This window comes from Cytobacillus horneckiae, from assembly GCF_002835735.1.
Taxonomy (GTDB): Bacteria; Bacillota; Bacilli; order Bacillales; family Cytobacillaceae; genus Cytobacillus; species Cytobacillus horneckiae.
This window is the reverse complement of sequence record NZ_PISD01000046.1, coordinates 1-57,671: the sequence shown is the minus strand read 5'-3', so window position 1 is coordinate 57,671 and position 57,671 is coordinate 1. Positions and strand designations below refer to the sequence as shown.

At 38.5% G+C, this 57,671-nt stretch carries 57 protein-coding genes, 1 other RNA gene and 1 riboswitch (1 of these 59 running past the window's edge); of the genes, 50 read left to right on the top strand and 8 right to left on the bottom strand.

Annotated elements, in window-relative coordinates; all coding sequences use genetic code 11:
* From CWS20_RS19335 to CWS20_RS19275, 13 genes are all read left to right on the top strand, one after another.
* Positions 1 to 510 carry the end of a prephenate dehydrogenase gene (locus CWS20_RS19335; RefSeq protein WP_066201850.1) on the top strand. It extends 597 nt beyond the left edge of the window, so the window shows 510 of its 1,107 coding nt (coding positions 598-1,107); the start codon falls outside the window, past its left edge; its stop codon occupies positions 508 to 510.
* A 188-nt stretch (positions 511 to 698) separates the two neighbouring features.
* Positions 699 to 1,994, top strand: coding sequence for a 3-phosphoshikimate 1-carboxyvinyltransferase (gene aroA, locus CWS20_RS19330; protein ID WP_066200573.1), 1,296 nt, complete (start codon positions 699 to 701; stop codon positions 1,992 to 1,994).
* A 137-nt stretch (positions 1,995 to 2,131) separates the two neighbouring features.
* Positions 2,132 to 3,037: a hypothetical protein gene (locus tag CWS20_RS19325; RefSeq protein WP_066200570.1), complete on the top strand. Its 906-nt coding sequence runs from the start codon at positions 2,132 to 2,134 to the stop codon at positions 3,035 to 3,037.
* Positions 3,038 to 3,057: 20 nt separating this feature from the next.
* Positions 3,058 to 4,320 carry a tetratricopeptide repeat protein gene (locus CWS20_RS19320; protein WP_066200567.1) on the top strand — a complete coding sequence of 421 codons (1,263 nt, stop codon included), beginning with the start codon at positions 3,058 to 3,060 and terminating at the stop codon, positions 4,318 to 4,320.
* 87 nt (positions 4,321 to 4,407) lie between these two features.
* Positions 4,408 to 4,950 carry a ReoY family proteolytic degradation factor gene (locus CWS20_RS19315; RefSeq protein ID WP_066200565.1) on the top strand — a complete coding sequence of 181 codons (543 nt, stop codon included), beginning with the start codon at positions 4,408 to 4,410 and terminating at the stop codon, positions 4,948 to 4,950.
* A gap of 242 nt (positions 4,951 to 5,192) precedes the next feature.
* On the top strand, positions 5,193 to 5,657 hold the full coding sequence (locus tag CWS20_RS19310; RefSeq protein WP_066200562.1) for a YpiF family protein: 465 nt from the start codon (positions 5,193 to 5,195) through the stop codon (positions 5,655 to 5,657).
* A 149-nt stretch (positions 5,658 to 5,806) separates the two neighbouring features.
* Positions 5,807 to 6,304 carry a Rieske (2Fe-2S) protein gene (locus tag CWS20_RS19305; protein WP_066200559.1) on the top strand — a complete coding sequence of 166 codons (498 nt, stop codon included), beginning with the start codon at positions 5,807 to 5,809 and terminating at the stop codon, positions 6,302 to 6,304.
* A gap of 14 nt (positions 6,305 to 6,318) precedes the next feature.
* The gene (gene qcrB, locus CWS20_RS19300) at positions 6,319 to 6,993 is read left to right on the top strand and encodes a menaquinol-cytochrome c reductase cytochrome b subunit (protein ID WP_066200557.1); all 675 of its coding nucleotides are present in this window, start codon (positions 6,319 to 6,321) and stop codon (positions 6,991 to 6,993) included.
* Positions 6,994 to 7,030: 37 nt separating this feature from the next.
* On the top strand, positions 7,031 to 7,798 hold the full coding sequence (locus tag CWS20_RS19295; RefSeq protein WP_066200554.1) for a menaquinol-cytochrome c reductase cytochrome b/c subunit: 768 nt from the start codon (positions 7,031 to 7,033) through the stop codon (positions 7,796 to 7,798).
* 64 nt (positions 7,799 to 7,862) lie between these two features.
* Complete coding sequence (lhaT, locus tag CWS20_RS19290; RefSeq protein ID WP_066200550.1) at positions 7,863 to 8,462, top strand: lipoprotein heptaprenylglyceryl N-acetyltransferase LhaT; 600 nt, start codon at positions 7,863 to 7,865, stop codon at positions 8,460 to 8,462.
* A gap of 56 nt (positions 8,463 to 8,518) precedes the next feature.
* Positions 8,519 to 9,283: a sporulation protein YunB gene (gene yunB / locus CWS20_RS19285; protein ID WP_066200548.1), complete on the top strand. Its 765-nt coding sequence runs from the start codon at positions 8,519 to 8,521 to the stop codon at positions 9,281 to 9,283.
* Positions 9,284 to 9,398: 115 nt separating this feature from the next.
* Positions 9,399 to 10,199 carry a sporulation protein YpjB gene (ypjB, locus tag CWS20_RS19280; RefSeq protein WP_066200545.1) on the top strand — a complete coding sequence of 267 codons (801 nt, stop codon included), beginning with the start codon at positions 9,399 to 9,401 and terminating at the stop codon, positions 10,197 to 10,199.
* Between the two features lie 548 nt (positions 10,200 to 10,747).
* Positions 10,748 to 11,425 (top strand): zinc metallopeptidase, encoded by a 678-nt coding sequence (locus CWS20_RS19275; RefSeq protein WP_066200543.1) that lies wholly within the window; start codon positions 10,748 to 10,750, stop codon positions 11,423 to 11,425.
* A 38-nt stretch (positions 11,426 to 11,463) separates the two neighbouring features.
* Here the strand turns inward: CWS20_RS19275 and CWS20_RS19270 are convergent, their stop codons facing one another.
* On the bottom strand, positions 11,464 to 12,336 hold the full coding sequence (locus tag CWS20_RS19270; RefSeq protein ID WP_066200541.1) for a YitT family protein: 873 nt from the start codon (positions 12,334 to 12,336) through the stop codon (positions 11,464 to 11,466).
* Positions 12,337 to 12,546: 210 nt separating this feature from the next.
* Here CWS20_RS19270 and CWS20_RS19265 point away from each other — a divergent pair, with 210 nt between their 5' ends.
* From CWS20_RS19265 to CWS20_RS19175, 19 genes are all read left to right on the top strand, one after another.
* A complete protein-coding gene (locus CWS20_RS19265) occupies positions 12,547 to 12,876 on the top strand; it encodes a nucleotide pyrophosphohydrolase (protein ID WP_066201848.1) in 330 nt (109 codons plus the stop codon).
* Positions 12,873 to 13,673, top strand: a complete 801-nt coding sequence (gene dapB / locus CWS20_RS19260) for a 4-hydroxy-tetrahydrodipicolinate reductase (RefSeq protein ID WP_066200538.1) — start codon at positions 12,873 to 12,875, stop codon at positions 13,671 to 13,673. The genes CWS20_RS19265 and dapB overlap by 4 nt, the downstream gene beginning before the upstream one ends.
* 14 nt (positions 13,674 to 13,687) lie before the next feature.
* Positions 13,688 to 14,089, top strand: coding sequence for a methylglyoxal synthase (gene mgsA / locus CWS20_RS19255; protein WP_066200535.1), 402 nt, complete (start codon positions 13,688 to 13,690; stop codon positions 14,087 to 14,089).
* A gap of 6 nt (positions 14,090 to 14,095) precedes the next feature.
* Complete coding sequence (gene bshB1, locus CWS20_RS19250) at positions 14,096 to 14,806, top strand: bacillithiol biosynthesis deacetylase BshB1 (RefSeq protein WP_066200532.1); 711 nt, start codon at positions 14,096 to 14,098, stop codon at positions 14,804 to 14,806.
* A gap of 1 nt (position 14,807) precedes the next feature.
* Positions 14,808 to 15,953, top strand: coding sequence for an N-acetyl-alpha-D-glucosaminyl L-malate synthase BshA (gene bshA / locus CWS20_RS19245; protein WP_066200529.1), 1,146 nt, complete (start codon positions 14,808 to 14,810; stop codon positions 15,951 to 15,953).
* Complete coding sequence (locus tag CWS20_RS19240; RefSeq protein WP_066200527.1) at positions 15,950 to 17,146, top strand: CCA tRNA nucleotidyltransferase; 1,197 nt, start codon at positions 15,950 to 15,952, stop codon at positions 17,144 to 17,146. Before bshA ends, CWS20_RS19240 begins: the two co-directional genes overlap by 4 nt.
* Positions 17,131 to 18,111 carry a biotin--[acetyl-CoA-carboxylase] ligase gene (locus tag CWS20_RS19235; protein ID WP_066200523.1) on the top strand — a complete coding sequence of 327 codons (981 nt, stop codon included), beginning with the start codon at positions 17,131 to 17,133 and terminating at the stop codon, positions 18,109 to 18,111. Before CWS20_RS19240 ends, CWS20_RS19235 begins: the two co-directional genes overlap by 16 nt.
* Positions 18,112 to 19,073: 962 nt before the next feature.
* Positions 19,074 to 19,907 carry a 3-methyl-2-oxobutanoate hydroxymethyltransferase gene (gene panB / locus CWS20_RS19230; protein ID WP_066200519.1) on the top strand — a complete coding sequence of 278 codons (834 nt, stop codon included), beginning with the start codon at positions 19,074 to 19,076 and terminating at the stop codon, positions 19,905 to 19,907.
* Positions 19,907 to 20,755 carry a pantoate--beta-alanine ligase gene (gene panC, locus CWS20_RS19225; RefSeq protein ID WP_066200515.1) on the top strand — a complete coding sequence of 283 codons (849 nt, stop codon included), beginning with the start codon at positions 19,907 to 19,909 and terminating at the stop codon, positions 20,753 to 20,755. Before panB ends, panC begins: the two co-directional genes overlap by 1 nt.
* 15 nt (positions 20,756 to 20,770) lie before the next feature.
* Positions 20,771 to 21,154: an aspartate 1-decarboxylase gene (panD, locus tag CWS20_RS19220; RefSeq protein ID WP_066200513.1), complete on the top strand. Its 384-nt coding sequence runs from the start codon at positions 20,771 to 20,773 to the stop codon at positions 21,152 to 21,154.
* 204 nt (positions 21,155 to 21,358) lie between these two features.
* Positions 21,359 to 24,163, top strand: a complete 2,805-nt coding sequence (gene dinG, locus CWS20_RS19215) for an ATP-dependent DNA helicase DinG (protein WP_066200512.1) — start codon at positions 21,359 to 21,361, stop codon at positions 24,161 to 24,163.
* Between the two features lie 110 nt (positions 24,164 to 24,273).
* Complete coding sequence (locus CWS20_RS19210; RefSeq protein WP_066200510.1) at positions 24,274 to 24,444, top strand: YpmA family protein; 171 nt, start codon at positions 24,274 to 24,276, stop codon at positions 24,442 to 24,444.
* Between the two features lie 13 nt (positions 24,445 to 24,457).
* Positions 24,458 to 24,934 (top strand): cell wall elongation regulator TseB-like domain-containing protein, encoded by a 477-nt coding sequence (locus CWS20_RS19205; protein ID WP_066200506.1) that lies wholly within the window; start codon positions 24,458 to 24,460, stop codon positions 24,932 to 24,934.
* Between the two features lie 115 nt (positions 24,935 to 25,049).
* Positions 25,050 to 26,234 (top strand): pyridoxal phosphate-dependent aminotransferase, encoded by a 1,185-nt coding sequence (locus tag CWS20_RS19200; RefSeq protein WP_066201846.1) that lies wholly within the window; start codon positions 25,050 to 25,052, stop codon positions 26,232 to 26,234.
* Positions 26,235 to 26,420: 186 nt separating this feature from the next.
* Complete coding sequence (gene asnS, locus CWS20_RS19195) at positions 26,421 to 27,713, top strand: asparagine--tRNA ligase (RefSeq protein ID WP_083957518.1); 1,293 nt, start codon at positions 26,421 to 26,423, stop codon at positions 27,711 to 27,713.
* Positions 27,714 to 27,843: 130 nt separating this feature from the next.
* Entirely contained in the window at positions 27,844 to 28,551 is a 708-nt protein-coding gene (locus CWS20_RS19190; RefSeq protein ID WP_066200500.1) for a DnaD domain-containing protein, read from the top strand.
* Positions 28,552 to 28,573: 22 nt separating this feature from the next.
* The gene (nth, locus tag CWS20_RS19185; RefSeq protein WP_066200497.1) at positions 28,574 to 29,227 is read left to right on the top strand and encodes an endonuclease III; all 654 of its coding nucleotides are present in this window, start codon (positions 28,574 to 28,576) and stop codon (positions 29,225 to 29,227) included.
* Positions 29,224 to 29,733, top strand: coding sequence for a YpoC family protein (locus CWS20_RS19180; protein ID WP_066200494.1), 510 nt, complete (start codon positions 29,224 to 29,226; stop codon positions 29,731 to 29,733). The genes nth and CWS20_RS19180 overlap by 4 nt, the downstream gene beginning before the upstream one ends.
* Positions 29,734 to 29,939: 206 nt before the next feature.
* Entirely contained in the window at positions 29,940 to 30,227 is a 288-nt protein-coding gene (locus CWS20_RS19175; protein WP_066200491.1) for an AbrB/MazE/SpoVT family DNA-binding domain-containing protein, read from the top strand.
* A 119-nt stretch (positions 30,228 to 30,346) separates the two neighbouring features.
* On the opposite strand, the gene CWS20_RS19170 is transcribed toward CWS20_RS19175, so the two are convergent.
* Both CWS20_RS19170 and recU read right to left on the bottom strand, forming a co-directional pair.
* Positions 30,347 to 32,998, bottom strand: a complete 2,652-nt coding sequence (locus CWS20_RS19170; RefSeq protein WP_066200488.1) for a penicillin-binding protein 1A — start codon at positions 32,996 to 32,998, stop codon at positions 30,347 to 30,349.
* 38 nt (positions 32,999 to 33,036) lie between these two features.
* Complete coding sequence (gene recU / locus CWS20_RS19165) at positions 33,037 to 33,648, bottom strand: Holliday junction resolvase RecU (protein ID WP_066200485.1); 612 nt, start codon at positions 33,646 to 33,648, stop codon at positions 33,037 to 33,039.
* Positions 33,649 to 33,994: 346 nt separating this feature from the next.
* Between recU and CWS20_RS19160 the strand changes: the two genes are divergently transcribed.
* Both CWS20_RS19160 and CWS20_RS19155 read left to right on the top strand, forming a co-directional pair.
* Positions 33,995 to 34,249 carry a hypothetical protein gene (locus tag CWS20_RS19160; protein WP_066200479.1) on the top strand — a complete coding sequence of 85 codons (255 nt, stop codon included), beginning with the start codon at positions 33,995 to 33,997 and terminating at the stop codon, positions 34,247 to 34,249.
* A 102-nt stretch (positions 34,250 to 34,351) separates the two neighbouring features.
* Entirely contained in the window at positions 34,352 to 34,714 is a 363-nt protein-coding gene (locus CWS20_RS19155) for a YppE family protein (protein ID WP_241198829.1), read from the top strand.
* 57 nt (positions 34,715 to 34,771) lie between these two features.
* Here CWS20_RS19155 and CWS20_RS19150 read toward each other — a convergent pair whose 3' ends face one another.
* A complete protein-coding gene (locus CWS20_RS19150; RefSeq protein WP_066200476.1) occupies positions 34,772 to 34,981 on the bottom strand; it encodes a YppF family protein in 210 nt (69 codons plus the stop codon).
* A gap of 279 nt (positions 34,982 to 35,260) precedes the next feature.
* Here CWS20_RS19150 and CWS20_RS19145 point away from each other — a divergent pair, with 279 nt between their 5' ends.
* From CWS20_RS19145 to CWS20_RS19135, 3 genes are all read left to right on the top strand, one after another.
* The gene (locus tag CWS20_RS19145; RefSeq protein ID WP_241504221.1) at positions 35,261 to 35,845 is read left to right on the top strand and encodes a YppG family protein; all 585 of its coding nucleotides are present in this window, start codon (positions 35,261 to 35,263) and stop codon (positions 35,843 to 35,845) included.
* A 241-nt stretch (positions 35,846 to 36,086) separates the two neighbouring features.
* Positions 36,087 to 36,950: an ABC transporter permease subunit gene (locus CWS20_RS19140; protein ID WP_066200473.1), complete on the top strand. Its 864-nt coding sequence runs from the start codon at positions 36,087 to 36,089 to the stop codon at positions 36,948 to 36,950.
* Entirely contained in the window at positions 36,943 to 39,270 is a 2,328-nt protein-coding gene (locus tag CWS20_RS19135) for an ABC transporter permease subunit (RefSeq protein ID WP_066200471.1), read from the top strand. Before CWS20_RS19140 ends, CWS20_RS19135 begins: the two co-directional genes overlap by 8 nt.
* A gap of 180 nt (positions 39,271 to 39,450) precedes the next feature.
* Here the strand turns inward: CWS20_RS19135 and CWS20_RS19130 are convergent, their stop codons facing one another.
* Positions 39,451 to 39,906 carry an Hsp20/alpha crystallin family protein gene (locus CWS20_RS19130; protein ID WP_066200469.1) on the bottom strand — a complete coding sequence of 152 codons (456 nt, stop codon included), beginning with the start codon at positions 39,904 to 39,906 and terminating at the stop codon, positions 39,451 to 39,453.
* 169 nt (positions 39,907 to 40,075) lie between these two features.
* On the opposite strand from CWS20_RS19130, the gene CWS20_RS19125 reads away from it, so the two are divergent.
* The 11 genes from CWS20_RS19125 (at position 40,076) to CWS20_RS19080 (ending at position 52,270) form a co-directional block, all read left to right on the top strand.
* On the top strand, positions 40,076 to 42,361 hold the full coding sequence (locus CWS20_RS19125; RefSeq protein ID WP_066200466.1) for a DEAD/DEAH box helicase: 2,286 nt from the start codon (positions 40,076 to 40,078) through the stop codon (positions 42,359 to 42,361).
* On the top strand, positions 42,351 to 43,628 hold the full coding sequence (locus CWS20_RS19120) for a ribonuclease H-like domain-containing protein (protein WP_066200464.1): 1,278 nt from the start codon (positions 42,351 to 42,353) through the stop codon (positions 43,626 to 43,628). Before CWS20_RS19125 ends, CWS20_RS19120 begins: the two co-directional genes overlap by 11 nt.
* A gap of 331 nt (positions 43,629 to 43,959) precedes the next feature.
* A complete protein-coding gene (locus tag CWS20_RS19115; RefSeq protein WP_066200461.1) occupies positions 43,960 to 44,424 on the top strand; it encodes a spore coat protein in 465 nt (154 codons plus the stop codon).
* Positions 44,425 to 44,592: 168 nt separating this feature from the next.
* Positions 44,593 to 45,156 carry an SLOG family protein gene (locus CWS20_RS19110; RefSeq protein WP_066200458.1) on the top strand — a complete coding sequence of 188 codons (564 nt, stop codon included), beginning with the start codon at positions 44,593 to 44,595 and terminating at the stop codon, positions 45,154 to 45,156.
* Positions 45,157 to 45,243: 87 nt separating this feature from the next.
* A complete protein-coding gene (gene gpsB / locus CWS20_RS19105) occupies positions 45,244 to 45,552 on the top strand; it encodes a cell division regulator GpsB (RefSeq protein ID WP_066200456.1) in 309 nt (102 codons plus the stop codon).
* Between the two features lie 72 nt (positions 45,553 to 45,624).
* Positions 45,625 to 46,011: RNase P RNA component class B (rnpB, locus tag CWS20_RS19100), an RNA gene on the top strand.
* A gap of 92 nt (positions 46,012 to 46,103) precedes the next feature.
* A complete protein-coding gene (locus CWS20_RS19095; protein WP_066200453.1) occupies positions 46,104 to 47,243 on the top strand; it encodes a THUMP domain-containing class I SAM-dependent RNA methyltransferase in 1,140 nt (379 codons plus the stop codon).
* 106 nt (positions 47,244 to 47,349) lie between these two features.
* Entirely contained in the window at positions 47,350 to 47,517 is a 168-nt protein-coding gene (locus CWS20_RS28415) for a hypothetical protein (protein ID WP_162840986.1), read from the top strand.
* A gap of 205 nt (positions 47,518 to 47,722) precedes the next feature.
* Positions 47,723 to 49,645, top strand: coding sequence for an ATP-dependent DNA helicase (locus tag CWS20_RS19090; RefSeq protein ID WP_066200451.1), 1,923 nt, complete (start codon positions 47,723 to 47,725; stop codon positions 49,643 to 49,645).
* A 159-nt stretch (positions 49,646 to 49,804) separates the two neighbouring features.
* Entirely contained in the window at positions 49,805 to 51,322 is a 1,518-nt protein-coding gene (locus CWS20_RS19085) for a carboxypeptidase M32 (RefSeq protein ID WP_434061725.1), read from the top strand.
* A gap of 42 nt (positions 51,323 to 51,364) precedes the next feature.
* Positions 51,365 to 52,270 carry a DMT family transporter gene (locus CWS20_RS19080; protein WP_066200448.1) on the top strand — a complete coding sequence of 302 codons (906 nt, stop codon included), beginning with the start codon at positions 51,365 to 51,367 and terminating at the stop codon, positions 52,268 to 52,270.
* 178 nt (positions 52,271 to 52,448) lie between these two features.
* Here CWS20_RS19080 and CWS20_RS19075 read toward each other — a convergent pair whose 3' ends face one another.
* Genes CWS20_RS19075 through CWS20_RS19065 form a run of 3 tightly spaced genes read right to left on the bottom strand, consistent with a single transcriptional unit; the run spans position 52,449 to position 54,742 of the window.
* The gene (locus tag CWS20_RS19075) at positions 52,449 to 54,101 is read right to left on the bottom strand and encodes a b(o/a)3-type cytochrome-c oxidase subunit 1 (protein WP_066200445.1); all 1,653 of its coding nucleotides are present in this window, start codon (positions 54,099 to 54,101) and stop codon (positions 52,449 to 52,451) included.
* A complete protein-coding gene (locus CWS20_RS19070) occupies positions 54,098 to 54,577 on the bottom strand; it encodes a cytochrome c oxidase subunit II (RefSeq protein WP_066200443.1) in 480 nt (159 codons plus the stop codon). The genes CWS20_RS19075 and CWS20_RS19070 overlap by 4 nt, the downstream gene beginning before the upstream one ends.
* 18 nt (positions 54,578 to 54,595) lie before the next feature.
* Positions 54,596 to 54,742 (bottom strand): cytochrome c oxidase subunit 2A, encoded by a 147-nt coding sequence (locus CWS20_RS19065; protein WP_101226366.1) that lies wholly within the window; start codon positions 54,740 to 54,742, stop codon positions 54,596 to 54,598.
* Positions 54,743 to 55,151: 409 nt separating this feature from the next.
* Positions 55,152 to 55,253, top strand: a riboswitch (purine riboswitch).
* A gap of 131 nt (positions 55,254 to 55,384) precedes the next feature.
* On the opposite strand from CWS20_RS19065, the gene CWS20_RS19060 reads away from it, so the two are divergent.
* The gene (locus tag CWS20_RS19060) at positions 55,385 to 55,981 is read left to right on the top strand and encodes a xanthine phosphoribosyltransferase (protein ID WP_066200440.1); all 597 of its coding nucleotides are present in this window, start codon (positions 55,385 to 55,387) and stop codon (positions 55,979 to 55,981) included.
* Positions 55,978 to 57,282 carry a nucleobase:cation symporter-2 family protein gene (locus CWS20_RS19055; RefSeq protein WP_066200437.1) on the top strand — a complete coding sequence of 435 codons (1,305 nt, stop codon included), beginning with the start codon at positions 55,978 to 55,980 and terminating at the stop codon, positions 57,280 to 57,282. Before CWS20_RS19060 ends, CWS20_RS19055 begins: the two co-directional genes overlap by 4 nt.
* Positions 57,283 to 57,671 lie beyond the last annotated feature (389 nt).

Below are 57,671 nucleotides of genomic sequence, written 5' to 3'. Positions count from 1 at the left end.
CAGGCTGAAAAAAGCAGTCAATCACAGCAGCTAATTCCTAGATTAGCTGCTGGAGGCTTTAGGGATATTACGAGAATTGCTTCTAGCAGTCCTCAAATGTGGCGTGATATTTTAATGCATAATAAAGATGTTCTCTTAACGTTATTGGAAGATTGGCGAATAGAAATGGAAAGGGTGAAATCTTTGCTGCAAGCGGCGAATGAAAAGGATATCTTTTCATACTTCCATGATGCGAAACAATTTCGTGATGAATTGCCGCAGAAACAAAAGGGAGCTATACATGCGTTCTATGACTTATTTGTCGATGTACCTGATTACCCAGGGGTCATTTCCGAGATTACTGGCTATTTAGCGGACGAGCAAATAAGCATCACGAATATTAGCATACGAGAGACGAGAGAAGAAATAAATGGTGTCCTTGTGATTAGCTTCCAAACGGAGGAAGATCGCGATCGTGCGATGGATTGCATAAAAAGGCAGACAAATTTTGACCAAACAATTGGAATGTAAGAAGATAAGGTGAAACTTCCATCAGTGGGGTTTTTCTCGATCCACGACTGATGGTTAGTTGGGGCCGCAGAATGCGGGTTACTCAGACGTTGCCACTGCCGTATATGTAGTCTAAGTTGTGATAATCGGGCTCATTTTCGCAGGGAATCACGAAGTGAAAAAATTATCTATGAAGAGAAGGTGAGAGAATGAAGCAAAAAAAATTAATGACTCAAATACCAGCCCTGAACGGTGAAGTGATCATCCCAGGTGATAAGTCAATTTCCCATCGGTCGATCATGTTTGGCGCGATCGCAGAAGGGCGTACGGTTGTATCGAATTTTTTAATGGGGGAAGACTGTCTTAGTACTATTTCCTGCTTTAAGAAATTAGGAGTTGAGATAGAGCAGACAAAACATGAAGTGATTATTAATGGAAAAGGGTTAAATGGTTTGAAGGAACCTTCAGAAATTTTAAATGTAGGAAATTCGGGAACGACGATTCGTCTAATTCTTGGCATTCTATCTGGACGCCCGTTCCATTCTGTTTTAATCGGTGATGAATCTATTGGAAAAAGGCCAATGACACGGGTGACGAACCCTTTAAGACAGCTAGGTGCAACAATACACGGAAGAAGGAATGCGGAATTTACGCCTTTATCAGTGACAGGCGGCAATTTGACTGGTACGACATATAAATTACCGGTAGCGAGTGCCCAAGTGAAATCCGCGCTATTATTTGCCGGGTTGCAGGCTGAGGGAAAAACGACTATTTTGGAGCCTGAAAAAACAAGAGACCATACGGAAAGAATGATTCGAACATTTGGCGGTAAAGTCACTGAAGAGAATGATGCTGTAATCATTGAAGGTGGCCAATCACTGCGAGGGACGAATATCCATGTTCCTGGGGATATATCATCGGCAGCATTTTTCATGGTTGCTGGAGCGATCGTGCCGAATAGTGAAATTAAATTAAAGAATGTCGGATTGAATCATACAAGAACAGGAATCATCGATGTAATGAAGCAAATGGGAGCGGATATGGAAATCATCCCTGCCTTTACAAAAGAAGATGAGGAGCCTATCGGTGACATTATTATTCGTACATCATCTTTAAAGGGGACAACCATTTCGGGGGCACTTATTCCAAGGCTGATTGACGAAATCCCTATTATTGCACTTTTAGCCACTCAAGCAGAGGGGCGGACCGTCATAAAAGATGCTGAAGAATTAAAGGTGAAAGAAACGAACCGAATTGATACTGTCGTAAATGAGCTTTCACAGCTAGGTGCGGATATTGAAGCCACTCCAGACGGCATGATTGTTACAGGCAAAAAAGAACTTAAAGGCGGCAGCGCGGTATCTAGCCACGGAGACCACCGGATCGGGATGATGCTGGCTATTGCTGCAGCAATTTGCGATGAGGAAGTCTTGCTCGAAAATGAGGAAGCAATTTCTGTATCATACCCTAATTTCTTTACGCATTTAGAAAATTTAATCGACTAAAACCAAGGAAACGACTTCTTTTTTGAGGCGTTTCCTTGTTTTGTGATAAAATCATCATGTGTTCATAAATAATAAAAGAATCATAAAATCATTTTTTTCTCATAGCTTGTCTTAAGAAATGAGAAAAGGGTGATAGGATGACTTATATTATAGAAAATGCAAATGTTGTAAAAAAAGGAGAGCTAGTACGTAACTCCTATTTAGTTGAAGATGATTTAATTCGCTCTGTGAAGACTGCCTTTCCAAAATACAGGCATATGAAAATGGATGCCTCTCCCTATATAATGACTCCCTCTTATGTATTATATATGAAGGAATTGCCCGTATATAAATCCATTAAAGAAACAAAACAGTTCTATTTAAATGATTTCATTTTAAAAGGCTGTCTTGTCTTCTTAACAACCGTATCTGTCCGATTCAAACATCATTTACGACCTGAACTTAATAGGCTGAGAACAAAGTTGCTAAACTGTCCAGTTGATTATATTATTGGAGTACGAATTTCCGTTCGTTTATTGCAGCCTGATTTTATCCGGCAACTTAAACGAGAAAAAGTCCCTGCTATTTTTATCGAAGTGAAACATGAGAAGGAACTTGATGAAGTGCCGTGGGGATGGGTCAAGGAAGCGTCTTTTCCATATCACTGTCCGTTTATCCCGATTTTTTCAACTGAAGATAGTAAAGAAAGAAAAAGGTTGAAAAGCAAGTGGAATGAAGTGATGGAAAATTATAAATTGCCCAGTGTCGATGATGAATTAAAACATGCTCAACCAATTCCATATCCTACACAGGCGAAAATAGGAATTTACCCTTTAAAGTCAAATTTGCAGCCGGGGTTTGAGTTAACTTACAATTTTTACAGCTATAGCAGGGAAATCACAAAAATTGAAGAATTAGATTTATATCATTATCATAGAGAGAGGCTCGTTATTTCTGTACTTCGCGGTAAAGTCATTCGGGCTGGAAATGCTGTAGCATTTAAACCTGGGTTCGGGGAACAGGTTACGATAAACACCCCGTCGTATTATCAATTATTAGAATAGCCAGTTGAAAGGATACTACTATGGATAAAGTGAAGAAAATAATTGCCTTGTTAGAAAATGGTCTACATGAAGAGGCGTTGCAAAAATATAATGAAGTATTATTTAGCGGAACGCATGAGGAACGATTTGTACTTGCTGAAGAACTTATGCAATACGGGTTCTTGGAGGAAGCAAAAGTTTTGTTCGAAAGATTGCTGGAAGCATATCCTGAAGAAGGAGAATTGCTCGTATTGCTTGCTGAAACTTTAATTGATCTTGGTAAGGAAGAAGAGGCGATTTTAACGCTTGAAAAGATTAATGAGCAGGATGGCAGCTATCCACAGGCGCTCCTTCTTCTTGCTGATTTATACCAAATGGAAGGACTATATGAAGTAAGCGAAAAGAAATTGCTGCAAGCGAAAAGCATCCTTCCAAACGAGCCGGTAATTGATTTTGCTTTAGGAGAGCTCTTTGCTGAACAAGGAAAGTTTCTTGAAGCCATTAAGGCATATGAAAAGGTGCTTCCTCACGAGGAAGTAATCGGCGGAGTAAATGTTAATCAAAGAATGGCGGAGAGTTTAAGTGCTGGTGGAGCTTTTGAAGAAGCGCTTGCCTATTATGAAAAAGCACTAGATGACAAATTAGAAATACACACCTTGTTTAGCTATGCGTTTACTGCGCTGCAAGCAGGCTATAATCGGGTAGCTATTGAAAAATTCAATGAACTGAAGGAAATTGATCCAGAATTCCATTCGCTGTATTTGAACCTTGCAAAAGCCTATGAGCGGGAAGAAGACATTGAGAATGCACTTGAAACAGTTAAATCGGGTATTAAACAAGATGAGTTTAATAAAGAACTTTACTTCTATGGTGGCAAACTTGCTTTAAAGAATAATGACGAGGAATTAGCAATAGAATTATTTAGAGAAGCGTTGGCTGTTGATCCAGAGTACATGGAGGCAGCAATTACATTAAATAAGATCTTTTTAAATCAGGAAAAATATGAAGATGTAATAGAAATTGTTGAGATGATGACAAAGATAGAAGCGGTGGAGCCACAGCTTTTATGGGATGCTGCTGTCAGTTATCAGCAGCTTGAAGAATATTCACAGGCATTAAACAAATATAATGAAGCATATAATTACTTTAACAAGCAGCCGGATTTCTTAGCCGACTATGGATATTTTTTAATTGAAGAAGGAAAAAGGAAGGAGGCTGCCGAAGTTTTTACTGAGCTCACAAGAATGGAACCTAACAACGAAGAATATCAGGATATACTGCAGCGGCTTTTAGACGAAGACTAAAAAATATAGGACATAATAGACACACTAAAAGTCCCCTGAAAAGCTGATTAATCAATTTTAAGGCTGCAGCAGAGGAGGGAATCAAAAATGACGGCCCCTGTATCTGTCAATGAAAAGAAGGATTTTATTCGTTGGTTTCTTAATCATTATCAATTAAAGAGACGAGAATGTGTGTGGATTCTTAATTATTTAATGAGCCATGACCAGTTAATGGAAAAGGTGCATTTTGTAGAACAAGCACAATATTGTCCACGAGGACTAATCATGTCAACGCATTGTGTAGAGGAAGCACCTTTCAGGTTCTACAAAGAAAATGTAATGACAACTGATGCTGAAAAATCATTTCATGATATTCGCTTAAATCGCGATGAAGAGATTTTTATCCAGCTGAATTTTCATGCATCAAACAAGGCTCATCAATATGCCGCTGTGCTTGAAGAAAATCCATTTATGCCTAAAACATTGCGCATTAGTGAAAAAGACCGCTTGATTGCAGAAAGATTCCTTTCTGAAAGTCTGGAGAGATTCCAAAAAGAGCGGCTCTTAAAGGAAATTGATGCGGCGTTAGACAGGCAGGATAAGGAAGCCTTTACAAAACTGACAAATAAACTAAATAATCTTCAACGATAATTTAGAGCCTGCTGAATGCAGGCTTTTTATTTTACTAGTAGGGAAAGGGTTTAAATTTAGCTTCTAGTGAAAAAATCGCAAAAGCAAAACTAGGACATTCGCCGGTAGAGATTGGCGAACACCAAGTTTTCTCAAGTAAAGTATTTTCAATGTTCAAAAAAAGTACAATTCTTCATTTTGTGCGACGGCTTAGAACGTGGTATGATAATAAGGAATATTTAAACGGTAATGGAGTGAAAAGGATGAAGTGGAATTCACAGGATATTCAATTGTTTATAAAAGAGAGAGAGTACATCGATACAGCGGTTGTCCCCCTTTATCCTGTTTCGTTTAGGGAAGATATGAAACAATCAGTTTCAATGACAGAATTTATTCAATTGCTAAGCGGACAGCTTGAGAAGCAATTTAAAGGACGGCTTCTTATGCTTCCAGGAATCTCTTATTTAAAAACTCTATCAGAGGACAAGCTGACGAGCGATTTGAAAGAATGGGAAGATGAATTAATTTCTCAAGGTTTTAAGCATATTTTTTACATAACTTCTGATAGTGATTGGAAAACTGTAGAAGACAAGCTAACTGGTGGACTCATTTGGATGCCTTCCATCCCGTTAGAAAATATGGATGACCAGTATAAAAACTCAATCTTGGATGACCAAGTAAAACAGCTGTTGAATTTATTTGTAAGAAAGTGGCAGAATAATGATTGAAGAGTCAAATTAATCACACAGTTGCAATGATTCATTACAGGATTATATTGACCTTCCATAAAGATTGATATATCATTGGTATGTCCTAGTTTTATATTGTGTTGAACTTTGTCCGTTGGACTCGACTACATAATAGAGGGGGGAAAAGTATGAGCAAAAATCGTGTATCTAGACGTCAATTCCTAAACTACACACTCACTGGTGTAGGCGGTTTCATGGCAGCCGGTATGTTAATGCCGATGGTTCGATTTGCTGTGGATCCTGTTCTGCAATCTAAAGGTGAAAGCGATTTTATTCCAACACCACAAAAAGTTGATGAAATCACAGAAGAACCAACAAGAGTTGACTACAAATTTGAGCAAGTGGATGCATGGTATACCTCAGAGGAAACTGGAACTGCATGGGTATACAAAGATGAAAAGGGAGAAATTGTCGCGTTATCTCCAGTATGTAAACATTTAGGCTGCGTAGTAGACTGGAATACTGATAAGTCAAATCCAGAGCATTTCTACTGTCCTTGCCATGGTGGACTTTATACGAAGGATGGTAAAAACGTGCCAGGCACACCGCCAATTGCAGCGTTAGATGTTTTTCCAATCAAAGAAGTAGACGGGTACTTATATTTAGGTAAAGCAGAACCGCGATAAAGGAGGCGTAATAATTGTTCAATAAAATTTATGATTGGGTAGATGAACGTTTAGATATTACGCCAATTTGGCGAGATATTGCTGACCATGAAGTGCCAGAGCACGTAAACCCAGCGCATCACTTTTCTGCGTTTGTATACTGCTTCGGAGGTCTAACGTTCTTTGTAACTGTAATTCAAATTTTGTCCGGTATGTTCCTAACGATGTATTATGTTCCGGATATTAAAAATGCATGGGAATCTGTTTATTATTTACAAAATCATGTCGCTTTTGGACAAATTGTCCGTGGAATGCACCATTGGGGCGCAAGCTTAGTTATTGTTATGATGTTTTTACATACTTTACGTGTATTCTTCCAAGGCGCATACAAGAAGCCTCGTGAGTTAAACTGGCTTGTCGGCGTAGGTATTTTCTTCGTCATGCTTGCACTTGGCTTAACTGGATATTTGTTACCATGGGATATGAAAGCATTATTCGCTACAAAAGTTACCATTCAAATTGTTGAGTCTACACCGTTTATCGGTGATATGCTGAAAACGCTCATAGCCGGTGACTCTGAAATTGTAGGTGCTCAAACAATTACACGTTTCTTTGCGATTCATGTATTCTTCCTGCCAGCAGCACTATTTGCGTTAATGGCTGCCCACTTCATCATGATTCGTAAACAAGGTATTTCTGGACCATTGTAAAATGTATATCTTCTAAAAGAAGGAGGGGAATTGCTACATGCATCGTGGAAAAGGTATGAAATTCGTTGGAGATTCACGCATTTCTGCTGAACGTAAAACCTTTATTCCGAAAGATTATTCGGAATATCCAGGCAAAACTGAAGCCTTTTGGCCAAACTTTCTATTAAAGGAATGGATGGTAGGTGCGGTTTTCCTCATCGGGTTCTTATGTTTAACAATTGCTCATGAGCCTCCGTTAGAAAAAATTGCGGATCCTAGTGATACAGCTTACATTCCGCTGCCAGACTGGTATTTCTTATTCTTATATCAATTGCTAAAATACACATATGCATCCGGACCGTTCAACGTCATTGGGGCTTTCGTCATTCCAGGTTTAGTATTTGGAGCATTGGCGTTAGCACCATTCATTGACCGCGGACCAGAACGTCGTCCGTCAAAGCGTCCATTTGCAACAGGATTTATGCTGCTTGCAATTGCTGGCGTTACATTCCTGACTTGGGAATCAGTTGCCCATCATGACTGGGAAGCAGCAGCCCAACAAGGTAAGATAGTAGCTGAGGCAGAAATTGATACGGAAGCAGAGGGCTATAAGCTAATGGAAGCCAACACTTGCTTAACGTGTCATGGCAATGAATTGGAAGGTGGAGCAGGTGCGCCGGCTCTTATCGATGTTGATTTGACACCGGAGGAAATTCATGATGTCATTGTCAACGGTAGAGGTGCGATGCCTGCCGGAATCTTCACTGGCACAGATGAAGAGCTTGAAAAAGTTGTAGACTTTATTTCAAGTATTGAAAGTGAATAAACAAAAAGAAGCTGACTTGGTCGTCAGCTTCTTTTCATATTCTATATAATTGTGAGGATGAACAATGAAACAGATTTACCCTATCCTTGGAAACCGGATGTTTCTAATAATTCTTTTAATCATTAATACTGTTGGCACTGTTTACGGATATTACTGGTATAAATGGCAATTGGTTGAGACACCGCCGATATTTTTACCGTTTGTGCCTGATAGCCCTACAGCAAGCTTGTTTTTTGTTTTTGTACTAATTGCTTTCTTATTAGGCAAGAGTTGGCCGCTGCTCGAGGTATTGGCTATTGTAACTCTTGTAAAATACGGCATTTGGGCAGTTGTTATGAACCTCCTCGTTTTTCAGGTTACAGGTGTGGTTGATCCGGCTGCATTAATGCTCATCTTTTCTCACGGTGCGATGGCAATACAAGGCATTCTTTACGCGCCTTTTTATCGAATAAAATTATGGCATTTAGTTATTGCGGCAATATGGACGTTGCATAACGATGTGATTGATTATGTTTTCTTCATGCTACCGCGCTACTCTGTATTAAATGATTATATCCCGCAAATCGGATATTTTACGTTTTGGCTTAGTATTTTTTCTATTGGCATCACCTATTATTTAACCATTCGTAAAAACCGGTTTTCGCTTGAATTGCCAACTAAATAAAACTTGTTTTATTTTCTTTGTACAATCATATATTGTACAAAGGGAGGAAAACTTTTGTGAATAAAAGGCGATTGCGACAAGCAATTAAAGGACCGCTGCCATTAAGATACGTCTTGCTTATCACTTTTTTTATTTTTATCCTTCTAACTTTATCGGGCTTGTTACTTATCAATAAAAATATTGAACCAATGTTAATGGAAATAGCTGAAACACAGGCAAGGCAATTTTCAGCTCAAGCTATAAATGAAGCAATAGCGACGGAGATCTCAAATGTTGATGTGAGAGATCTCATAATTAAACATGATGACGGGGATAGTGCGAGTTACAGCACCAATCCGCAAATTTATAATCGGGTCATTTCTGCAACAACATCAAGTGTACAGGAATATTTAAATTTAGTTGAAAGCGGAAATGTGGACCAGCTCAAGGCGTTGAAAAATGATGAATTAATCGATTTTGATGCTTCCAGTTCTGAAGGAGGAATGATATATGCGATCCCTCTTGGGATGGCTACAAAGATTACATTATTTTCAAGCCTTGGTCCAAAAGTACCTATACGATTTGAGTTTTTAGGTGATGTTATTTCAAGCATTGACACGAAGGTGATTGAAACAGGAGTCAATAATACATTTCTTGAGATTTATATTGTGATAAACGTGAGAATGAAAGTGATTATCCCATTAATGGAGAGAAATATCGAAACAGCTAATTCCGTGAAAATTGGCGATATCTTCCTGCAAGGCAATGTGCCTCAATATTATCATGGCGGTGGTAACGGTCAAAGTGAAGAAAATCCATTAATTATACCAAAAGGTCGATAAAATGCCAAAAAGACTTTGGCATTTTTTTTATGCTTAAATACAAAATATTCATGGTCTAACCTTGTCCTAACGTACATACATTTTTAATAGTAATCCTTGGGAGGGACAAGTTCGTATGAGAACAAAAACATTTTTTATTGCATTAATCTTATCAATATCATTGATATTACCGTATATGGTCATTGCGAACACTGACGATGATACAGCTTCAATAAATAAATTAGATGAGATATCTGACGAGGCGCTGCAAATGGTCAAGCTGCACCGGTATGATGAAGCGCAAAGGATATTAAATTATTTTTCTAATCAGTTCGTTGTAGCAACCGGCGGCAATCAAATCTTAACAAGCGATGAACTGCGTGCAGTTACAGCTTCTCATAACGAAGCTGTACAAGCTGCTGCGAGCATAAATATGAATCATGAGGACAGGCTTCAAAGCTTTACTAAGTTCCGTCTTGTTATGGATACAGTTTCTACTTCAAACCAGCCATTGTGGGCAGAGATGAAAAATCCTATCATGTCTGTATTAGGTGAGGTTAAAGGCGCTGCTGAAATGGGCGATATTGATGCATTTCATCAAAATTTCAATTCCTTTTTAGCTCTTTATGATATCATCTATCCTTCTATAAAGCTCGATATTGATTCTGAGCGCATACAGCAATTAGATACGCGCATTAAATATGTTGATCAATACAGGACTCAAGTGCTGGAGGACGAAGAAGATAGCATGCAGGAACTTGAAACATTGGCGGCAGATATGGAAGAAATATTTGAGGAAATAACGGAAGATGAAGCGGATCCATCATTATGGTGGGTGATTATTTCAACAGGCAGCATCATTATTCTCACATTATCCTATGTAGGCTGGAGAAAATATAAAGGCGGCAAGAAAAAAGAAAACAATCCAGAAAGCTAAATGGTTGAACTTCACTATTAAAACAAGGTAAAATAAGCTCAAGTAAAAAAATATTTCCTTTCCATCAGTTGTCCTCATTGTGTGATAGTTGATGAAAAGAATATTAAGAAGGGCAATGACATCTAGTGGGTTTTATTTGAATTGAGGTTTGTGTCAATCCTTAGATTAAGCGAGAATGGTTTTTAATCGCTTAGACAGGTTTGTCAGCCATCCGGCAAATGCAACGCTCTTTCTATTGCTACATGTAACCCTTAACCAGCCTCTAAGGTTATACGTCTAACGTTCAGTTTTAATTGACCACGAAAAGGAGCAATTAGTAATTTGAAATTCCACAGATGTATTATCTTTCCCCTTTAATTAAATCCAGGAGAAGCTATAAGTTAAAATTGGTCATAATACTGTGACTAAGATTATTTGGGAATGTTAACCTTGTCCGTAAAAAAAGACTCCTCCCAAAAAGTTCTGATAATTACGCGAATTTTCAGTTAATATTATGAGTTTTTTGGAGAGGAAACAAGCCATATCTATCTTTATTAGGAGGTTCATCTATGACGTTCTTGGTTTATTTTGTTATTATTATGCTTGTGCCGATTGGCATTCAAATGTATTTGAAGAAAACGTACAGCAGTCACTTGAAAATTCAAAACTCTTCCGGTTTAACTGGTGCACAGGCTGCCAGAAAAGTGCTGGATGAAAACGGACTTTACAATGTATCTATTGAGCCTGTGAAGGGGCAGCTTTCAGACCATTATGATCCTAGAGATAAGGTCGTGCGTTTATCTGAAGACAACTATTACGGTACATCCATTGCCTCCGTATCTGTTGCGACTCATGAAGTCGGCCATGCAATTCAGGATGCGGAAGATTATTCATTCTTGCGTTTTCGCCATGCTTTAGTACCCGTTGCGAACGCAGGATCAAATCTTTCATTTTTCTTTATTTTGGGAGGCCTATTATTCCAAGCGACTGGCATGATGCTAATAGGGATTATTTTCTTCGCAGCCGCAGTGCTTTTCCAGCTTGTCACTTTGCCAGTTGAATTTAACGCCTCATCGCGCGCATTAAATGTCATGGTTGGCTCAGGGATTATTAGAAATGATGAAGAAGGCGGAGCAAAGAAAGTATTGAATGCTGCCGCATTAACATATGTAGCTGCAACTGTTATCGCAGTGCTCGAATTATTGCGTTTCGTTCTTGCCTTTGTTGGCATGAGAAGCGAAGATTAATAAAAAAGTAAAGGAGGAGCTTCGTCGAAGCTCCTCCTTTACTTTTCTAACGGTTTTTTATTTTCATCAAGTGTAAACCCTTCTCCAAGCACATCATGTACTTGAGACATCGTAACAAATGCGTGCGGATCAACTGAATTAATGATGCTTTTTAATCTAGTTAATTCATTTCTGGCGACAACACAGTACAAAACATCGCGGTCAACTTTCGTAAATGAGCCATGACCTTTTAGAACTGTTACGCCTCTTTCCATCTCATTCATTATTTTCGCTGCAATTTCTTCATTTTTCTCTGAAATAATCATTGCTCCCCTTGCAGCATAGGCACCTTCCTGAATGAAATCAATCACTCTTGCACCTACAAAAACAGCAACCAATGTATACATTGCTTCTTTGTAGCTTAAGTAGAAAATTAAAGAAATAATAATGACACAGGCATCAAAAATAAACATCGTTTTGCCCATGCTGATGCCCGCGTATTTATTAACAAGCCGCGCAATAATGTCTACACCGCCTGTCGTTCCGCCGAATCTGAAAATGATTCCAAGTCCCACGCCGATAAAGACGCCGGCAAAAAGGGCAGCTAATGTAAGGTCGTCGTTCAATGGCATATTGATTTGATAACGCTGGAATATCCAAAGGAAAATGGATACGCTGACTGTTCCAATTATGGTATAAATAAAAGCTTTCCGTCCAAGAAGCTTCCAGCCGATAAAAAATAACGGAATATTTAAAATTAAGTTCGTATAAGAGGGGTCCCAATCTAATAGGAAGTAAAGCAATAAGGTTATCCCAGTAAAACCGCCCTCAGACAGGTTGTTTTGCATATTAAAATGAACAATGCCAAATGAAAATATGGAAGAACCGATTAAGATGAATAGTATATTTTTAATTTTCAAACCGGATAGCATAATCGTCCTCCAATGCCTGTAAATGACAATAAATAAGATACCTCATTATATAGGATTGGCGTTTTAAGAGCAATATACCAATAATAAAATATAAGTGATGGTGTGTTTTTAAGGTCATATTATTGTAAAAACATTTATGTTTAGCTAACATGGAAGAGAATGTTCATAAATATCATTTAGAGGTGATACAGCTTGTCTGATGACAAAACAATGAAGCAGCTTCAAAAAGAAGTGGATGAATACATAGGTCAATTCAAGGAAGGTTATTTTAGTCCGCTTGCCATGCTTGCAAGGATGACAGAAGAATTAGGTGAGCTTGCTCGCGAAGTTAATCATCATTACGGTGAAAAACCGAAGAAAAATAGTGAAGACGAAAAAGCAATAGAAGAAGAAATGGGAGATATGCTGTTTGTTCTCATCTGCCTTGCCAATTCATTAAACATTCAATTAGATGATGCCCATGATCGTGTCATGAATAAATTTAATACTCGTGATAAGAACAGATGGACAAGGAAAGATAAGGAGGAAGATGGACAATGAATATTGTGAAGATAGTGATAGCTGGGCCGCGTGGAAAGATGGGGAGTGAAGCGGTGAAGCTTGTACAGGAAACGGAAGGGTATGAGCTTGTAGCTGTATTAGATCATAAAAATGATGGCGGTATGCTGAGCGAGTTTCCTGGGTTTTCAGGATTGGATATACCTGTATTTGCGGACATTTCCGCTTGCTTGAAAGCGAGTGAGCCAGATGTATTAATTGATTTAACGACTCCAGAAGTGGGGATGCATCATACAAAAACCGCTTTGCAATATGGCGTTCGCCCTGTTGTTGGGACAACTGGCTTTACAAAGGAAAATTTAAAGGAGCTTGAAGAACTCTGCCATGAAAAAGGAATTGGCGCAATTATCGCCCCTAACTTTGCACTAGGTGCTGTATTAATGATGAAATTCTCTCAAATGGCTGGTAAATATTTTAATGATGTAGAAATCATCGAAATGCATCATGATCAGAAGCTTGATGCGCCATCAGGAACTGCTGTCAAAACTGCTGAAATGATTGCAGAGGTCAGAGAAACAAAAGTACAAGGACATCCTAACGAAAAGGAAACGATCGAGGGTGCAAGAGGAGCAGATTATGATGGGATGCACATTCATTCCGTTCGTCTACCAGGGTTAATTGCCCATCAACAAGTGATGTTTGGTGCAAGTGGACAAACATTGACAATTAAACATGATTCCTATAATCGTGCCTCATTTATGTCTGGAGTTAAAATCGCTGTTGATACAGTATTAAAAATTGATACATTGGTGTACGGATTAGAAAATATTATTGAATAAAATGGAGGTGCCCAATGAATATTGCCTTAATTGCCCACGACAAAAAAAAGAATGATATCGTTCGGTTTGCCACAGCTTATAAAAACACATTAGCGATGCATCAACTGTATGCAACAGGAACAACAGGGCTTCGTATTCAAGAAGAAACAGGATTGGATATCCACCGGTTTCAGTCCGGACCAATGGGAGGCGATCAGCAAATTGGTGCGATGATTGCCCAAAATAAGATGGATGTTGTTTTGTTTTTCAGAGATCCTTTAACAGCACAGCCGCATGAGCCGGATATTAACGCATTAATCCGCTTATGTGATGTATATGCCGTTCCATTAGCGACAAATATGGGAACGGCAGAAGTAATTGTTATGGGGTTAGAACGGGGAGATCTCTCCTGGAGAGAAATCGTTAGCGGAGAGTGAAACAACATGGAAAGTATGAAATTAGATATTTTAGCGTTTGGCGCACATGCGGATGATGTAGAAATCGGAATGGGCGGCACGATTGCAAAATATGCAGCCCAGGGTCTTAGTATTGGGATATGTGATTTAACAGAGGCGGAATTATCTTCAAATGGAAATGCTGCTTTGCGTAAAGCGGAAGCAAAACAAGCGGCACAGCTTCTTAATGTAGAAGTTAGAGAAACTTTATGCATGAAAGATAGAGGTCTTTTTTTGAATCAGGATTATATTAGGCAAGCAGCTGAGGTGATACGAAAATATCGTCCTGCGATTGTATTTGCGCCTTATATGGCGGATCGCCATCCTGACCATGGAAATGCTGCTAGGATTGTAGAGGAAGCTGTTTTTTCCGCGGGTGTGAAGAAATATGAAACAACAGAAAAACATAATGCTCATAAAGTTAGACATATGTATTACTATATGATTAACGGATTTCATACTCCAGATTTTGTTGTGGATATTTCTGAGTTTATAGACAATAAAATTTCTAGCTTACAAGCTTACAGGAGCCAATTTGTAAAAACAGACGAATCTGTTGATACGCCGCTTGTAAATGGATATGTTGAGATGATTGAAGCAAGAGAGCGTTTATATGGGCAGCAAGTTGGGTTAAAATATGCAGAAGGTTTTAAAGTGAAGAAACCTATTATCATTGATAAAGATTTAATTGGAGTATGATATGAAAAATAAGAAATTAAAAATTGGAATTACTTGTTATCCAACAGTAGGTGGATCAGGGGTTGTCGCTACAGAATTAGGAAAAATGCTGGCGGAGAAAGGTCATGAAATCCACTTTATCTCATCCAGTCTGCCTTTTCGTTTGAACAGAATGTATCATAATATCTTCTATCATCAAGTAGAAGTGAATCATTATTCTGTCTTTCAATATGCACCATATGACATCGCCCTCGCCAGCAAGATGGCAGAAATTATTAAGAGAGAGAAGCTTGATTTACTGCATGTTCATTATGCCGTTCCACATGCGATTTGTGCCATATTAGCAAAACAAATGAGCGGCAGGGATGTGAAAATTGTAACTACGCTCCATGGGACAGATATTACTGTGTTAGGGTATGATTCCTCATTGTCTGATGCGATTAAATTTGGAATCGAGCAATCTGATGCTGTTACTGCTGTTTCAAACGCGCTTATTGCGCAAACCTATGACTTAATCAACCCTGATCAATCGATTATTCCTGTATATAATTTCATTGATCAGAGAATATACAGGAAACAGGATTCCACTTATTTACGAGAAGAGTTTGGCATCGCGAATGATGAAAAGGTTATTATCCATGTTTCCAACTTTAGAGGCGTAAAAAGAGTGCCTGATGTAGTAAAATCTTTTGCGAGAATCTCTGAAAAAATGAAGGCAAAGCTGCTTTTAGTTGGAGATGGCCCGCAAATGAATACAGTCGCACAGCTGGTTGAAAATATGGGTCTTAGTGAAAAAGTGCTGTTTTTAGGTAAACAGGATAATCTCGCAGAGTTATATTCCTTAAGTGACCTGATGCTGCTTCTTTCAGAGAAAGAAAGCTTTGGATTAGTCGCCCTTGAAGCAATGGCATGCGGAGTGCCTTGTATTGGGACGAATGTCGGCGGCATACCAGAAGTAATTTCAGATGGTGAAAATGGCTTTATTTGTGAGTTAGGCGATATTCATGGGATTGCCGACAAAGCTGTTGCCCTTTTAAATGATAAAGAATTGCATCAAATGTTCTCAGAGCATGCAGTATCGACTGTACGTACGTCATTTAACGCAAATAAAGTCGTATCAGAATATGAACAAATCTATTATCAACTTTTAAGCGGTGATGGTAAATGAATATAGCTTTTCAAAGGGCTGTTCCAATTTTAGAAAAGTTAGAGGACAATGGATTTGAAGCTTATTTTGTAGGAGGAGCAGTAAGGGATGCGATTATCGGAAGAGATATCTCGGATGTGGATATCGCGACCTCTGCTACTCCTGACGAAGTGAAGAAAATTTTCCTTAAAACCGTAGATGTCGGGATTGAACATGGGACTGTACTCGTTTTATTTCAAGGGGAGCCATACGAAGTAACGACATTCAGAGCAGAATCACAGTATGTTGATTTTAGACGACCAGCAGAAGTGAAATTTATTAGAAATCTTAAAGAAGATTTACAACGCAGGGACTTTACGATGAACAGCATTGCACTTGATAAGCATGGAGTGGCAATCGACCCGTTTTCCGGCATGGAGGCGATTAAACTTAAGCAAATCGTTACAGTAGGCAAAGCGGATGAAAGGTTTACTGAAGATGCTTTAAGAATGATGCGGGCATTGAGATTTCATAGTCAATTAAATTTTGACATCGAAAGAAATACATATGAAGCGTTAAAACATAATGGCCACTTGCTGCAGCATATAGCTGTTGAGCGGAAGCTGGTGGAATTTAATAAACTGTTGGTTGGCAACAATCGAAAGCAGGCATTACAGCACCTCGTTGATACTGGATTATACATATATTTACCTGGTCTGGCTGCAAAAGGGAAGCATATTTCCGCTTTGGAAGAATATGATTATGCCGGTTTAACTTTAGAAGAAATGTGGGCCTTTATTCTCTATGGATTAAAATTAACTGAACCCGAACGTAAAATTATTCTAAAAAGCTGGAGAATGCCTGCTAAAACGATAAAATATATCCTATCATTATCCGAATGGTTACATGATAGATTTACAGCTCATTTTAATAAGCAATCTTTATATCAAGCAGGAAAACAAAAAGCATTGAGTGCAAACAGAATATATGAAATCATCACAAAGCAAGAGCGATCTTCAGGTGAAGCGTTGATGGAGCAGTATCATCATCTTCCTATTAAGGACCGAAGCGAATTGCAGTTAACAGGTGATGATTTAATGGACTGGTTCAATAAACCTGCAGGCCCTTGGATTAAAGCTTGTATTGAAGAAGTGGAAGAGGCTGTTGTTTATAGCAAAGTGAAGAATACAAAGGATTCTATCAGGGAGTGGCTGTTACGATGCAATCAGAATTAAGAAAAAAGCTGTTGAATGCTTTTACTAATAATGAAGAGGAATACTTATCGGGACAAGCAATCGCAGATGTGCTCGGCTGCTCCAGAACAGCTGTATGGAAGCATATAGAGAGCCTGCGTAAAGAGGGGTTTGAACTAGAAGCAGTCAGACGGAAAGGATACCGCATCATAGGTACACCGGATAAGGTTATCGCTGATGAAATTAGTCTAGGTCTCAAAACAGAAGATTTTGGCAGATCAATTCATTATGAAGAGGTTGTTGAAACAACGCAGAAAGTTGCCCACCGCCTGGCGAATGAAGGTGCAAAAGAAGGTACCATTGTTGTTGCAGAAGAACAATCAAATGGCCGAGGCCGGATGGATCGTAAATGGGTATCACCAAAATACACAGGCATTTGGCTTAGTATTATTCTCCGCCCGAATCTTCCTCCACATAAAGCGCCGCAGCTCACGCTTATTGCAGCTGTGTCAGTTGTACAGGCAATAGAAGAAGTGACAGGATTATCACCTGAGATTAAATGGCCGAATGATGTTCTCTTAAATGGCAAAAAAATTACTGGTATTTTAACAGAAATGCAGGCCGATGCAGATCGGATTGCTTCTATCATCATGGGCATTGGCATCAATGTAAATCAAAGTAAAGAGGATTATCCGCCAGAGCTTCAAGATAAAGCGACTAGTCTGGCGATAGAAAAAGGTCAAAAAATATCAAGAGCTGAACTGATTCAGGCCCTACTTTTAAAGCTCGAAAACCTTTATAAAATTTACATTGAAAAAGGGTTTCATCCAATTAAACTACTTTGGGAAAGCTATGCTGTAAGCATCGGCAAGTATATAACAGCCAGAACATTAACTGGAGCAATCGCCGGCAAAGCAATTGGAATCACTGATGAAGGTGTACTCCTGCTTGAGGACGGGGAAGGTAAGACTCATCATATATACTCGGCTGATATTGAGATTGGATAAATAAGTAGGCATTCGCTGCAATCAGAAAACAGACAATTTTATAAGTGGTTGTGAGTGGGAAGCGGCTGTTTTTTCTTGTGCCAGTTAAAGGAGTGGCTCAAGTTTAAAATGGTCGTTTTTTGCGTACATGGCGCAAAAAATGCTAGACTTTTCGAGGAGCGGGGCAGGTGAACTCCATCTAATATTTATGACAACGAAAATCCTCTGGAATAACCGCTATTTATTCACCTAAAGCATTCGGTTCAAAATCCCTTCGTGTAAATAACCGCAATTTATTCACCTGAAGCATTCAGTCCAAAATCCCTTCGTGTAAATAACCGTAATTTATTCACCTGAAGCATTCGGTTCAAAATCCCTTCGTGTAAATAACTGCAATTTATTCACCTGAAGCATTCGGTTCAAAATCCCTTCGTGTAAATAACCGCAATTTATTCACCTGAAGCATTCAGTCCAAAATCCCTTCGTGTAAATAACCACGATTTATTTGCCCTTCGAATGAAGCTTGCTCCACATTCAATGCGGAGTAAGTCTAAATTATGCGGCAGAGCAGAAAACAACATCACTGTACTGCTTGGTAAATAGTAACCTAGTTTGCGAAAGCATCATATAGGCACTTTCAGCCCGCTGTCACAACAAAAATTAGGGGAAATGAATTGTATCGAAATTGTTGGTTTTTAATTTCTGAATAATCAGATAAACATAAAGAAATTTTTTATAGCCAAAAGTTTCTTATGTTTGTTATACTTTTGGTGGGCAGTATCATTTAGAACTGCACCTGTAAGAAAATCGATGTGATAAGTATAATCTGCCTAGATCCATTATGGACCAGGACAGAGGGATGAGACACTATAATGAGCGATTTCACAATCCTTCTGTATTTGCTATGGAAGGATTTTTATTATTTATTGACTCATTGTCATTGTTTCCATCGCCTCTTCCTAAAGAAAAAAGGAGGATGTAAGATGAAGCAAACAACAGATTTCGTAAAGATGAAGAACAATGGAGAGAAGATTGCTATGCTGACAGCATATGACTTTCCGGCTGCTAAGCAAGCGGAAAAAGCTGGCGTTGATATGATTTTAGTTGGCGACTCTCTCGGTATGGTCGTTTTAGGTTATGATTCGACCATACCAGTGACAATGAGCGATATGATTCATCACGCAAAAGCAGTGAAACGAGGGGCTGCCAATACATTCATTGTTGTAGATATGCCATTTATGAGCTATCACCTTTCAACAAAAGATACTTTAATCAATGCTTGCCAGCTTATTCAGGAAACGGGCGCACAGGCGGTTAAAGTCGAAGGTGGAGATGAAGTAATTGATCAAATAGAAGCGCTTACAAAGGCTGGGATTCCAGTTGTGGCTCATTTGGGCCTTACACCTCAATCTGTAGCGGTTCTCGGAGGATATAAAGTACAAGGAAAAAATGCCGCCGCCGCTTTAAAACTGCTTGAGGATGCAAAAAAATGTGAAACTGCCGGGGCATTTGCTATTGTGTTGGAATGTGTGCCACAGCAACTTGCGAAAGAAGTAACTTCGGCATTAAATATACCGACAATCGGCATCGGTGCTGGTCCTCATGCTGATGGGCAGGTCCTTGTCTATCATGATGTTCTTACTTATGGTGTCGATCGGGTTCCAAAGTTTGTAAAGCGTTATTTAAATAGTGAAGAAATGATGGAGGAAGGCTTAAGAGCCTATGTAAAAGAAGTAAAAGGCGGGCTTTTCCCTGAAGCACAACATTCATTTAATATGAAGGAAGAAGAACTTCTAAGTCTTTACGGGGGCAAATGATGAAAGTAATTTCGAAGATTCAAGAAATGCAGGATTATGTATTAACAATGAAGAAGCAAGGCAATTCTATCGGGTTAGTCCCGACGATGGGGTATCTGCATGAAGGTCATCTTACACTGGCAAAGAAAGCTAGACAGGAAAATGATCTCGTTGTCATGAGTATTTTTGTGAATCCGCTGCAATTTGGGCCGAAGGAGGACTTGAGTACGTATCCAAGAGATTTGGACCGCGATTTAAAACTTGCTGAAAATGAAAAAATAGATGTTATTTTTCATCCTTCAGTTGAAGAAATGTATCCTAATCCACCAGCTGTTTTAATGCATGTCGGAGACCGGACAGATGTTCTTTGCGGAAAGTCAAGACCAGGCCATTTTGATGGTGTAGCATTAGTGGTATCAAAATTGTTTAATATTATCCAGCCGGAGAGAGCCTATTTTGGGCGTAAAGATGCACAGCAAGTGGCGGTTATTGATTTAATTGTAGCTACTTACAATTTCCCAATTGAAGTGGTTGCTGTTGATACAGTTAGAGAAGAGGACGGTTTAGCTAAAAGCTCAAGAAATGTATTTTTGTCTGATGAAGAAAGGCAGCAGGCACCAGTGCTCTTTCGAAGCTTGGCTAATGCCCAATCACTCATAGAAGAAGGGGAAAATAACCCGGACAGCATCATCAAATTTATTAGTGAAGAAATTACCGAAAAGACAAACGGAAAGATAGATTATGTAGAAATCTATTCCTATCCAGAATTGAAGGAAATCGTTGAGCTGAAGGGGACAATTATTATTGCACTTGCTGTTAAATTCCCGAAAGCACGCTTAATAGATAATATAGTCATCACGAACGTATAGATAGGAGGAATTGTCTTGTTTAGGACAATGATGAACGGAAAAATTCACCGTGCCACAGTTACAGAAGCAAACTTGAATTATGTAGGAAGTATTACGATAGATTCAGATATTCTTGATGCAGTTGGGATGCTCCCGAATGAAAAGGTACAAATCGTAAATAATAATAATGGCCAAAGATTTGAAACTTATATCATTCCAGGCGAAAGAGGCAGCGGTGTCATCTGTGTAAATGGAGCGGCGGCAAGACTTGTACAAGAGGGAGATATCGTCATCATCATCTCATATGCAATGGTTGCCGAAGAAAAGCTCGCTTCTCATAAACCGAAAGTAGCAATTATGGCAGAAGGCAATAAAATGAAAGAATTAATGCATGCTGAACCCGCTCATACAATCATGTAACGGAAGAATGCTGGATAGGGAGATCTCCTATCCAGCTTTTTTATTTAGCAATAAGTTAACAAGTCAGAATGATAACGTGTAAAATGAATATTAGTTCCTTTCTAAAAAAAATCGCTTTATTTTGTTAAATTAAATGCCCGATAACTTTCTCTTTTCTTCTTTTTATGATACCGTTTGATTGACAGAATGTTAGAGGTGTAAGCCATGAGTAATAAATATGTCGTCATTGATTTAGAAACGACAGGAAATGCCCCTAAAAAAGGCGATAAAATGATACAATTTGCAGCGGTTGTTGTAGAAAATGGAGAAATAATTGATCAATTTTCTTCGCTTATTCAACCGAATCAAAGCATTCCTCCCTTTATTGAAGAGTTAACAGGATTAACTGATGACATGGTAAAGGGTGCCCCGACTTTTGATGAAATAGCCCCGAAAGTGTTAAAGATGCTGGACGGAGCTTATTTTGTTGCCCATAATGTGCTATTTGATTTGTCCTTTTTACAGGAAGAATTGATAGATGCAGGCTATAACGGATTTTATGGGCCTGTTCTCGACACAGTAGAGCTGGCGCGAATTTTGTTGCCTAGCGAGGACAGCTACAAGCTTTCAGATTTAGCTAATCAATTCGGCTTAAATCATGATCGGCCGCATCAGGCAGATAGTGATGCATATGTTACTGCAGAGCTATTATTAATATTGGAAAAGAAACTAAAATATTTACCTGTACAAACGATCAAACAGCTACATAAATTATCTGGCGGACTAAAGAGTGATTTAGATATATATTTGGATGAGTTGATACAATGGAAGGAAGCGACACTTGAAGCTTTACCGGATCATTTAGAAATATATCAAGGAATTGCATTAAGGAAAGCGGAACAAAAGTCTGAGAAGCCGACTTATGTAAAACAAATAGATTTCCCTACAATGACTGAAGATAAAACGGCGTTATTTAAAAAAGCCTTTCCTTTATTTGAAATCAGAGAAGGGCAATTCTCCATGATGGATGCAGTATACGCTGCATTTGGCAATGAACAGCATAGCTTAATAGAAGCAGGGACAGGTGTAGGCAAGTCGCTTGCCTATTTAATCCCATCTGTTATGTATGCAGTTCAAAATAATGATCGGATTGTCATTAGTACATATACAACGCAGCTGCAGGATCAGCTGCTTCATAAAGATTTGCCGCTATTAAAGAAGATGCTGCCATTTTCTGTAGAAGCTGTTGTTTTAAAGGGGAGAAGCCATTATTTAAGCCTGCAAAAGTTTGTCGCATCATTGAATGAACTGGATGACAATTATGATACGAACTTAACGAAAATGCAAATTCTCATATGGCTAACAGAAACAGCTACAGGAGATATGGATGAATTAAATTTATCTAGCGGCGGAATGATTTATTGGAATCATATTAAGAATGATGAAACAGTCTTTTTAACTGAAAAATCTTGGATAAATAAAGATTTTTATTATAAAGCGAGAAATCAAGCGCAAAAGGCAGATTTAATCATTACTAATCACAGCATGCTGCTGACCGATTTAGCGTCAGACCACTCTATATTGCCAAGTTATCAGCACGCTATCATTGATGAGGGTCATCATTTTGTAAAGGCCGCAGGTCCCCACTTCGGACTTAGCCTTGATTACTTAAATGTAAGGCTTATTCTTAGTCAAATCGGCACGCTTGAGCATCGTCAGCTTTTATTTAAACTTGAAAAATTACTGGAAGAAACTGATGTGAAGGATGATTCTCTGCTTCATTCATTCGAAATGAATGAATTGATGGTCGAGCTGCTTTTTGAGATGGACGAATTCTTCCGGTTAATTGGCACGGTTGCAAAAAACCGCAAGAAGGGGAAAAAAGGTGTCAACCGCCTGAAAATAGGTCTTAATCAAGCTGATCAAGACAGCAGTCAAAAATTGCTGGTTGGCAAGGCAGAAAGATTTTATTTTTTAACTAAAGATGCTGTCGAAGCGTTGGGAAATCGGTTGAACTATCTAAAAAAACAAGTCGCGCAATTACATGATAAGAGCAGGGCTTTTTTAGAAGAGTTAACTTCAAGCGTCGAAGATTTGAAATTGGTCATGGATTCAGTGAAAGCACTGTTCATGACATCACCTCATGAGCAGGTAACATGGATAGAAATCGACTTAAGAGCGATGCAGAACGTAACGACCGTTTATTCGGAGCCATTGAATGTCGCAAGTCTGCTTAGTGAACGATTCTTTGACCGAAAGCGAAGCATTGTTCTTGCCTCAGCGACAATGACGATTAAAGGCTCTTTTTCATATATGTTAAAAGAGTTAGGCTTAAAAGAGGAAGAATGCAAGCTTGTGAAAATTGAATCCCCGTTTGATTATGACAAGCAGGTGAAATTCATTATTCCAGAAGATTTACCTGATATTAAGGCTGTGCCAATGGAAGAATATGTAGCTTCTATTTCAGAACAAATTATATCCATTGCAGAAGCGACAAAGGGCAGGATGCTCATTTTGTTTACTTCATATGAAATGTTGAGAGACACTCATCAGTTGATTAAGGAATCCGGTTTTCTAGATGATTTTGCTATTTTCGCCCAAGGGATATCAGGGGGAAGCCGTTCGCGGTTGACCAGGAATTTTCAGCGGTTTGAGAAGGCGATTCTTCTTGGTACAAGCAGTTTTTGGGAGGGTGTCGATATTCCTGGGGAGGATTTATCCTGTTTAATCATCGTTCGACTTCCATTTTCACCTCCGGATGATCCAATGACTGAAGCAAAGTCGAAAAAAATTCAAGCAGAAGGCGGCAGTCCATTTTCACAATTTGCCTTGCCTGAAGCTGTTATCCGTTTTAAACAAGGCTTTGGCAGACTGATCCGTACAAAGTCAGATAAAGGGTTAATTATCGTTTTTGACAGAAGAATTGTAACAACCAGCTATGGGAAGGCTTTTCTTCAATCTGTGCCTGCAGTGAAGGCCGAACAAAAATCAATTAACGAAACTATAAAGCTCATAGACGAATGGCTATAAAAATTTACTAAAAATATGGTGTCGATATTTATGACTGCCACTATTACTGTTATACTATTAAGGTAGAGTTTAAAATGTAGCTTGGTAAGTTTCAAGGAGGAAATTTGCACATGGAAAGCAAGATAGAAGTATTATCAACAGTAACAATCCAAAACAGTCCGGATTTATATAAAATTGTCGATTCATTGAATCGAACATTAAAGCGGGAAGATTTAATGTTCGGTTTAGCATTGGACAAGGAAGATCAAAATAAAGCGGTTTTTACAATCTACCGTACATAAGTAGAGTGATGATATGAAGAAAATAATAATAATCAGTATGATTGTTGTCGTAGTCATGATTGGCTTGTCTGGCAAAGTTTATATGAATGCTGTTGAACCGGTGAAAGATGTGAAAGCCGAGGCAGTAAAAAGGGCGGAAAAAGAAGTAAACTTAACGGACACCAATAGGTTCTCTTTATATAATGGTAATGAAACAATATATGTAATAGATGGCAAATTGAAAAATGGTGATGACGTATATGCCTGGGTTCCGGAGGGCAAAGGTGATATTACGGTTAAAAAGAAAACAGATGGCATTTCAAAGGAAGAAGCCGTTCAATCACTTTTAAATGAGAAAAAACCGACCGAGATTATTGCTGTACGTTTAGGGATGGAAAAAAATATTCCTTTATGGGAAATCTCCTATCGCACTGAAGGCAATTTACTCAATTATTATATGATTGATTTTGAGACAGGTAAGGAACGGCTCAAAATCATTGAAAATCTATAAACATATACAGTGGGAATATAGCAATTGTTATTCTATCCGGAGATGTTTTCTGCATCAAAAAATATCACTGGTTTAATTATATTTAAGATAATTATTTGGAGGCATTAATATGAACATTCAATTAGCGCAGCGTGTAAAATCATTAACCCCATCAACGACATTGGCGATAACTGCCAAGGCTAAAGAACTTAAAGCTCAAGGTCATGATGTTATTGGTCTTGGCGCTGGAGAGCCTGACTATAACACACCTCAGCATATTATCGATGCCGCAGTACAATCAATGAATGAAGGCCAGACAAAATACACTGCTGCTTCCGGTTTGCCGACATTAAAAGCAGAAATCTCGAAAAAATTTAAACAAGATCAAGGAATTGACATTGATCCGGCAGATATCATTGTGACAAGTGGCGCTAAACATGCACTTTATACGCTGTTTCAAGTGATATTAGATGAAGGGGATGAAGTAATCATCCCAATTCCTTACTGGGTCAGCTATCCGGAGCAAGTGAAGCTTGCAGGCGGCGTGCCGGTTTACGTTGAAGGTAAGGAAGAAAATGAATATAAGATCACTGCCGAACAATTGGCAGAAGCAATTACAGAAAAAACAAAAGCTGTGATTATCAATTCACCTAGCAACCCTACTGGAATGCTTTATAGCGAGGAAGAATTAACAGCATTGGGAGAGCTTTGCTTAAAGCATGATGTTCTTATTATTTCCGATGAAATTTATGAAAAACTTACTTACAGCGGTCATAAGCATGTATCAATTGCACAAATTTCGCCAGAATTAAAAGAACAAACGATTATTATTAATGGTGTTTCCAAATCACATTCAATGACAGGTTGGAGAATCGGATATGCGGCAGGGAGTAAAGAAATCATTCAGGCGATGACAAATCTTGCAAGCCATAGTACGTCTAATCCAACGACTACAGCACAGTATGGAACAATTGCTGCATACTCTGGCCCTCAGGATACACTAGAGGAAATGAGAACAGCATTTGAGCATCGATTGAATGTTATTTATGATAAATTAATAAAGATTCCTGGGTTTACGTGCATTAAGCCGCAAGGTGCTTTTTATCTATTTCCTAACGTTAAACAAGCCGCTGAATTGACAGGCTATGCAGATGTTGATGCGTTTGCAAAAGGCTTATTAGAGGATGCAATGGTTGCAGTTATTCCGGGATCTGGTTTTGGCTCACCGAACAATATTCGTTTATCATATGCAACTTCTCTAGACCTATTAGAAGCTGCAGTAGAGCGAATTCATCAATTTGTTGAAAAAAAAATGAAATAATTCTAAGAAGACAGTTGTTTGAGAGAGCGGTTTAATGCCCGCTTTCTCTTTTTTCCCAAAGTGGTAGAGGAGTGCAGCCATAGCATCTCCTAAAGGCTAAGGCAGTTGCCTTTTTCGTCTTAAGAAGGGTATAATTAATAGCGATTGATATTGATGTGGAAATGTTTTGGAAGGGGTATTACATTGATTAAAACAACTATTTCTGAAGTTCATAAATATGTAGATCAAGAAGTGAAAATTGGAGCTTGGATTGCCAATAAACGTTCAAGCGGTAAAATAGCGTTCCTTCAGCTTCGTGATGGATCAGGATTCATTCAAGGAGTTGTAGTGAAGGCAGACGTATCTGAGGATATGTTTAAATCTGCGAAATCAGTCACACAAGAATCCAGTGTGTATGTCACAGGCAAGGTGCAAAAAGACGAACGTTCTCCGCTTGGCTTTGAATTGCTTGTAACAGGCTTGGAAGTCATTCATGAATCAACAGATTACCCGATTACACCAAAGGAACATGGAACAGAGTTCTTGATGGATCATCGTCATCTTTGGCTGCGTTCCCGCCGCCAACATGCTGTGATGAAAATTCGCAACGAAATCATTCGGGCTACATATGCATTCTTTAATGAAAATGGATTTTCTAAAGTGGACCCGCCAATTTTAACAGGCAGTGCACCTGAAGGTACATCAGAGTTATTTGCTACAAAGTATTTTGATGAAGATGCCTATCTTTCTCAAAGTGGCCAACTCTATATGGAAGCAGCAGCGATGGCATTAGGTAAAGTATTTTCTTTCGGACCGACATTCCGCGCGGAAAAATCTAAAACAAGACGCCATCTAATTGAGTTCTGGATGATAGAGCCGGAAATGGCATTTTATGAATTTGAAGATAATTTGAAAGTTCAAGAAAGCTATGTTTCTTACATTGTTCAAGCTGTATTAGATCATTGCAGTCTGGAGTTGAAAACACTAGGCAGAGATACGACCGTTCTTGAAAAAATTAAAGCGCCATTCCCGCGTATAACTTACGATGATGCCATTAAATTTTTACAGGAAAAAGGCTTTGACGATATTGAATGGGGCGATGACTTTGGTGCACCTCATGAGACAGCCATTGCTGAAAGTTATGATAAACCAGTATTTATCACGCATTATCCAACATCATTAAAACCTTTCTATATGCAGCCAGACCCGACTAGAGACGATGTAGTCCTATGTGCTGACCTCATTGCTCCAGAAGGCTATGGTGAGATTATTGGTGGTTCTGAACGTATTCACGATCATGCATTGCTGAAACAAAGGCTGGATGAACATAAATTAGATATTGATGCTTATAAATGGTACTTAGAATTGCGTCAATACGGCTCGGTTCCTCATTCCGGTTTCGGACTAGGTTTGGAGCGAACAGTAGCCTGGATTAGCGGCGTAGAGCATGTGCGTGAAACGATTCCTTTCCCAAGATTATTAAATCGTTTGTATCCTTAATAGAATCTTTCAGGAAAATCCGCGATTTGCGGATTTTTCCATTTTTAGGAGATCAAGAAGGAAAAGTTACCGGTTATTCTCCACACAAACAACTATAGGTTCATGATATACTGATATGGAGGTGTCCGAAATGGCAAAAAACACAATGATAAAATGGCTTCAGGAAGGAAATATTACAATTCCTGGAGTTTTATTGTCTCAATATAAAGAAATGAATTTAAATGAACAAGAGTTAATGCTGATTCTCCATATGATTTCCTTTATCGAAAAGGGGAATGAATTCCCTACTCCTGTTGATTTATCTGAACGCATGACCATACCGGTTTCCGAGTGTACAGATTACTTAAGAAAACTTATCCAAAAGGGATATATTGAAATTAAAGAAGTTTACAGAGAAGATGGTATACGTTGCGAGAAATATTGTCTCGATTCCTTATGGGATAAATTGGTCGATCAATTCCTTCTTTCTAAGAAGAAGGAAGAAGCTGTGAAGAACAGACAGAATGAGACAGAGCTATATTCGATTTTCGAAAGTGAATTTGGCCGCCCATTATCCCCGTTTGAATGTGAAACATTGGCACTATGGATGGATGATGATCATCATGAGCCTCAAATTATAAAAGCCGCATTAAGAGAAGCGGTGATGTCCGGAAAGTTGAACTTCAGGTATATTGACCGCATTCTGTTTGAATGGAAGAAAAACGGAATTAAAACGGTTGAACAGGCCATGAATCACGGCAAGAAGTTTCGACAAAATCAAACGCAACGCAGAAAAGAAGCTTCCCAGCCTGAAATCTCTACAGATAAAGTTCCTTTTTATAACTGGCTAGAACAATAAGATTGATGAAGTGGTGATTAACTTGCTTAATAAGAATGATATTAGAGCTTGTCTCGATACGATGGCAGAGATGTTTCCAGACGCACATTGTGAATTAAATCATAGAAATCCTTTTGAACTCGTCATTGCCGTAGCGCTATCAGCTCAATGTACGGATGCGTTAGTAAATAAAGTAACTAAAAACCTGTTTGAAAAATATCAAACACCTGAGGACTATTTAAATGTCCCAATTGAGGAATTGCAAACGGATATCCGTTCAATTGGACTGTATCGAAATAAAGCTAAAAATATCCAAAAATTATGCCGTATGCTAATAGATGATTATGGCGGGATTGTGCCGGCAGATCGTGATGAATTAACAAAGCTGCCTGGCGTAGGCAGAAAGACAGCAAATGTTGTTGTCTCCGTTGCGTACGACATTCCAGCAATCGCGGTAGATACACATGTGGAAAGAGTAAGCAAGCGCCTTGCTTTTTGCAGATGGAAAGACTCTGTACTTGAAGTAGAAAAAACATTAATGAAAAAGGTACCAAAGGAAGAGTGGTCAGTCACTCATCATCGCATGATATTTTTTGGCCGCTATCATTGCAAAGCTCAAAACCCGCAATGTCCTGAATGTCCCTTGCTTGATTTATGCCGTGAAGGAAAAAAAAGAATGAAGGCAAGCCTGAAATGACTTTAGTTATAAATGTCGATCATCATTTGAGCCATCCCCTCTTTTATCGGGAAGGGGAGTCGCTGGAGTTGAGAGAATTGGAGTCAGTGACGGTTTTGCCGCCGTTTAAATATGAACTGGCCCATTATGCTAATATTTCTACATTAAAACCATGGGAAGGTACTGAGAAGTTTATCCCACTAATTTTAGCAGAGTGGAAGAACATTCATGCCGAGCTTCTACATATCTTTGAAAAAAGAGAAAAACATGCAGCTTCTGCTCATATGAAGAACGGCATTGCACTGTTTCTGCAATTTATTTATTGGGTGAATGGCAAGCCTGTTGGATTTACCAATAACAATATTATTGACCCTACATTAGCAGTTGCTCCATCAAACACTGCTGAAAGAATAGCATTTATAAGCAGACGTCCAACACTTTATCAATCTTTTATTCAGCTGGGAGAATTAATGATTGAAATGGAAAAACAATATGCGATAGCAGCACTCAAGAAAAGAAAAAAGTAAAAAAAGATGTGTAAACGTACGCGCCATTCCTTTTTTTATGCAAATTTTATGCCATAAATTAATTATTTATCCAAAATTTTAAAAAATAATTAACTTGCAAACTTTTAAAATTTGTTAGATAATCTTTTTGTAATTTACTAGGAATTTCCTAATGGGCAAATATTGTAATAAATCACAATTATTAATCAAAACTCGAGGTGTCTCACATGAAAAGTACAGGAATTGTTCGAAAAGTTGATGAATTAGGCAGAATTGTTATCCCGAAAGAATTGCGGAGAACGCAGGAAATTGCTGAGGGAGATCCATTGGAAATCTTTGTAGAAGATACTAAGATTATATTGAAAAAATATGAATCTTATAAAGCGTGTATGATTACAGGGGAAATATTATCTGATAATCTTACTTTAGCTGACGGAAAGATTGTTTTAAGCAAAGAAGCTGCCCAGCACCTACTAGAAGACATAGAAGCATATATAAAAGCAGAAGAAAAGTAATTAACCCTTGGGCTGCCTGGAATGTTTATTTTGGATTCTTTGGCGGTACTATTCATTATTAGAGCTTTTACTGTTAAATATCAAAAAGAAAGGACTTGGCGAATGCCAAGTCCTTTTTTTTACTCACTGTTACCAGGGTTCGTTTCTCCTGGATTTTCAGGTGGTGTTTCTCCTTCACCTTCACCAGGGGCTCCACCTTCATCGGGATTTTCTTCTCCATTCCCGTTGCCAGTTTCATTCCCATTCCCGTTACCAGTTTCATTCCCGTTGCCATTATCATTGCCGTTTTCATTTCCGTTCCCGTTCCCGTTACCATTCTCGTTGCCAGTTTCATTCCCGTTGCCTTCGCCTTCGTTATCCCCAGGATTTTCTTCTTTTTCTTCATCAGGATTTTCTTCGTCCTCAGGGATTTCTTCCTCTTCTTCGTTACCAGGAATTGAGACACTTGCTGTTGCAGGATCGCTTGCCATATCATCCTTAACAGCCTTCACTTTAAACGAGTAAGTCGCTCCTGGCTCTGGGTTATCAACTGTTAATGATTTTTCTCCTGTGGTTGTGAGCTCCTGTTCACCGCCATCATTGATAGATGCAGTGACAACAAACTGCACATTTTCCTCTCCACTGTAATCCCATGAAAGCGAGATTTGTTTAGATTCTTCATCATATTTTGCACTTAAACCGGAAGGGGCATCAAGTTTATCGTATTTCTCAGACACTTGGCTTGGTGCATTTCCTTTGACTGCATATTCAGTAATAACTTGATCAGATGGTGTGTAATCACTTGCTAATTTAGCAGGGTTGCTTCCTCTTTCAATTGCTACTTTCTCGACTGAATTAGGCATTTTAAAGTCAGCCGTATCTGTACCTTCTGATACAGTTTGCATAAGGTCCTTAAACAATAGCTGCGCGATTTTTTGATCGTAATTGTTGGCAGCAACATAATTCTTCCTATCTTCATATCCTGTCCAAATAGCAGCAGTATAATTTGTTGTATAGCCGGCAAACCATGCATCTGGCACAGCGCCATCAGGTATGCCGTGTTTAGCTTTTTCTTCACCAGTGTAATTTGTTGTTCCAGTTTTACCAGCTACCGGCAGACCCGGAACATTCGCCATCGTACCAGTACCGCTAGTAACAGCGGTCTTAAGCATGTCACTGATCATAAAGGCTGTATAATCGTTCATTACAGCTTCAGTTTCCGGTGTAAGATCGATTTTCGTGCCATCGCGCATTTCTATTTCTGTTACTGAATGAGGTTCAGTGTAATAGCCTTCATTGGCAAAGGCGCTATAGGCACCTGCCATTTGCATTGGTGAAACTTCTGGCGTGCCAAGGGCTGCAGACTCGTATAAATTCTCTAAATTGAAACCAAGGTTATTAACAAATTTAAGCGCATCCTCTTCACCAACTTCTTGGCGTGCTTTAACAGCAGGAATATTTTTAGATTGTGCTAATGCTTGTCGCATCGTCATCGGGCCGCTAAATTGTTTATTCCAGTTATTGATGTTTTGACCGCCGTCTTTATATGTGTGCGGCTCATCTACTAGAGTATGATATGTTCCCCATTTCAATGAATCAACAGCAGGACCATAAGCGGCTATCGGCTTAAATGTAGAACCAGCCTGTCTTTTTAAGTCAGTAGCATAGTTAAAGCCACGCTTCACTTCTTGATTGCGGCCGCCGCCGATTGCTCTGATTTCTCCAGAGTTGGAATCCAGCAGGGTAATACCCGCCTGGAATTCATCATCAGGATATTGAATGACTTCATCGCTATTTAATAACTTTGTTACATGTTTTTGTGCCTTTTTATCAACCGTTGTATGGATGATTAAGCCATCTGAGAAAATATCTAAATCAGGATATTTTGCTGAGACCTCATCGATGACAACGTCAACAAATGAATCGTATGGTGAATCATCCTTTTCACGCTCAGCTTCCGCAACTAAACTGTCTGTAACAGATTTTGCCTGAGCTTCTTTCATTTCGCTTTCAGAAATAAATCCATGCTGATTCATTAATGAAAGGACAATATTTCTCCGTTTTTCCGCTTGTTCAGGATGGTTAAATGGATTATAGTTGTTTGGGCTTTGCGGCATCCCGGCAAGCAATGCAGCCTCGTGCAGCTCCAGCTCATCTAATTCCTTACCAAAATAGATGCGGGACGCAGTTAGCACCCCATGGCTGTTTTCAGACATAAAAATTTTATTGACATACATCTCGAAAATTTCTTGCTTTGTATATTTTCTCTCAAGCTGGAAGGATAGCCATGCTTCCTGTGCCTTCCTGCTGATCGTTTTTTCATTGTTTAAGAATGAGTTTTTAACAACTTGCTGTGTGATGGTACTTGCGCCTTCAGAGCCAAATCCTCTCGTGACGTTGGCGATTACTGCTCCGCCTAATCGAATCAAGTCCATTCCATTATGTTCATAGAAGCGCACATCCTCAGTTGCAAGAAAAGCGTTCTCTACTAATTCAGGTATATCTTCATAATCGACATAATCGAGCTTACCGGCCCCTACTTTGGTGAGTTCATCACCATTTTTATCTAGAAGGACTGATGGAATCGGGTCTTTCAAAAGTGCTGGATCAAGCTCTGGTGCATCCTTTACCATAAACGCGAAGGTAGCGGCTCCCGCAATCATTCCAATAATTCCAAGCGCGACTAATATTAAAAATATTCGTTTGAAAATGCCTTTTGAAGACTTTTTCTTTTTTGGCTTGGAAGTTTGCTGCTTGCGACGCTCCTCCCTAGATTTATATTGTTCTGCCATATAGGTTCTTCCTCTCTTTCACATACATCGATAGATTATCATATAAAGTCATAAACATAATCTATTATTTTAATATAGTCAATTCTCGGCTGAAAGCCAAGTTTGATGAGATGACCTCTCTCAGAAATTTCGGATTTGGTCATGGATTTACGTCCGCCATTCTCCATTCTGCCCCAAAAAAACAGTAAATCTTCGGCATCAATTAAATATACTTCATCAGTAGCAGAAAACCTCAGCAGGACAAAGCAAATTCCTTTTTGCTGCAAAACAGCTTTCATATGCTGAATTTGATGGGGATGGAAATTTTTAAAAGGAAAGGATGAAGTATTTTGTGTTTCCTTTGCCTCAAAATCAATGTATTTGCCTTTATACACACCATTATAGTCTGTTGTGGAAGCTTGTTTAAAATATGCCTCCTTAATCACAGCAGCGCTTCTCCGCGGATAATCAACCTGGACGATTTGTACAGGTGTAGGCTTTTTATGAATGGCTGCGATTCCGCGTTCTAAGTAATATTGATTGCTTTCATTTATATCTTCCTCCAAGGTCATACCGCGTTTTCCGTAAGACCATTTTTTTTCTTGCTTTTCCACTTTTGAGTCATTTTTTACAGGAGTGTATTTCCTGCCGTTAGGATAATGAAACTCCATTTCTTTCACCTCACAAGCTAATACCTATCATACCAAAAGTAAGCATAGATTGGGTGAATAAAAAGCACTAAACGCATTTATGGATTGGACCATTTCATCCATAACATATTTGACGTAAAAAACGCAAAGAATGTTTCATTTATTTCAATATATTGAGTGTCTAGTAAAATATGTCAGGAATAATTACCGTTTTTCTTCATAGGATGTCGAATAAGGGGCACTTTTCAAAAATTCCTTCTTTCTTTGCCGAATCACTTCTAGTTTTGTCAAGTGTGAAGGATTAAAAAAATGCGGAGAGAATACAGTGTATAACAAATCAGAAATATTCAGGAGGAGGCATGACAAGATGAAGCCAAATATGGTGGAGAAAGATGAACTATTACTCATGCTTAAGGATATTTATAGCCAATTGGAAGAGTTGGAGCTCGTACTGGAAGAAAGCTTAACAAATATACGTGAGGAAATGCATGACCAGCAGGCAGAACAGCTGCTAACTTGCTCGGGAAAATTAGAAAGTATCGAAGAGAGAAGCGGAAATCGGGAGGAAGTGAAAGAGAGAGCGGTGCCAAAGGTGTTAAAATATAAACTAGGCTACAGGTAAGAAATTTTACTGCTCCATTTAAATAAGATAAAATAGAACTTGATTTAAGTTGGGTAGCTTAAAAGTTAATAGCTACTTTTTTATTTTGATGGAGATGATCGATTGAGCCAATTACAGAAGTTATCAATAAAAATGCTAGAATACATTGATCAAATAGAAGACCGCTATAAACAAGGAAGAGATACCGGGGAAAAAGGAGATTTTTATCTTGAAGTAAAACCGTTTGCCGATAAAGTAAAACAAGATAACGACAAGTGGAAAGCCGAAGCAGAGAAGTGGATCAAGGACAATTCTCCGAAGGGGCTGCGTATCCAGCAAATTCAGTCTGCTTATGATCAAATGGATACAAGTTCAATTCAAGCTTTTTTTCCTGAGACAAGCAAATCCCGTTTTACGAATCAAGTAAACTCAGCAAAATATGTCGTTCAGCGTTTACTAGTGTTAATAGAAGAAAAGGAGTCCTGAATTTTCAGGACTCCTTTTCTTACTTAATCGTAGAGTATTCCGTGTGTTTGTTTTCTCCTAATTTGAACTAATGAGGGATCCGTCTTTAAAGCTCTCAGGAATAACGGCTCCAAGTGCTTCTAGGTCACGAACAAGATTGCGATAATCAAGAATGGAAATTTCATTTTGAATATAAGCTCTTTTTGAAAAGTCTAATAACTGGTTGACATGTTCTGGAGTTGCATCCTTTACTTGTTGAAACTTCTTTTTAAGTTCGTGAACATTCATTGTGAATCTTCCTCCTCAAAGTAGATTAATCTCTTACTTACAGCAAAATGCCATAATACAAGTTACAGTATGAAGTTTTTGCTATAACATTAGGAAAAAACGAAATCTTGTTATTATGTTAACATGAATATTCAGCATTCTTTATTTTTATAAAATTTAAACTTCCGACAAATTCCTACAATGATAGACAAACGCAAGAAATAATTTCTTGTTTCATAATCACCATATGGGCAGTTGTAACATAAATTGTAATGATGAATGATAAGGAGGATGTTTGCCATGTTTGGCCGAAAAAGGCAGAATATAAAACCAAATCAAATGCCGGCTAATTGGAGTTATGGTAATGTCTATGCTCCGTATAATGTGAATATGTCCTACTCTCCCGAAATGAGGCAGCAACCATATATGAATTATGCTGGAGCACAACCGAATTGGAATGAAGCCGTTCCACCGTATCAGGGACAAAACTATCCAGGAGCCTTCCCTTTCCAAGCGGGTCCTATGAATAATATTCAGCAAGGCTATCCAACTCAACAACAATATCATGGGATGGAAATGAATCAATATGGCGGCGGGTATGGGCAACCATCGCCAAGCGTCTTCCAAAACCCGTTGGAGCCTATGAATGAACCTTTGCAAAAAAACACTCAGCCTCAAGCTTCCTATCCATATATGAATCCATATCCGAAGCAGTCTTTTGTTACAAAGCAGCCAAGCGGAGTGCAATCAATCATGAACTCATTTAAGTCGCAAGACGGATCATTGGATTTTAATAAAATGATGGATACAGCAGGACAAATGATGAATGCTGTCAATCAAGTGTCATCGATGGTAAAAGGGGTAGGAGGATTCTTTAAAGTTTAAGCAATTTTTACTTAAGATGGGCCTTAATGGGCCTTTTTTTATGCAATTTTTATACTATTTTTTTGTTCATTTTATGAAAATGGAATTATGTTAAGATAACAACCTTATAGGAATTATGTTTGGTGTTGATTGAATATTTTGGGATTACATATGCCTAATGGATGGAAAAATTATTGTTGACAAATATTCTCACCGAGTGAAAAATATTAGCATGAGTATTAATTAGTCAGGAGGCAATCGAATGGCACGTTTTGTGCAGCAAATGGTCATAATTTTCATTCTTATTTTATTTCTTGCTGCTTTACCTACAATGATTTCGATTAATATGGAAGAAAAGTCAATACAATGGAGCTTTAGTCAATTTCCAGCAGCGGTTTCAGATTTTATCAGTCAATTGAGCCAAGGGAATTTAGGCACTTATCAACTTGGGCTTCAAGAAAGGTCGATTGCTCAAGATATAGGGGATAATTTCATCACTTCCCTTATTATTATGTTTTTCGGTGTGGTAATAGCTGTTTTCATCAGTGTGATATTCGGGATATTTTTAAGCCGGCTTCGCATGACAAAAATTTTCCGGATGATGATGAATGTGCTGTCAACCATACCGGATTTTATTTTAATTGTCCTTGCTATGCTTTTGGCAATAAAAATTTACAAGTGGACAGGCATTCGCGTCATTTCATTACGACCGGATGGCGGCGCATTAAATATATGGTTTCCAACGCTTTTAATAGCAGTGGCGCCAACATTATATATGTTTAAATTAATTGCTGAGAAGTATTATCAAACTAGTGGAGAGGATTATATTAGAACGGCAGTAGCAAAAGGGATGAATGTTCATACGATTAATTTTCAGCATGTATTTAAAAATATCGAGCCTTTTATTATAGCTGATTTAGTGAAGGTCATTTCGCTTGCGATAGGAAATTTATTTATCGTTGAATACATATTAAATGTTTCTGGCATTACTAAATTTATTTTTCAAAGCACAGAAATTCAGCCGATTGCTATCGGTCTGATATCTATGCTATTCATTTCATTTATTGTTTATTTATCTATTAGGCTATTAATTTATCTATTCAAACGAGGGTTCATATATGAATAAACTACAGCAAATCAACTATTCACTTTACATCGGAATCCTTTTTGTCGCAATCTTATTATTTTTATGTTTATTCGGACCGATGCTCGCCCCGCATTCAATGACTACTACGCTTGAAGTGCAATATAAGGATGGCGGGGTCATTGCTCCTCCTCTTGCCCCCTTTGAATCATGGGCATATCCACTTGGCACTGATCAATGGGGATATGATATTTTGTCGATGATTCTCAATGGGCTGCGCTACACTGTACTGATTGCTGTTGTTGTAACAATGATAAAAATGATTTTAGGTACAGTCATAGGCATGTATATCGGTACTTGGAAAAAGGTGCCGCACTGGATTGTAGCGTTTGAGAATGCGTGGAGCTATGTTCCTCTGTTTATTATTGTATATTTTTTCTTATTGCCGATTAACAACGCAACGCTGCTTGAACCAGGAACATTAATTACCTATTTTATCATCATTATGTCCTTATTGAGTGTGCCGAGCATCGTTTCCTCTGTAAGAAAGAAAAGTTCAGAAGTATATAAGTCAGACTTCATAAAGGCTTCGACAACTTTAGGTGCGAAAAAGTCGCGAATCATTTGGCATCATATTTTTCCGCAGTTGAAGGAATCACTGCTGGTCATGTTTATTCTTGAGATTGTTTATGTTATTACGATTATGGGACAGCTGGCATTGGTAAATATTTTTATTGGCGGTACGATTGTTAGGTTTGATCCGCTTATTTATTTATCCGTCACTAAAGAGTTATCTGGTCTTGTCGGACAAGCAAGAGGAAATATTTACGGCAATACACATATTCTAATTATTCCGCTCATTGTGCTATTGTTTACAACCATCTCCTTTAGTTTGCTTGCTTCAGGGTTGAAAAATAAATTTCAGGCAGATTATCAGCGGACTCCTTGGATAAAGACAGGTAATGAACCGAAAATTGCACCAAATAGAAAGAACTATAATAAAAAGAAAAGCGATAAAAAATTGAATGCCAGTCACCTAACTTTTATGGCACTATTAGCAGCATTTATCCTTGCAGGAACTTTTGTGATTTATACAAGTGAAACAAAAGTTGGTGTAAAGCAGGAGAGCAAAGCAAGCTATGATATTGCTTTTCAAATGGATGAGGATGGCCGCTTTAACGTACAAAGTGATATTTTAATTAAAAATGAATCAGAAGACTCCTGGAATGATATTATGTTCTTTTATCCTGCGGAGCAAAGGAACATAAATATAGAAGAAATCAAAATAGACAAACAGTCTGCAGCGTATGAGATAAAGAATGAGACATTAAAGATTATCATTCCGGAAAAAAATAAAAAAGCACGAAAACATAAAGTAAAGATTCAATATTCCTTTGAAATGACAAAAGATAGTATGAATGTATTAGCTGATTGGTATCCAGCAGCGGCGGTCTATCAGAATGGTAAATGGAGTGTTGAGAAAAAGGATTACGCTCAAGGACCGATGTATCATTCACGGTTTTCGGACTTTGACGTTCAGTATCAAACTCCTGAAGGATATAGAATCGTAACATCAAAAAAGGATGATGGCGCTATTGAGGAGAAAGGCTCTGTAAAAACAAAATCGGAAATAGCATTTCCTGTTGTGATAATGAAGGATGAAGTGTTTGTGGATAAAGAAACGACTAGCGGCACGCATTTGCGCTTATTTGCGGATTTATCAGCAGCTGAATCAGAAGATTTACTACAGCAAGCTAGCAGCGCGATTGAATTTTTTAATGAGGAGATTGGCTCTTTTCCATATGAACAATTAGATATCATTCAAAGTGATGCTGATACAACTCAAACCTATCCAGGGATGATTGTTTTAGGGCGTGACGTCTCAGCACACGAACTTGTACAAAGCGTTGCCAAGTCATATTTTCAATCCAATATTGCCAGCAATCCTCATGAACATTTATGGATTAGTGAAGGTCTATCTTCATTTGCTGCATCCCATTATTTAATGATGGCGGAAAACCAATCGGAAACAGATGCTTTTTCTGTGTCTTTATCTCAAGTGGATCGAATGAAAGAAGCAGGCTTAGGGAGGCAGAAATCAAATGTACCACTTAGTGAGTTGAAAGATTTTGGATTTATCTCAGCACAGCCGGCATTGCAAATTAATATGATGATAAATGAACGTTATGAGCTAAAGGGCGTTGATCCAATGGATGTAAAAAGCCAATATTTAGCTGGATTTTATAAGCAATATCGATCCAAGGAAGTGGACACGACTGAATTTATTCAGTTTACAAAGAGCTATTTTAGTGTACCTTCAGGCTATTTTAATAATTGGCTGGATACTAAAGCAAGCAGATAAAATGACTGCATGCTTCAGATTTTAGATAAAGTGAAAGCGATGAAATTTTAGTTGAATTTGGAGAGATGTCCGCTCGCCTGCGGTAACCCTTTGAAAATCCCATCTACTCCTTTTTTAGTCCAGAGCCTCAAGCAAGCAGACCAAATAACTGCTTGCTTTTTAGTGGCTAATGTAAATTTGCTATTCAATCGAATCAAGCGTAATTCGTTTGCCTTTGTGCTTAGGTACTTTTATCGTTAGCAGACCGTTTTCATGTGAGGCTTTTATTTTCTTTTCATTTATTTGAAAAGGGAGTGGCACAGTTCTCGTAGATTGCTGGTAGGATTCCTGCCTTTTTGTAACTTGCCGGTTTTCATCTTCTGTATTAATAACATTTAGGCTGTTTACAATAATTTTGACATAATTATTGATTACATCAATCTGAATTTGTTCTCTATTAATACCGGGAAGCTCGGCTAAAATTACATATTCATCCTGTGTCTCATTTAGCTCAACATGAAATGATGTTGAGAAGGGAAATGGATTTTTGAAGAAATCATCCATTGTTTGAAGAAAATTTTTAACAGGTTTTTCTTGAAAAAAATGATTCATTGACTTCATTAAATCACCAAAAGGCTCTTTTTTATTTCCGCTCATTTAACTTCCCTCCTGCGCAAGGAATTTTCTTACTATCTTATGCAATGGTCAAGTGTTAGGTGAATGTCTACAATTTCAGCAAATGGAAAATGTAACCTTTATAAAAAGCAGAGAAAAGGCTTTTTTCACGAACGTTCATTCGCTAGAATAGAAGTATGAGGTGAAGACGGTGAAAATGCGAAAAAACTTGAGTGAAATGATTAATGAAATAAAGATCTCAGATAAATTTAAAGAAAATATTGTCCATTGGCATACAATTGAGGAAAAAGAGGCGCGTGTCAAGGATATGCCTGATACACTGCACCCTGCGCTTAAAGATGCTTTGCTACAACGAGGAATTTCTCAGCTATATACGCATCAAAAGTCAAGCTTTGAAGCAGCGTCATCAGGCGAAAGTATTGTTGCGGTCACACCGACTGCTTCAGGAAAGACGCTATGCTACAACCTCCCTATACTGCAATCAATTGTGAATGATCCAGATTCAAGAGCACTGTATTTGTTTCCAACAAAAGCATTGGCTCAAGACCAAAAAGCGGAGATTAATGAAATCATTGAGGAGTCAGGGCTGGAGATTAACAGCTATACGTATGATGGCGATACTCCGGCTAATATTAGGCAAAAGGTAAGACGTGCCGGCCATGTTGTAATGACAAATCCTGATATGCTTCATTCGGCCATTCTTCCCCATCATACAAAATGGGTATCATTATTTGAAAATCTAAAATATGTCGTTATTGATGAACTACATATTTATCGCGGTGTTTTTGGATCGCATGTAGCAAATGTCATTAGAAGGCTGCGCAGAATCTGCCGCTTTTATGGGAGTGATCCTGTATTTATTTGTACATCAGCAACGATTGCGAATCCGCTTGAGCTTGCACAATCTTTAACAGAGAAAAAAATGAAACTCATAGATAATAATGGCGCGCCGAGCGGAAGGAAGCATTTTGTCTTTTATAATCCGCCCATCGTAAATAAACCGTTAAATATTCGTCGCAGTGCCACATTGGAAGTTAGAAGTCTTGCTGTTGAGCTGCTAAAGAACAAAGTGCAGACAATTGTGTTTGCAAAGAGCCGTGTGAGAGTGGAAATTCTGCTGACCTATTTGCAGGAGCTCGTGAAACATATGCTTGGCCCGAAGGCGATTCGCGGCTATCGCGGCGGATATTTGCCAACCGAAAGACGGGCAATTGAGAAGGGACTCCGTTCGGGAGAAATTTATGGTGTCGTCAGTACGAATGCACTGGAATTGGGCGTGGATATTGGCCAGCTTCAAGTATGTATTATGACTGGATATCCCGGCAGCATTTCAAGTTCATGGCAGCAAGCAGGCAGAGCGGGGCGCAGGCATAGTGAGTCATTGGTCATTATGGTCGCCAGCTCTAACCCGCTCGACCAGTTTATTATAGGTCACCCTGATTATTTCTTTAATCGAAATCCAGAGACTGCAAGAATAAATCCGGATAATTTAATTATTTTAATTGATCATATAAAATGCGCTTCTTATGAATTGCCATTTTCAGAAGGTGAACGCTTCGGAACATTTGAAACAGAAGAGGTTCTTGAGTATTTAGTAGAGGAAAGGGTGCTTCATCAAAACGGTAATAAATTTTATTGGATGAATGATGCATTTCCTGCTCATAACGTCAGCCTCAGGTCAGCATCGCAGGAAAATGTCGTCATCATTGACCAATCTGATGTCGCTCATGTAAAAGTAATCGGTGAAATGGACCGTTTTTCTGCGATGACACTGCTTCATGATGAAGCCATCTATTTACACCAAGGTGTGCAATATCAAGTTGAGTATCTCGATTGGGAAGAGAAAAAGGCTTTTGTCAGAGAAGTGGCAGTCGATTATTATACTGATGCAAACCTTGCTGTGGAATTAAAAGTTTTGGAGCAGGATCGTGCGAAGCAAGCGGTATTAGGTGAAGTTGGTTTTGGTGATGTTAGTGTAACTGCTATGGCGACGATATTTAAGAAAATCAAATTTGATACCCATGAAAATATCGGTTCAGGTCCGATTTCTTTGCCGGAGGAAGAGCTTCATACAAGTGCCGCCTGGCTATCAATTGATGAAATCGGGCTGCAGTTTGAACAGGAACGACTTGAGCAGGGCTTAATTGGTACTGCACATGCCTTAAAGCATATTGTTCCATTGTTTGTCATGTGCGATCCATCAGATGTTCATGTGGTACCTCAAGTGAGAGCTGTTCACAATGAACAGCCGACAATATTTTTTTATGATAAATATCCTGGTGGCATCGGGTTAAGTGAAAAGGTATTTGAAGGAATTGATACGATTATGAAAGAAGCAAGAAGAATGGTCGAGCGCTGTCTATGTGAATCCGGCTGTCCTTCATGTATAGGAACAGACCCGTCATCCTCAACAGCTAAGCGGGACGTTCTAAAAATATTTGCACGTTACGATAAAGGTGATTATATTGTCTATTAAAAATAAGTTAAACCGATTAAAATCGCATATTGTGCATCAAGAAAAAGAACCAGCACAAATAGAGAAAAAGATTCAGCCCTCAGCTGCTGAAATGCCTTATAAACAGCAATGGAAGGAGGCCGGTGTTAAACCGTACTATTTAGATGATGCCTTTTGCCTTGTGCGCGAAGTGTATTTTCCTTTGGACTACCAGCATGGACACTATAAATTTTCAGATCTAATCCATGCGGTAAGTGCATGGAATCGCAAAGAAATAAGCCATCCACTTTCATCGAAAGGGCATAAGCCTAATGATTTATTCTTTTTTGATACGGAAACGACAGGTTTAGGAGGCGGAGCAGGAAACACGATATTTTTGCTTGGCCATGCCAGCTTAACTGAATCTGGCGTCGTCCTTAAACAGCATATTTTACCTAATCCAGGCGGTGAAGTTGCACTATATAAGAGTTTTCTAGAAAGTATCGACTATACAACAATGGTGACATATAATGGGAAGGCTTTTGATTGGCCGCAGGTAAAAACAAGGCATACGTTAATTAGAGAACATTTGCCAAAGCTGCCGCCATTCGGCCATTTTGATTTATATCATGCAGCAAGGCGGATGTGGAAACATAGACTGGAACGAACAAAGCTTTCAATTGTAGAAAAAGAAGTGCTAGGGATTGAAAGAAAGGATGATATTCCCGGATTTTTAGCCCCGATGATTTATTTTGATTTTGTTGAATCTAAAAATCCAGAAGGAATGTTAGGTATAATGAAGCATAATGAAGTGGATATTCTTTCACTTATTAGCTTGTACACTCACCTTTCTTTTCAGCTTTTAGGGCTTGATCAAAAGCAGTCTGAACGGGAGACATTTGAAACAGGCAGATGGTTTGCTGCATTAGGAGAAAGGGAGGCAGCGAAGGAAAAGTTTACGAAGGTATCTGGAGGAAACAGTTTTGATGCCTATAAAGGCATGCATGCACTTGCCTTTGAATATAAAAAGCAAAAGGAGTGGCTACAAGCCATTCCACTATGGGAAACAGTCATTGCAAAAGGCGACCTGAAGGAGCAGCTCGAAGCCAGTATAGAACTTGCTAAAATATATGAGCACCGACAAATTGATTTTAATAAAGCAATTTTTTATACAGAGAAAGCAGAAAACATTTTCAATGGTAATTTACAACTTAAAAGAGGAAATATAAACCTTGAGAATATTGCCAAAAGAAAAGCAAGATTGACGAAAAGGATAAACCGGGAGGAGAAAATAAGGCATATAGATTAAGCTTTTTTAGTAAATATAAAATCATTTCAAAAACCACTATTTCCTAGTTGTATACATTCTAAAATCCTTGTAAAATAATCCGTGTAACGGAGAGGTAGAAAGAACTAAACTAGTGGGGCTGATTATATGTATAAAGCAATTTTGTATGTATTTTTTCTTATTGTTATATTTACAGCAGTTTTAATGACAACAATGAAGGATAGCTTTTACAGCTTTCTCTAATATAGATTAAAAATTGGGTCGCAATATAGGTATTTTCCTTAGTACAAGAATCCCTGTTTTACCATAGGTTATTAATGTGAATTATAACTTAGAGAAAGGGGATCTTAATATGCGTCATTGCGGACCAAAAACACATGTATGCCCACCGATCGTACATCCAACAAAATGTAATGTCCAACATACTTGTGAAAATGTAATTGTGCCACATATTCATCCTAGCCATACAACTACTGTGAATCATGTTAACTACAAGCATCAACACCATTTTCCGCACACTCAGTCTTTTGCTAACGAGGTGACTAACCAGCAATTTGTAGCAGGAGCAGGACAAGGCCCAGGATTTGGAGGTCCAGGATTCGGAGGTCCAGGATTTGGAGGTCCAGGATTCGGAGGTCCAGGATTTGGAGGTCCAGGATTTGGAGGTCCAGGATTCGGAGGCCCAGGGTTCGGAGGTCCGGGATTCGGAGGTCCAGGATTCGGTCCAGGAACAGGAGTTGCTGGAGCGGCTGATCCAGGACTTGGTGGCCAGGGTTATGGCCCTAAAGGCTTCGGTAGACCAGGATTTGGAAGATAATTATATAAATAAGTAATACATTTAAAGGCGACTGACATTTCTGTGCATCGAATGTCAAGTCGCTTTTTTACGATGAAAACAAGATTTTGAAATCATTTCGATTAAAATGGATCATATGTTAAAATAGATGTATCTTTCGATTTTAAGTTTATAAGGAGTCAATAATCATTGGCACAAATTGCTGTTGTATCAGGTTATAAACCATTTGAGCTAGGTGTATTTAAACAGGATGAACCAGCGCTCACCTATATAAAAAAAGCGATAAAAAAAGAGCTGATTATCCTACTTGAAGAAGGTTTAGAATGGGTGATAATAAGCGGGCAGCTAGGCGTCGAACTTTGGGCGGCAGAAGTAGTTTTGGAGCTGCAAATAGAAGGATATGAGCATTTGCAGTTAGGTGTGATAACACCTTTTTTACATCAAGAAGAAAATTGGAAGGATAATAATAAAGAGCTGTACGAATCCATAATTGCTCAAGCAGATTTTGTTGATTCTGTATCGAGGAAGCCATATGAAAGTCCTAATCAATTTCGGATGAAAAATCAGTTTCTAGTGGCAAAGAGTGATACGCTTCTCATGCTCTATGATACAGAAAAAGAAGGAACACCTAAATATTTATATGAAGTAGCAAAAAACCACATGGAAAACCATGACTATAATATTCGCCAAATTACCTTTTATGATTTGCAAATGATTGTTGAAGAAGAACAAATGAGAGAAAATGGATTTTAATGCAGTAAATGAATACATTAAAATTGACAAATCAGCAGTTATTTGAAAGAATAAAGAGTAGTATTGGCGATACTTGAGGTGAGTGTTATGCTATCGGATAAAATTAAACTAACGGCTAAAGATATCTTGGAAAAAGAGTTTAAAACTGCAATGCGCGGTTATAGGCCGGAAGATGTTGACAAATTTTTAGACTTGATTATTAAAGATTATGAAACCTTACATGCAGAAATTGAAGAGCTTCAACAAGAAAACATGAAGCTAAAAAAACAGCTGGAGAATTCTTCAAATCGTCCAGCAGCTCCTCAGCAGCAGCCTGCTGGGACAACGAATTTTGATATTTTAAAGCGTCTTTCCAACTTGGAGAAGCATGTTTTTGGAAGTAAATTATACGATTAATTCCTTAATTACTAAAAAAAAACATTGCTATTCGTTTTGAAATTACATATAATATTCGTTGTATCATTAATAGCGTTCGGGTAATCGCTGCAATAGTTCACTATTGTAGAGGAAAGTCCATGCTCACACAGGCTGAGATGCCTGTAGTGTTCGTGCCTAGCGAAGTCATAAGCTAGGGCAGCTTGCTTAAGCGCAGGCTGACGGCAGGGAAAATACCTAAGTCAATTGATATGGTATGAATACCTATAAAAGTGCCACAGTGACGGAGCCTATTCAGAAATGAATAGGGTGGAACGAGGTAAACCCCGCGAGTGAGAAACCCAAATAATGGTAGGGGCACTTTCCCTGAGGAAATGAACAGAAGGGAAGGACAGACTGCGGTCTGTAGATAGATGATTGCCACTTCGTACGAGACTTATCGTCGTTCGCAGTACGTAGTACAAAACATGGCTTACAGAACGATATTAGTGTAATAAAATTTAAGAATTTAGGCTCTCCTAATAGGAGAGCTTTTCTTATATATAACGCATAATCATGAAAAGGGTGAAACGATGTCAAAATATAATATCATTGCCACTTCTGCAATGGGGTTAGAAGCGCTTGTAGCAAAGGAAGTAAGAGCGCTCGGCTATGAGTGCCAAGTGGAAAATGGAAGAATTTCCTTTCAAGGTGATGAAAAGGCAATCGCGCGCAGCAATATGTGGCTAAGAACGGCTGACCGCATTAAAGTAAAAGTAGGCGAGTTTAAAGCAACAACGTTTGACGAATTATTTGAAAAAACAAAGGCGCTCCCATGGGAGAATTATTTACCAGAGGAAGCGGAATTTCCTGTTTCGGGAAAATCGGTGAAGTCTAAATTGTTCAGTGTGTCTGACTGTCAAGGTATTGTTAAAAAAGCAATTGTCGAGCGGATGAGAACTCATTATAAAAAAACGGGCTGGTTTGATGAAAATGGTCCTCTTTTTAAAATTGAAGTCGCCTTACTAAAAGATATTGCTACAATTACAATTGATGCCAGCGGCAGTGGGTTACATAAACGAGGATACAGAACTGGCCAAGGAGAAGCGCCGTTGAAAGAAACCCTTGCAGCTTCTCTCATTATGCTTACGAATTGGACACCGGACAAACCATTTGTTGATCCGTTTTGCGGATCAGGGACGATTCCAATTGAAGCAGCTTTAATTGGCCAAAATATTGCACCAGGATTTAATCGCGAATTTGTATCAGAACAGTGGGGCTGGATTTCTGATCAAATTTGGGAGGATGTCCGTATGGAAGCGGAGGACTTGGCAAACTATGATCAGCCGCTGGACATAGAGGGTGCTGATATTGATCACCGCATGGTGAAAATAGCAGAGGAAAATGCGTTTGAAGCAGGTCTTGGTGACCTAGTAAACTTTAAGCAAATGCAAGTAAGAGATTTTACAACGACAAAAGAATATGGCGTCATTATTGGCAACCCTCCATATGGTGAACGACTTGGAGATAAACCGGCAGTTCAGCAAATGTATAAAGAAATGGGTGCGGCTTTTTCTACCTTGGACACATGGTCGATCTATATGCTTACATCTGATGAACAGTTTGAGACCTTCTTCGGCAAACCAGCTACAAAGAAGCGCAAGCTCTTCAACGGATTTATAAAGACTGATTACTATCAATATTGGGGAAAACGCCCACCGCGTTCAAAATAACATCGTTCATACTATTATTTGATAAGGAATATTTTATCTTGCAGGTATATTTTATCTAGCGGTGAATAGAATAGATATATCGAAAAGTAGTATGGAGGTTGTGACAATGAAGGATGCATATATAGATTTCAATAAAATCATGCAAGCAATTAACGGAACAATAGAAGCTGTTCAAGGGGAGCAAAACCCGCCAGCAGAGGTGCTAAACCAACTAAAAGCAGCCCAGCAAGACATACAACAAGCATTGTCATTTTCATTATCACGAACAAACTAAAACGAACGTGCAAACGAAAAATGCAATCAAAGCCCAAGTCGAAACCACTCAACCAGGTTTCGACTTTTTACCTTTGTCGAAATTTGTAGGTGACAGGTACCCACGAAACCGTACCTTCTTCTTGACAGTTCTTGTATTTACGATAAAATGAGTCAGTGTTGTTTATTAATAATAGAAAAATGAAATGTTTTGACGGAGGGGTCTAATGCAAAACCGTATGCCATTTGCAATATCAAAAACTGAATCTTTTTATGAAAAATTAAGCGAGTGGATCGGGGATGTATTTTACGATATATTACCTGAAGCTGGCTTTGAAATCCGTGATGAGCAAATATTTATGGCCTTTCAACTTGAAAAGGCATTTAAAGAAAAGAAAGTCATCTTTGCGGAGGCTGGTGTAGGGACAGGGAAAACAATCGTCTACCTTTTATATGCATTATGCTATGCGCGCTACCGTCATCAACCTGCAATCATTGCATGTGCTGATGAAACTCTAATCGAGCAGCTAGTAAAAAAAGAAGGCGATATTGCTAAGCTAGAAAAAGCACTTGGTTTAACTATAGATGTAAGGCTTGCAAAATCACGTGAGCAATACCTTTGCTTAAATAAATTGGATCGTGTCATTTCAAACCCAAATTCTGAAGAGGATTTTCATGATGTTCACGACTTGCTTCCCGACTTTGTGGAATCCGGTTCCTCCATGCAAAAATTTGCTCCATATGGTGACAGAAAAGACTATCCAGAGTTAACAGATGATAAATGGAACCAGGTTGCATGGGACTCATTGCAAGATTGCTTTACTTGCGAAAAGCGCCATCGCTGCGGACAAACGCTGCACCGTGATCATTATCGCAACTCAAAGGATATTATTATCTGCTCCCACGATTTTTATATGGAGCATATTTGGACAAAGGAATCCCGTAAACGAGAAGGGCAATTGCCGCTCCTGCCAGAAGCATCTTGTGTCGTTTTTGACGAAGGCCATTTATTGGAATATGCCTCTCAAAAAGCGCTAACCTATCGTTTTTCAGAGCAAATTCTTGAATCGCTATTAACAAGACTGATGGCAAATGACGTCCGTGAGAAGACGCTAAACATCATTGAAGATGCGATTTATCAGAACGAACAATTTTTCCACGCCCTTTCGCTGGCAGCGGAAAGTGACTCGATTTCTGATAAAAAAAGCATCAAAAAAACAGAGAATCTATTAAAAGAAGGCCGCAAACTGCATTTATTAATCAATCAGCTTGAAGAAGAGCTCGTTTTTGAAAGCGAAATGTATGTCATTAATGAATATGACTTAAAAGTAGTCGAGGAATATCTTGAGCAAATCTCTTACTCTTTATCGTTGTTCCTAAAAGATTTAAAAGGGATAATATGGTTTGAGGATCATCAAGGCGAGAGAACGCTTGTCATCATGCCTAGAATGGTCGAAGATATTATGAAGGAAGAAGTATTCTCCCAACAAATTCCTTTTGTGTTTTCTTCAGCTACGCTCTCAGAGAACAAGTCCTTTGATTATATGGCGAGCAGTTTGGGTGTAGAGAATCATCTTTCCTTCACAGTCGAGTCGCCGTTTGATTATGAAGAGAATATGCAAATTCACACACCTGTTTTTGGAGATGATCATCTAAATGGAAAAATGGAGTATACGCTTGAAAAAATAAAAAAATCAGCTGGCAGGGCGCTTGTTCTTTTCAATACGAAGGAAGATCTGCGATTGTTTAAGGAATTTAGCAAGGCTAAAGTTAAATGGCCTATTTATTTTGAGGGTGAAGCAGAAATAAGTACACTCGTATCACATTTTCAAAATGAGGAGCAATCCATCCTTTGCTCGGTCAATCTTTGGGAAGGGCTCGATATTCCTGGGCGTTCATTAGAAAATGTCATCATTTTCTCATTGCCATACCCGCCAAACGATCCTGTATTTACTGCGAAACGAGAAGGTGCGCAAGATTCATTTAATGAAGTGGACATGCCTTATATGCTGCTCCGTCTTCGCCAAGGAATAGGGCGTTTAATTAGAACGCATGAGGACAAAGGCGAGATTCATTTACTATTAAATGAATCAACTTCTGGGAAGGTTACAGAAAAGGTACTATCTATATTGCCTGTAACAGTGAAATAATTAAAAAAAAGAACTTGCATACAAATGCAAGTTCTTTCTTAAAGTATCAGAGAATATCAATAATGAGCGAATCTTCAATTAGTCATCCAATCATTCACTTTTTTCCGGTAGTATATGTTAAAATAGGTAGCAAACAAAAAGTAAGGGGGAAGATGGAAGTTGACGACAATAAATCAAGTAGAAGAAGGTTTTTTAAGCTTTATACAAAAAATGGTCGCTTATAATGGAGCGCTTTCAGTTATGTATTGGGATCTCAGGACAGGTGCTCCTAAGCAGGGAGTAGAGCAAAGATCAAATGTGATCGGGATATTGTCCGGAGATGTGTTTGAAATGTCAACTAGTGCGGAAATGGCAAATTATTTGTCAAAGCTCTCAACAGATGAAGCGAAGCAATCACTATCTTCAGTGACGAACAAGCTAGTTGAAGAGTGCCAAAAGGAATATGACCGCAATAAGAAAATTCCGGCTGAGGAATATAAGGAATATGTGGTGATACAAGCCCAAGCAGAAAGTGTTTGGGAAGAAGCGCGAGAGAAAGCTGATTTTGCAATGTTTAAACCATACTTAGAAAAATTAGTAGATTTCAATAAGAAATTTATTGATTATTGGGGCTATAAAGAAAATAAATATGACACGCTATTACATATGTATGAACCAGGGATGACGGTTAAAATCCTTGATGATGTTTTTGGAAGGCTGCGCAGTGAAATCGTTCCGCTCGTGAAAAGTATTTCTGAAGCTGGTAATCAGCCGGAAACTGATTTTCTTTATGCGCATTTTCCAAAAGATAAGCAAAAAGCATTTACAATTGAGATATTAAAGCAAATGGGATATAACTTTGATGCAGGTCGACTTGATGATACGGTTCACCCGTTCGCAATCGGGCTAAATCCAGGAGATGTAAGAATAACAACACGCTATGATGAGAAGGATTTCCGCATGGCTGTTTTTGGTACGATTCATGAAGGCGGACACGCGATTTATGAACAGAATATTTCTAAAGAATTGGTTGGGACTCCTTTATGTGACGGAACTTCTATGGGCATTCACGAATCGCAATCATTATTTTATGAAAATTTTGTTAGCAGAAATGCCTCATTTTGGAAAAAGAACCTTGAGTTATTGAAAAAATATTCATCTGGACAATTTGATGATGTGTCAGTAGATGATTACTATCGTGCCATAAATGAATCTAAGTCTTCCCTTATAAGAATCGAAGCGGATGAACTGACTTATCCTCTTCATATTATGATTCGTTATGAAATCGAAAAGGGATTATTTAATGATGAAATCCAAGTTGAGGAGCTTCCTCAAATATGGAATCAAAAATACGAAGAATATTTAGGTATTAAGCCGGACAATGATGGAGTCGGTGTGCTGCAGGATGTCCATTGGGCGGGAGGCAGTTTTGGCTATTTCCCTTCCTACGCTTTAGGCTATATGTATGCTGCTCAATTGAAGAATGCAATGATGAAGGAACTTCCTCAATTTGATCAATTGCTGGAAGAGGGAAGCTTGCAGCCAATTCAAGAATGGCTTACAGCGAATGTTCATCAATTTGGGAAGATGAAAGAACCGCTTGAGATATTAGAGAAAGCTACTGGTGAAGGGTTGAATGTGCAATACTTAATCGATTATTTACAAGAAAAATATTCAAAAATTTACCAATTGAGCTAATAAAGAGAAGAGTAAGTGAATCTCTTCTGATGGAGCAGGACTATGATGAAACTACTACCATATTTGATGATTGCTGCCGGAGCTAGTCTCTGGGGCATCATCGGCTTTTTTGTAAAGGCATTAGAAAGTGCCGGTTTCAGCTCAATGGAAATTGTCGCAATTAGGGCATTATTCGCTTCGTTCTTTTTAATTCTTATTGGACTTGTTCGCTACCGTGAACAAATAAAATTAAAAAGTGCAATGGATATTCGCTACTTTATTGGTACAGGGATATTCAGCATTGTCTTTTTTAATTATTGTTATTTTACAACAATGAGTGAAATTAATATTTCCATGGCTGTGATCTTTCTTTATACAGCACCGGCGTTTGTTACCATCCTTTCTTATTTTTTCCTAAAAGAGAGCATGAATTTGAAAAAAATCATGGCAGTTATATTAACGATTAGCGGATGTGTACTGATTGCAGGCCTCGCGTTAGGAGATAGCAATCTCACTTTCACTGGGATATTAACTGGCCTAGGCTCGGGATTAGGCTATGCGCTTTATACAATTTTCAGCAAGTTTGCTCTTGCAAAGTATACTCCGTTTGCAATTACCTTTTACACTTTTCTCGTCGCTGCTATATGCTTAATACCAGTTACGAAATTATGGGAAAAAGCAGATTTATTATTGCAGCCTGATGTTATGCTGTTTGGTGTCAGCCTCGGTCTTATCCCAACGGTACTTGCCTATATTCTCTATACTTGGGGACTGGAAAAAACAGAAGGAAGCAAGGCGGCAGTCATCGCAACGGTTGAGCCGATTGTTGCCACAATGATGGGCGTTTTCCTATATAACGAGTCTTTAGCATTCATTCAAATCATCGGAGCCATCTTGATAATCAGCTCTGTTATTATTGTAAATTTGCCAGGGAAAAAGAATCGAAAAACAACGGTGAAAACTATGTAAATAAGTAACAGACTATGTAAGACATAGCCTGTTATGGTTAGTTGGATTTGAGAGGTGTCCGCTTGACTTCCTGCGGGAGAGAAGCGAAACAGTCGAGACTCGCCAGCATAAATCCTTTGCTCTCACTTTTTATTAGGACAGTCAAACAGGCTATGTAACAACATAGCCTGTTTGACTTTTACCATAGTTTATATCCTTTCGATCCTGGAGGGGCATTTTGAATAAGATCAATAAATGGTATCGTGTATGCGAATAAAATGAGAGCAACAGTAATGCCAATCCATATTTTCCAATTTTCAAATACTTTAGGTGTTTTCTCTGCTTCATGCCCAGCTTCTCCAACAGGGAAATCCTGCTCTCCTTTTGGCGAGAAAAAGGCTAAGTTAATGAAAATATAAAGCATCAAAATAATAGATAAGAATAAAATGGAGCCGCCAATTCCTTGTGCTACTTGGTATGGAATCCAATCTGCAGCCACGCTTGAGCCGCCGTATTCAGAAAAGGAGGATCTTCGCGGAGCTCCAAGCAGACCAGCCGCATGCATGGCTCCTGACATAATGGTCATTCCTACAAACCAGAGAACCCCTTGCGTAATCGCCAAATTATTCATTTCTTTTGTTAATATTCTGCCCGTCAAATGAGGCACAAGCCAGTAACTTATTCCAAAAAACGTTAACAAAACTGTTGTTGCCACGGTTAAATGAAAATGACCTGTTACCCAGATTGTATTATGAACGACCTGATTCATTTGGTTTGATGCATTAATAATCCCTCCGGCACCACCAGGGATAAAAGCGACCATTCCAATAAATGGAACTACAAAACGGGCATCTTTCCACGGCAGTTTTTTCAACCAGCCAAATAACCCTTTAGCTCCTTGCGAGCGACCATAGCCCTCAAAAGTAGCAAATAACGAAAAAGCGGTCATTAAAGAGGGAATGATAACAATAAATGTAAGGACTACTTGAAGGAATTTCCAAGTTGCGTCAATACCTGGCTCCATTAGCTGATGGTGAAAGCCAACTGGAATGGAGAATAGCAAGAATAGTATAAATGAAAACCTTGCCAATGAATCAGAGAAGATCTTAGCGCCGATAATCTTAGGAATAATGACATACCATGCCATGTAAGCAGGCAATAACCAAAAATAAACGAGCGGATGGCCAAAATACCAAAATAATGTTCTGCTTACACCAACATTTATCGTTTCAACTAAACCAAGTGACCACGGCAAGAGCTGCAATAAAACTGTTGCTGCCACACCGATTGTAGCGACAATCCACATAATTGAATTGACCACGGCCATAAACGTTAATAATGGGCTGACTGCTTTATTATTTTCTTTTCGCCATTGTCTATATTTTAAAAGAATAACAGCACTTCCGAACCAACTGCCGACAATAACAAAGGCTAGGCCCAGATAGAAGACAGCGTGCGCTTGCAGTGGTGCATAAAAGGTATACAATACGGAAGCTTCATTTAGAAGAATCATTATAGCAGCCATGGCTGTTCCGATTGTCATAATAATAAAGCCAGTCCATCCTAATTTTCTTTGGACCGCTGTTAACGTACCAGACGTTCTGCTTACCGCCGCAATTTGGAAGCCCATAATAAAATAGGTGGTTAAAACTAATGCTAGCACAACACCGTGCAATGTAAGCAGCTGATAGTATCCGATTCCCGCAGGTAATTCAAATAGACCTGATCGAACTAAAACTTGCAATAATCCAGCCATTCCTCCGATAGCCAGAGAGATAAAAGCAACATAGAAATGTGCCATAACTAGCTTTGCATCGCGCTGATCTACTTTTAATCGTGAAGCAGTTTTCATGATTCAATCACCTCAATTTTCGAAGTCATTAAATGATGGCCGGCTCCACAATATTCGTTACATAAAACGAGAAACTCACCCGCTTGGTTAAGGGTAGCAATATATTCACTAACATAACCTGGTTCAAGCATCATATTGATATTTGACCCGGGGATTTGAAACCCATGTATGACATCTTTTGTTGTAGCAATGATCTTCACTGTTGAACCAAGTGGGATTTGGACTTCATTCGGTTGGTAGCTAAATGCTGAGGCTACAAATACAAGTTCATAATCCCAATCTTTCCCTTCTACTTTTTTTAGTCCAGGTTCATCGAAAGGTTCCGTTTCATCTACTTTTTCCGGGTCAATTAATTCTGACCAGCTTGAAGCATGATGACCATGGTGAAAGGCGCTTACACCTAGGACAGATAAGAAAACAAGCAATGAAGCGACACCGAAAATTAACCATAATTTTTCAAACTTATGCATATGCATGATTCTATGCCTCCTTTACTAAAAGCGATAATTAAATAGAATAAATACGCCGAACCAAGTAATAATGATGAATAAGCCAACAATCAATACAGAAACAAATGCTCCTTTAAATGAAGGCTCCTCTTCACCTTTTTTTTGTTTCTTGACTGTTTCAGGTTGTGCCATATGACTCACTCCTTTTGAGAAAAAAAGTTAATGAATACATTTTCATCATACAAGAGAAATAGGTCATTTCTAGTGTTTCTCCACTATTTCACAAACTGTTCATTCGTTGTATAATTACGGTGCGAATAGTGTAAAATTGCTATATCAATGCTAACAGCAACATTTATTTGATTATAAAATTGAAAGCTTTGTGAATTTAGCCTACAGGGTAAAAAGACAGAGACATGAATTCGCAATTCCTTTTGGCTCTGCATTTATTCATTCGTCAAGAGAAGAAAGTACTGAATGCAATTTGCAATACTATGAATATTTTTATAATACACGAATGATTTATTTGTTAATTATAATAATGTTCGTTTTTCTAACATTATCCTATTGAAATCCGTCACTATGATGATATAATGATAGTAATTTAATAAACCGATTCATTCATATAATCGCAGGGATATGGCCTGCAAGTTTCTACCGGATTACCTTAAATGATCTGACTATGAGTGAGCAATGGATGGGATTTTTGCTTTAAGAAAATCTTTTATTTCCACACCTATATAAATAAACCTAAAGGTCATTGCATCACTTGTATTTTTTTAGTGAATGGGATGAATTTTAGGTTTTTTTGTATTTAAGTTTAGGAGGAGTATTATGGAGCTGCTAATTAAGAAGATTAAAAATGAAGGGAAAGTCCTTTCTGAATCAGTATTAAAGGTCGATTCTTTTTTAAATCATCAGGTGGATCCTGAGCTAATGTTTGAGATTGGGAAGGAATTCGCAGCTCGTTTTAAAGATGATGGGGTAACTAAAATCCTGACCTTGGAATCATCTGGAATTGCTCCAGCTGTTATGGCTGGATTGCAAATGAATGTTCAAGTTGTTTTCGCTAGAAAAAGAAAATCACTTACTCTAGTAAATGATTTATTAACAGCAAATGTCTATTCTTTTACGAAACAAGAATCTAATGAAATCTCTGTTTCTCAAAAGTTTTTAAAAGAGGATGACCGCATTCTTATTATTGATGATTTTCTTGCAAACGGCCAAGCGGCTTTAGGGCTTGCCCAAATTGTAAAACAGGCAAACGCTACGATTGCTGGCATGGGAATTGTGATTGAAAAAGGCTTCCAAGATGGAGGCAGCCATTTGCGGGAAAATGGATATAAAGTCGAATCTTTAGCAATTGTTGATTCTCTTGCAGACGGAAAAGTGACGTTCAGACAAGATAAAGTGGAGGAAACAGCCCAATGAATCAAAATCCGTTGAAATTAGCTTCCCTAGGTATCCAGCATGTTTTGGCAATGTATGCAGGTGCAGTAATCGTTCCGCTTATTGTAGGCGGAGCACTTGGTTTGACAGTAGAGCAATTAACTTATTTAGTCTCAATTGATATTATGATGTGCGGAATCGCAACATTGCTGCAAGTATGGAAAAATAAATTCTTCGGAATTGGTTTGCCAGTTGTTCTTGGCTGTACATTTACTGCGGTTGGTCCAATGATCACAATAGGCGGTAATTATGGAATTACATCTATTTACGGGGCAATCCTTGTTTCTGGCGTTTTTGTTATGCTTGTTGCGACATTCTTCGGTAAATTAGTTAAGTTTTTCCCGCCAGTCGTTACCGGCTCAGTCGTTACGATTATTGGACTAACACTTATTCCTGTTGCGATGAACAATATGGCAGGGGGGCAAGGCAGCCCGGATTTCGGTTCGACTGAAAATGTATTGCTTTCATTTGGGACGCTGCTTATCATCCTTGTTCTTTATAAATTTTCTAAAGGGTTTATGCGTGCAATCTCGATTTTAATTGGGATTGTTGTCGGAACAATTGCTGCTTTTATGCTGGGGAAAGTAGATTTTTCAGCGGTTGGCGAGGCATCGTTTTTCCATATGCCGCAGCCATTCTACTTCGGTATGCCAACTTTTGATATTATACCGATTTTAACGATGATTTTAGTTGCAATGGTCAGCCTTGTCGAATCAACAGGCGTTTATTTTGCACTAGGCGATATTACTGATAAAAAGATTAAAGACAAGGATTTGGAAAGAGGTTATCGTGCAGAAGGTTTAGCGATATTCTTCGGCGGGATTTTTAATGCATTTCCATATACTACTTTTTCACAAAATGTTGGACTCATTCAGCTTTCAGGCGTTAAATCGAAAAATGTCATTTATGTTGCCGGTGCCTTTCTAGTCATTCTTGGACTTGTTCCAAAAATCGGCGCGTTAACAACAGTGATTCCTGAGGCTGTTCTTGGAGGCGCAATGCTTGCTATGTTTGGTATGGTTGTTGCTTCTGGTATTAAGATGCTCAGCAAAGTGGATTTTAACTCTCAAGAAAATCTATTGATTATTGCTTGTTCAGTAGGTCTAGGCCTCGGAGTCACGTTTGTACCAGATTTATTTGCGAACCTGCCTGAAAACATTCGCATTATTACAGAAAGCGGTATTGTGGTAGGGAGCTTAACAGCAATCATCTTAAATATTGTATTTAATATGTTTAAAAGACACCAAGCGGTTCATGTAATTGAGGAGTCAAAGGCTTCGTAATTAAGATGCTGAGAGTAAGTAATGCCTAACATATATTTTATTTAAAAAACGTTAATATGTCGTCTCTATATTCTTATCCTTGTGGTGAGATTATTGGAGGTGGCATTTTTTTGTAGAAAAAACAGAAACAAAGTCATGAATTAAAATTGGAATTCTGTTCAAAATGAAAAGAAAGCGCCGCATTCCTATCAAAAAAATGGGAACCGAATTCAAGATGAAAAGAAAGCGTCGGATTCTCATCAAGAAAATCTGAACCCGTGAAAAGAAGAAAGAAAGCACAGGATTCTTATTATGAAAATTGACTATGAGCCAGTGATGAAACATCACTGGCCATTTTTTGTGGTTTCGTAAACCCCTGGCTATGCCGTGGGTTCTAAAGAGCTTCAAGC

Coding starts and splice junctions, on each gene's coding strand:
- aroA (WP_066200573.1), top strand. CDS start 699: ATGAAGCAAAAAAAATTAATGACTCAAATACCAGCCCTGAACGGTGAA.
- CWS20_RS19325 (WP_066200570.1), top strand. CDS start 2,132: ATGACTTATATTATAGAAAATGCAAATGTTGTAAAAAAAGGAGAGCTA.
- CWS20_RS19320 (WP_066200567.1), top strand. CDS start 3,058: ATGGATAAAGTGAAGAAAATAATTGCCTTGTTAGAAAATGGTCTACAT.
- CWS20_RS19315 (WP_066200565.1), top strand. CDS start 4,408: ATGACGGCCCCTGTATCTGTCAATGAAAAGAAGGATTTTATTCGTTGG.
- CWS20_RS19310 (WP_066200562.1), top strand. CDS start 5,193: ATGAAGTGGAATTCACAGGATATTCAATTGTTTATAAAAGAGAGAGAG.
- CWS20_RS19305 (WP_066200559.1), top strand. CDS start 5,807: ATGAGCAAAAATCGTGTATCTAGACGTCAATTCCTAAACTACACACTC.
- CWS20_RS19295 (WP_066200554.1), top strand. CDS start 7,031: ATGCATCGTGGAAAAGGTATGAAATTCGTTGGAGATTCACGCATTTCT.
- lhaT (WP_066200550.1), top strand. CDS start 7,863: ATGAAACAGATTTACCCTATCCTTGGAAACCGGATGTTTCTAATAATT.
- ypjB (WP_066200545.1), top strand. CDS start 9,399: ATGAGAACAAAAACATTTTTTATTGCATTAATCTTATCAATATCATTG.
- CWS20_RS19275 (WP_066200543.1), top strand. CDS start 10,748: ATGACGTTCTTGGTTTATTTTGTTATTATTATGCTTGTGCCGATTGGC.
- CWS20_RS19270 (WP_066200541.1), bottom strand. CDS start 12,336: ATGCTATCCGGTTTGAAAATTAAAAATATACTATTCATCTTAATCGGT.
- CWS20_RS19265 (WP_066201848.1), top strand. CDS start 12,547: ATGAAGCAGCTTCAAAAAGAAGTGGATGAATACATAGGTCAATTCAAG.
- dapB (WP_066200538.1), top strand. CDS start 12,873: ATGAATATTGTGAAGATAGTGATAGCTGGGCCGCGTGGAAAGATGGGG.
- mgsA (WP_066200535.1), top strand. CDS start 13,688: ATGAATATTGCCTTAATTGCCCACGACAAAAAAAAGAATGATATCGTT.
- bshB1 (WP_066200532.1), top strand. CDS start 14,096: ATGGAAAGTATGAAATTAGATATTTTAGCGTTTGGCGCACATGCGGAT.
- bshA (WP_066200529.1), top strand. CDS start 14,808: ATGAAAAATAAGAAATTAAAAATTGGAATTACTTGTTATCCAACAGTA.
- CWS20_RS19240 (WP_066200527.1), top strand. CDS start 15,950: ATGAATATAGCTTTTCAAAGGGCTGTTCCAATTTTAGAAAAGTTAGAG.
- CWS20_RS19235 (WP_066200523.1), top strand. CDS start 17,131: ATGCAATCAGAATTAAGAAAAAAGCTGTTGAATGCTTTTACTAATAAT.
- panB (WP_066200519.1), top strand. CDS start 19,074: ATGAAGCAAACAACAGATTTCGTAAAGATGAAGAACAATGGAGAGAAG.
- panC (WP_066200515.1), top strand. CDS start 19,907: ATGAAAGTAATTTCGAAGATTCAAGAAATGCAGGATTATGTATTAACA.
- dinG (WP_066200512.1), top strand. CDS start 21,359: ATGAGTAATAAATATGTCGTCATTGATTTAGAAACGACAGGAAATGCC.
- CWS20_RS19210 (WP_066200510.1), top strand. CDS start 24,274: ATGGAAAGCAAGATAGAAGTATTATCAACAGTAACAATCCAAAACAGT.
- CWS20_RS19205 (WP_066200506.1), top strand. CDS start 24,458: ATGAAGAAAATAATAATAATCAGTATGATTGTTGTCGTAGTCATGATT.
- CWS20_RS19190 (WP_066200500.1), top strand. CDS start 27,844: ATGGCAAAAAACACAATGATAAAATGGCTTCAGGAAGGAAATATTACA.
- CWS20_RS19180 (WP_066200494.1), top strand. CDS start 29,224: ATGACTTTAGTTATAAATGTCGATCATCATTTGAGCCATCCCCTCTTT.
- CWS20_RS19175 (WP_066200491.1), top strand. CDS start 29,940: ATGAAAAGTACAGGAATTGTTCGAAAAGTTGATGAATTAGGCAGAATT.
- CWS20_RS19170 (WP_066200488.1), bottom strand. CDS start 32,998: ATGGCAGAACAATATAAATCTAGGGAGGAGCGTCGCAAGCAGCAAACT.
- recU (WP_066200485.1), bottom strand. CDS start 33,648: ATGGAGTTTCATTATCCTAACGGCAGGAAATACACTCCTGTAAAAAAT.
- CWS20_RS19160 (WP_066200479.1), top strand. CDS start 33,995: ATGAAGCCAAATATGGTGGAGAAAGATGAACTATTACTCATGCTTAAG.
- CWS20_RS19150 (WP_066200476.1), bottom strand. CDS start 34,981: ATGAATGTTCACGAACTTAAAAAGAAGTTTCAACAAGTAAAGGATGCA.
- CWS20_RS19145 (WP_241504221.1), top strand. CDS start 35,261: ATGTTTGGCCGAAAAAGGCAGAATATAAAACCAAATCAAATGCCGGCT.
- CWS20_RS19140 (WP_066200473.1), top strand. CDS start 36,087: ATGGCACGTTTTGTGCAGCAAATGGTCATAATTTTCATTCTTATTTTA.
- CWS20_RS19135 (WP_066200471.1), top strand. CDS start 36,943: ATGAATAAACTACAGCAAATCAACTATTCACTTTACATCGGAATCCTT.
- CWS20_RS19130 (WP_066200469.1), bottom strand. CDS start 39,906: ATGAGCGGAAATAAAAAAGAGCCTTTTGGTGATTTAATGAAGTCAATG.
- CWS20_RS19115 (WP_066200461.1), top strand. CDS start 43,960: ATGCGTCATTGCGGACCAAAAACACATGTATGCCCACCGATCGTACAT.
- gpsB (WP_066200456.1), top strand. CDS start 45,244: ATGCTATCGGATAAAATTAAACTAACGGCTAAAGATATCTTGGAAAAA.
- CWS20_RS19095 (WP_066200453.1), top strand. CDS start 46,104: ATGTCAAAATATAATATCATTGCCACTTCTGCAATGGGGTTAGAAGCG.
- CWS20_RS28415 (WP_162840986.1), top strand. CDS start 47,350: ATGAAGGATGCATATATAGATTTCAATAAAATCATGCAAGCAATTAAC.
- CWS20_RS19090 (WP_066200451.1), top strand. CDS start 47,723: ATGCAAAACCGTATGCCATTTGCAATATCAAAAACTGAATCTTTTTAT.
- CWS20_RS19080 (WP_066200448.1), top strand. CDS start 51,365: ATGATGAAACTACTACCATATTTGATGATTGCTGCCGGAGCTAGTCTC.
- CWS20_RS19075 (WP_066200445.1), bottom strand. CDS start 54,101: ATGAAAACTGCTTCACGATTAAAAGTAGATCAGCGCGATGCAAAGCTA.
- CWS20_RS19070 (WP_066200443.1), bottom strand. CDS start 54,577: ATGCATATGCATAAGTTTGAAAAATTATGGTTAATTTTCGGTGTCGCT.
- CWS20_RS19065 (WP_101226366.1), bottom strand. CDS start 54,742: ATGGCACAACCTGAAACAGTCAAGAAACAAAAAAAAGGTGAAGAGGAG.
- CWS20_RS19060 (WP_066200440.1), top strand. CDS start 55,385: ATGGAGCTGCTAATTAAGAAGATTAAAAATGAAGGGAAAGTCCTTTCT.
- CWS20_RS19055 (WP_066200437.1), top strand. CDS start 55,978: ATGAATCAAAATCCGTTGAAATTAGCTTCCCTAGGTATCCAGCATGTT.